Below are 57,671 nucleotides of genomic sequence, written 5' to 3'. Positions count from 1 at the left end.
GGGATTATTTTGCAGAAAATTTTCCATTCCGTTATACTCGTAAATACTGGGGCTTAGAACCTAAAGATTTAGAAACAAAATGGGTGGGCAGTCGTATGCACGCACCGGATTTGGGACAAGTGTTAAAAGGTGCTTTTAGTGAACAAAAGGAAATTTTCTATTACACCAAATATATGCGCTATCCCAAAAAAGGCGGATTTAGATCTATTTTGGATACTTGTCGCGAAGGGTTGGATATCCGCTTTAACAAAGAAGTGGTGAAAATAGACCCTAAAGCAAAGCAAATCACTTTCCAAGACGGGTCATGTGCTTCCTACGAACGTTTGATTTCCAGCGTGCCTTTGCCGGAAATGGCCAGATTGGTAGAAGGAATGCCGGAAAATGTACAAAAAGCAGCTGCTTCTTTGCACAATACGTGCGGATACATGGTTTCTTTGGGTTTTAAACGGCCGGACGTAGCCAAACATTTATGGTTTTATATTTATGATGAGGATATCCCCCCCGCTCGGGTCTATTCGCCCAACTTAAAATCGCCGGACAATGTACCTGCGGGTTGTAGTTCTTTGCAAGCGGAAATCTTTTTTGATTGCCACTCGCCTATTCCTCCGGCAGAAGAAGTGTTGGAAAAAACGATTGATAAACTGGTGAGTATGGGCCTTTTTGAAAAAGAAGAAATTGTGGTAAAAGATATCCGTTTTGAAAAATACGCTAATATCACTTTTGACCATGATATTTACAAAAATCGTCAGGTGGTGCTGGATTATTTAGCGCAGGTGGGCATAGAAAGCATCGGTCGGTTTGGCCGTTGGGAATACTTTTGGACACACCAAGCTTTTGAAAGCGGAAAAAATGTATAAAAGGAAAATATATGTCAAAATTAGAAGCAATTTCTCCTATTTTTAAGAATGCTCCCTTTGTATTTGGTATGAGCAGCAGTAATCAATATGTCCCGTACTTGTCAGTTTATCTCAAATCTATTATAGATAATGCAAAAGAGAAAAATTATTACGATATTGTAGTTTTTGAGACTGATATTTCCGATGAAAATAAGGAAAAGTTGAAGTCTCTTACAACCTCAAAAAATATTTCTATTCGTTTTTATAATTTGCAAAAAACATTTGATACTAAGTTGCACATAGCTGCTTCTTATTTTGCTCCACAATGTTATTATCGCTTAGCGTGTGGAGAAGTTTTTAGAAAATATAAGAGAGCTTTGTTTACGGATATAGATTTGGTTTGCATTCAAGATCTTTTTCAAATTTTTAATGTAGATATAGGAGATGCCCCTATTGCTGCCTGCGAAGAGGTGCTTTGGGCTGAAGAAAATAGAAAAGAGAAAGTTTATGGAGATTGGAGCGTTTCTGAGTATTTAAAAAAACTAGGTTCTCCTAGTATATACTATAATACTGGCTTAATTCTTATTAATCCAGAAAAATTTAATCAAATAGCCCCTTTCTCATTATTGTTAGAAGAGTCTAAAAAGGAACGATTTTTTTGTCAAGAACAAGATGTTTTAAACAAAGTGTTTAAAGATAAATTTTTTACTTTATCTTTAAAATATAATTTCGAGATCATTAACACTATTTTTAACGGGAAAAATAAAACATTTCAAGATTATTCGGAAAAGATAGACTCTGCAGTGATGTATCATTTTTTAGCTGCTAAAAAAGTATGGTTTTATCATCGTTTACCAAAAGGATATGTGTGGTGGTCGTATGCTAGAAAAACACCTTTTTATGATAAAATTTTTGCTGATCTTATTGAAAAGCAAAAACCACTTGCTTTTAAAGAGGAAATGAAACTTAAAATAAAATATAATCGGTATCGTTTTCTTTCTCTTGTTTCTTTTGGAAAAAGAAAAATGAGATATCATGAAAAAGCCAATTTTATTGAAGAAGAGTTTTTTCCTAAAAAAAAGTTTGAAATCAGAGAAATGGAAAATGTTTGCGATTTTTTAGAGCCCGCTTTCTCTGAAAACAAAGTGGCAATTGCAATGAGTTGTTCTAATGAATATGTGCCTTATTTATCAGTTTGTTTGGAATCTATTAAAATTAATTCTTCCTCTCAAAAAAAATACGATATTGTAGTGTTTGAACGTTCCATTACGCAAGATAACAAAAAGAAACTCTTAGCACAAATTCAAGGGTTGGGAAATTTTTCGCTTCGTTTTGTGAATCCAACGGCTTTGTTAAAAGAATATAACCTTACTTATCCAGCTAATTATGCTTTGGAGTGCTTTTTTCGGTTGACATCTCCGTTGATACTGAAAAATTATTCCAAAATTATTTTTACAGATGTAGATTTAGTTTTACAATCAGACATCACTGTTTTGGCAGACGAGGATTTGCAAGGATATCCTTTTGGTGCTTGTAAAGATTTAATGTGGGGAGCTTTCTTAAATTGTCAAGAAAGTGACTGGGCGCAATATGCCCAAGAAGTTCTACATTTAAAAGAACCTTTCCGTTATTATAATACAGGAGTTCTCTTGCTGGATGTAAAAACTTTTAATGAGAAAGAGTATTCTAAAAAAATGTTGGAATTTGTCAGCAAAAATAATTTTAGAATTTTGGAACAAGACGGTTTAAATGCATTTTTTCAGACGGGGATTAAATATCTTGATACTGCTTGGAACGTGCCGACTTCGGGTGGTATATATAAGCATTTGGTTTCTCTCATGCCGTCTGAATTTTTTGAGCAGTATTTAAAGGATAAGAGCAATCCATTTATTATACATTTTGCTGGAGAAAGTAAGCCTTGGTTCTCCCCTGAAGATGATATGGCAGATCTCTGGTGGAATTATGCAAAAAAAACTCCTTTTTATGAAGATCTAATGTTGAGTTTGCAAGAACACCAAAGAGATCTTTCTGGTGGAGAAAAAGTTGTTTTTTATTTTAAATATCGTTTATATAAGATTTTAAGCATGCTGACGTCTTCTGAGAAAAAAAGTATATATAAGAAAAAAGCTCAAGAATCTAAGCTGAAACTTAAAATTAAAAATAAATAATGAATGTTTTAAACATCAAAATCCTAGTGGCGCATCGGGAATTGCGCGGCGTGGTTAAAAATAGCATTTTATGCCCTATTCAAACGGGGTGCGCCCGTGCTACGGCTCTTTTGCCGGATATGCTACGTGATAATGAAGGCGAGAACATATCCAAGGACAATCCACGTTATTGCGAGCTATCGGCGCATTATTGGGCATGGAAAAATCAGGATAAATTAGGAAATCCCCATTATATTGGTTTGATGCATAACCGCCGTCATTTTATGTTTGATACGGAGTTACCCATTCCGTCCGCCGATGCTACTTGGTTGCCTAATTCTCATTTTTACATTTTTCCCCCTATAACCGACAACTACCTAAAACATCTTTCCGAGGAAAAGATTGCTGCTTATTTCCCACAATACGATTGTATGGTTATCAAAGGGTACAATGAACCGGAAGTTCCTTTTGGAAAAAGGATTACCAAAAGTTTTGGTTTAGAAAATCCGGAAATTTTTGATGTTTTTGCAAATGTTCTGCGCGAAAAATACCCTTCTTATTCTTCAGAATTAAATGAATTTTGGCAAGGGGATAAACAGTATCTTTGCAATATGTTTGTAATGAATAAAGAACTGTTTGAAGAATACTCTTCCTTTTTGTTTGGAGTTTTAGCCGAGGTGGACAGTCGGATAGATTCTTCCGCTTTTACGGGCGCTAAACTTCGCTTTTTGGGTTATTTAGGGGAGTACTTATTAACAATATTTGTCATGAAGTTACAAAAAAATCCTTCCGTCAAAATCATAGAAATGAATGGGGCTTATTTTGAAGAAAAATACAACCCCGCCGATAAAAAGAAATTATGGCGTTATGCGCTGATGAGTCTGTTATTTTGGGGAGAGAAAAGAAAAATATATCGGCAGAAGTATGCCCTTTTAAAAGCCAAAATAAAGGTTTTACAAAATTTTAAATACTAATTCCCAACCGAAATATACAATCCGATTTTAGGAAAAAGTATTTAAAATTCCCAAAAGAAGAAATTCCTTTATCTGTAATCAAAAAACAAACACTTCGTTCCGCGATATTTCCAGTATCTGTAGAATTTAGGCAACAGAAAACAGAACGGATGTCTCCATAAATATCTGGCAATCATTTTGATCCATGCCAAGACATAAGGGTCGTCTTTCGGCATCAAATCAGCCCAAGGGCTTACTTTCATTAAGGATAGATACTCTTCCCTATTTGGAGAAAAAGAATTCTTTTCCCAAGGGTGGAAGTGTCGAATAACTGTGTGTTTGGGCTCCTCTACAATTTCATTAAAACGCGGATGAGATAAAAATAAATCCGGCTTATATAAGAAACCCATCACATTGTAACGTTCCGGCAGTAGTTTCTTGCGATTTTGGCAAATAACATTTATGGCATCTTGGTCGGGCCATTGTAGCAAAGAGGCGTTCTTAACGGAATAATCCAATAAGGTGTTAAAGAGATGTTCTTCTCTCCATTTTTTATTATTAATGAGGAGAACCCCAGAGTTGACATACTCTTCCGGTTTAAAATCTTTGCCGAAACGTTTTGTAAGTTTTCCTCGTAATATAACGTTGTAATCCGGCACACCACCTATATAATACTCGGATATATCCTCTTTCCACAAGGGCAACAAACTGCTTCTTACAAAGACATCACAATCCAGATAGAGAACTTTGTCTTCAGAAATTAATTCAGGAATTAAATAACGACCGAAGATGGATAACGTCCAATTAGAACGTTTTAGATCACAATTTTTAAAGATTTTTTCGTCTAAAGTAAGATAAGTAATCTCAAAGGAATAGAGTTCTTTTAATTTTTCAATTTTTTGTTTATTTTTTTCCGAAATTTTATTATCTAAAACATAAAAATGGAAAGTTTCTTCCTCTCCTGCATTTTTTAATACGGAAAATAGGGCCATACCCATATAAGGTGCATAATTATCGTCAGAAGCAAAGCAGATATTTATTTTTTCTATCATATTTCTTATCCTATAAAAAATTTTAATATAAAATTTAATTATTAGTGATCCATAAATAAACAGGCACTTCCGCGCATTTTCCAACGTTTGTAAAACTTAGGAAGTAAAAAGCAGAAAGGATGTTTCCACAAATAACGCAAAACAATTTTACTCCAAGCAATCCATTTCAAATCATCCTTAGGGGCAAATTCAGCCCATGGGCTTATTTTCATCAAAGAAACATATTCTTCCCGATGAGGGGCAAAGTAGTTTTTCTTCCACGGGTGAAAGTGACGAATGACTGTATGCTGTTGTTCTTCCTCCATTCGGGAAAAAACAGGCAAATGATAGAATAAATCTGTTTTATAAAACTGCCCAAACATATTCCATCTTTCCATCAATATTTTTTTATGGGAACGGCAAATAAAATTAATTGCATCTTGGTCTGCCAATGGAAGGTTTTTTGCATTCTCAATAGAATACTGCAAAAGTTTTTCACAAATTCCGTCTTCCCGCCATTTTTTGTTGTTAATTAACAACACCCCGGCATTAACATATTCTTGCGCGTTAAAATCTTGCCCAAAACGCTCTTGTAAACGCCCACGGGAAATCTCCCCCCAGTCCGCTATACCAGCCAAATAAAAACCTGCCAAATCCGTTTTCCACATGGGAAGCAATGAAGCGCAGACCATTATATCGCAATCTAAGTAAAGAACTTTATCTTGCGGGATTAGTTCGGGAATAAAAAAGCGCCCAAAGGTAGCTAGAGATAATTTTTTGGGGTCACACCCGGATAAACGGGAACGGTCTATGGGTATGTAGGTTATGTCAAATTCATGAGTATTATTCAAAGAAGCAATTTTTTGTTTATTTTCTTCAGCAATTCCCATATCTAAAATATAAAAATGGAAAGTTTCTTCGACCCCGGCATTACGCAAAACAGAAAAAAGGGCCATGCCCATATATGGGGCATAGTTGTTGTCAGAAGCAAAACAAATATTAATTCTTTCTTTCATACAAACCTCAAATAAATTTCAGTATTTCAAAAGCAAGACCGGAATTTTTATAAGTTATTTTATTTGTAAAAGTTGGTTAAACAATCCGTTTAGTTTATCTACCATAATGGATAGTGCAAAAGAGTCTTCTACTCGTTTATTCCCTTCCAAACTTATTTGTTCGTATTTCGCCGGAGAAGAGATTAAACTTTTAATACTTTCTGCAATAGCACAGGGGTCATTAGGATTTACTAAAAGTCCACTGATATTATTTTCTATTATTTCCCCTTGTGCTCCATTATTGGTAGAAATTGTTGGAACACCGCTATACATAGCTTCACAAAGAACTAAACCAAAAGATTCCTTAACTAAGGAAGGAAGAACAAACAAATCTATCTCATTATAAAATTGTCCCATATCCTTCACATCGTTCATTAAATGATAATTTCTCGTCAATCCGTTTTCTATTATAAACTGGTTACATTTTTCTGTGAAGGCTGTTTGAGAACTGGCAGCAATATACAAATGGCAGGGTACTTTTTCCTGTAAATTCAGTATTTTAAGAGCCTGTAATAAAACCCCTACTCCCTTATTTTCTTCCATACGGCCGGCATAACCTATCTTGACAGGGAACCGAACTTGAGAACGAATTCTTTTGATAAATCGTTTAATGTCAATTCCATTGTATATTAAGTGAAATTTATCAATAAGTTCCGTAGTAGCCGTTTGCTTTTGTAAATCATATACTAACCGAGAAACACAAACAAAAGCATCTGCTTTTCTTTGAATAGCCTTATGATAAAAATCTTTTTTATTAGGTGTTACATTATGCCTATATATTACCCATTTAATGTTAGGTTTTAATGTTTTTAGAACTGCACATACAGGCACCATTGTTCCGCTATGACAGTTCAAAATATCTATCTTAAATTTTTTTAGTATTTTTAGAAGGCGAAATATGGCAAAAAATTTACCAATTCCATATAAGGAAATAGGGCATACTGTTGCCACCTCTTGAAATTTTTTAACAAGGTGATCTTGTTTTTTATCTAAAACAACAACACTGCGATGACCGCGAGCATTTTCTTCTTTACACAGCATATATACATACTGCTCGCCACCACCCCAAACTTTTGCATAGACGATATGTAACAAATTCATAATAAATATATTATGTTATTTAAAAAAACCCCGCTTTCGCAGGGTTTTGTAATCCATACGGAGAGGGAGGGATTTGAACCCTCGATACAGGAATTAACCTGTATGGCGGTTTAGCAAACCGCTGCCTTCAGCCTCTCGGCCACCTCTCCAAAATCTTGTTATTTATAACCAACAGATATATTATAACAAAATTTTAGAAACTTTTCTTAAGTCCTTCTTTTAACGGGGTAAATTTTTGCCCGGTAAGAGAAGCCCACTTCTTGCCGGAACATATCCAATGCCCCGGGATAACAGCTTCGGTTACTTTATCGTAATTAAGCGCCGGTTGGGCTCCTGTCACACGGGCGGCTACTTCATACACCCAAGCCGCTAAACGCATGGCCCACACCGGAGCATTGGGCATAAAAGGTTTAGAGCACCCCATAGCCGCCGCCATTTCGGTGATAAAATAATCCCAAGAATAAATTTCTTCTTCGCAGACGAAATAAGTTTCTTTATCCGTATCCGTGCGGCTAAATGCTTGCCACAGGGCAGAGACCAAATCGGCTACATGGACAAAACTGAAAAAACCGTTTCCGGAGGTGTTAACCATAATCCCTCGTTTTACCCACAAGGCAATTTTGGATACGCCGGAATCATTTTTTCCGTACACAATGGGAGGACGAATAATCGTCCATTTCACACCCGGGCGAAGTTTTTTAACCTCTTGTTCTCCCCCCAACTTGGTAATGCCGTAATCGGACACGGGGGCAGGGGTCATCTCTTCGGTACGGGGCGCAGTTTTTTCCGTTGCAAACCCACTGGCGGCCAAACTGGATACATGAACAAAAGTTTCCACCGAAGGAGTGTTATTTACCGCCGCAACCACATTTTTAGTAGCGGTGATATTCGCTTTCTCGAAATCTTGGCGGTTAAAGCCAAAGATAGCCGCCGCTAAATGGAAAACACCGCAACATCCGTCCAAGGCTTTTTCTAAAGAAACGACATCGTTGTAATCGGCTTGCACGAGCGTAACGGCCGGGTTAGCGGGTTGATGCTTGGGGGCACGGCGCGTAACCACGCGCACATTAAACCCTTCCTGGAGGAGTTTATCCGTCAGGGCCCGCCCGATAAATCCGTTTCCGCCGGTAATTAAAATGGTTTTCTTCATACTTATTCTACGTGAATATCCAATTCGTCAATCATTTCATCGGTTTTTTTGGTAACTTTCTTTTTAATTTCTTTCTTCACTTTTTCTTTATTCATATCTTGGTTGATAAAGTTTTCGTCCCTGTTTACATTACGACGGACAAAATCGAAATTGAAGGTAAAGCGTTTTAAGCCTTTATCCAAATCTTCTTTGGTAGGGAACTCGCCGTGTTTTAATTTATTGATAGGAGACACCTTATCCGTTTGCGGGAAGTACCACAACAGGGAATAGATAATTCCGCCCAAAAGAATAATGGTGATAATTTTGTTAAGTCCTTCAAAGCGGTAAAGCCCGAAAATGTTGGAAATAATGGACCACACCATAATCACGCCTGTCCACAACCCGGCCACAATGGCCATAAAAGTCCAGGCATTGGACTCAAAATTGGGATACAAAACCATTACCAAAAAACAACATACAATCAACATACCAAAACGCTGCCAACCGTTCATAATTATATCTCCTGTTTGAATTCTACACTTACGGTCAGTTCATCTTTTTCGTAATACATAGGAAGCGGCGCAAAGGGCCCCGCATTGATGACAGCCGAAGTGGCGGCGAAGTCAAAAGTGTCATCGCCGGATTTTCTATCTAACTGTAAATCTTTAATTTTACCGTCGCGCGCAATCGCAAAAGAAACCAAAGCGGAAAGGGTATTGCCCGCCGGACGGCGTTTTTCCCACTCAATCCACAGGGAGTTACGCACCTGCGTGATATACCAAGGATAAGGGAAATTGGCAAAATCGGTTTGGATATTTCCCCCCGCAAATTCCCCTTCTTTGGAAGAAGAAAGACTACTCTTGGCATCTGTTGAATCTTTCCCGTCCTCGTCCAACACGCTGGGAGCGGCTAAAGACGGGGCCTTGGGTTGTTCTTTTTTGGCAGGCTGTTTTTTAGTAGTAATTTCCGATTTGGAACTATAAGCCTTTTTAGCCGTTTTTTTGGGAGTCGCTTTAGGGGTTTCTTTTACGGGTTCGGGGGCTTGTACGGCGGCTTTGGGAGCCTTGGGCACAGAAGCGGCCGCTTCTTGCCCGGTGGTGGCTACCACTTTGCCGGAACCGATGAAATCAATGGTATAGGTGGCTTGCGGTTTTTTGGCAGACGGAGCCAGCAGCAACAGTAAAAACAGTGCCGCTAACACATGAAGTCCGCCGGAATATGCCAAATACTTGTTCATTAGTTTTTAGATAAAACCCCGATTCCTAACTTGGCCGCGCCAAGTTTTTTGGCTACATCAAACACATCCACCACTTGTTGCACAGGCACATCTTTATCGGCCTGAACCAAAATGGTTTTTTTGTTTGCTTTTCCCATGCGCAAAATAAGTTCGCGCTCTAAATTTTTAAGAGTCAATTTTTTATTCATTACGGTAATGGTACCGTTTTTTTGCACTTCTACCCTTATTACATCATCTTCCGCCTGGGTGTTAATAGCGGTAGATTTGGGAAGATCCACCGTCAGTTGCATTTGGACAAGAAGCGGACTCATAACCATAAAAATAATCAACAAAATCAGCGTGATGTCGATAAACGGCACCATGTTGATTTCTGCCATGACGGTTCTTTTTTTATGTGTGCTCATAAACTAAAATTCACCCGTTTCATTTTTGCGGTAAATAAATTCGTTGGCGGCGTTTTCCAACTCTTTAGCAAAATAATCGGTTTTAGAGAGAAAGTAGTTGTACGCGATAACGGCCGGAATAGCCACAAAAAGCCCTGCGGCCGTGTTAATTAACGCTTCGGCAATACCGGCAGCCACTACGGAAGCACCGGCGTTGGCGGCAGTGTTGGAAGCCAAATCTTTGAAAGCATGCATAACCCCGATAACCGTACCGAAAAGACCGATAAAAGGAGTAATACTGCCCAAGGTACCCAACACGGACAAGCGGCGTTGCAACTTGGAAATTTCCCAATCAATCACATTGGCAGCTACTTTTTCCTGCTCGGCTTGCGGACGGTTGCGTTCTTGCAACAAACGGCCGATTAACGCGGCACCGGGGGTGTTTTTGACTACTTCTTTGCGGCAGGCTTCTTCGGCCTTGGTGTAGTTTTCCGAGCGGAGCGGATGGCGGCAATATGTAATAAGTTTGCGGGATAAGGAAATGGCGGAGCGCAACTTAAAAAAGCGTTCCAAAATTACCGAAATAGAATAGACGGACAGCAGTAACAAAATAATCAATACCGGCCCACCGGCGGCGAACAATTCGCGCAAGTTTGTCATGTTGGAAAATTCCATACTCTTTCTTTCTCCTTGGGTCTATGCCCGAACAACAAATATAATAAAAAGTTGAATTAAAATGTTAGCCATTAACCCGGCGGCCACATCATCAAACACAACCCCGACGGGGTTTTCCATTTTGTCAAAAGTTTTTACAAGCCACGGCTTTAGCGTATCAAAGGTGCGGAATAACACAAAGGCCGCTAACAAATAAGGCCACTCTCTGGGTAAAAAAGCCATAGCCGTTACATACCCGGCCACTTCGTCAATAACTACCTTGGGGTTATCGTGCCCGGTATATCCCTTAAATTTTACTTTTTTACATATTACCACCGCAAATACCCAAAAAGCCAGCATCAATATGCCGTAGAGCATGGGGTCTTTGGGAAAACAAAGCACCAAAGGAATCCCCATTAAAGTGCCCAAAAATCCGGCTCCCGTATTTTTTTTGAAGGAAAATACCAACGGCGGCAGATAACTGATAAAAAGTCCGGTAGCCAAGGCTTTGATGACTATTTGCATTGAGGCAAACTCCACGATTTTTTAAGCAGTTCCCAGTTGTTTTTCAAATAGGAAACGGCACTGATCCAGGTAATTACAGCCGCAATAGCGGTAATGGCATACGGAACCTTTTTAAGCGTAAGGAAAAGAATTACGCACACTTGTTGGGCACAACCCGTTAAAATGTGGGATAAATGGTACACATCTACTACAAAGAAAATAGTGCCGACTGCCACCATTTGAATAACGGTTTTGAATTTTCCCCAGCGTTCGGCCGCCATCACTTTGCCTTCCAACGCGGCAATTACGCGCAAAGTGGAAATCATGAGTTCACGCAAGATAATAAAGAATACAGCCCAAATGGGTACATCTAATTCACGAATACCCACAAACGCAAAAAGTGCCGCAGAAACTAAAATTTTATCCACAAACGGATCCACAATCGCGCCGAAGGGAGTAATGGTGTTGGTTTCGCGAGCGATTTTGCCGTCCACCCAGTCCGTACTGGCCGCCACGATAAAAATAAGCGTGGCAATAAGGCGCGTCCAACCGCACGGAATCAAAATAAAGATAAACATAACAATAGACAGCGCGGCACGCGTGAGTGTGATTTTATTGGGAAGTGTCATCATTGAAAGAATCCTCCAAAAGTATCCGCCGGAAGCGATTGGTTTTTACGGGTATTTTTTAACTCCGCCCGAGTGAGCATCAAGTCGGCCTCAATGGCAATCGTTTTCGGAAAAAAGTCCGCTTTATCAAGCGTTAAATAGAGTTTGTATTCTTCCCCAGCTTTGGGGGTTAAGAGCAAAACGGCTTCGTCTTCCGTTTGGCTTTTTAAGGAAGCCTGATGACGGTTTACTAAAGCCGTATAATTGCCGAAATCGTACAAGGCCTGGTTGGGTTGGCCTTCTTGCCAATCCGTCCAAGAAAGGGTGGTTACTTGGTTGCCGGCATTATCTAAAATGATAATTTCTTTTTTATCGGTAATGGCCGATTGTTCCGCCTCTCCTTGTTTGTCCAATGTATCCAAACGCAAGAAATTTTTTGCTTTATCGTAGGATAAAGTTCCTTGAGATTGGCTGACGAGAACCCCGTCATACGAAGTAGATTGTTCAAAAGAGGTGGACAAGAAAGTCAATTTTTTATCCCAGGCTTTCAATTCTTCCGCCAACTCTTCCGCCGAAAAAGTTTTTACCGCTTTGGTTTTTTCGGCAGTCGGTTTCGGTGCGGGAGCAGGGGTTGTTTCCGGCGCAGGGGCAACGGGCTTTTCCTGTTTGACGGGTGCGGTTTCCGCTATCGTTTGTTGGGGCTGGGCCGAGGTTTCGGGCACCAAAGTCGGTTCGGCCGAATTGGAACAGGCACTCACCCCGCAGGCCAAAACAAGGGCCCATAAACCTTTATTTATAGACAGTTTCATAAGAGGGTTCCTCGTAATTTTTTTCATACGGAAGGCTGGAAAGTTCCTCAATGCCTTGGTCAATCAGTTCATAGTGAATTTCCCAACGGTTGGAACCTTCCGGCTTGGAAATATAGCCTTTCATTTCCAGCACACTAAGCATATTGGTTGCACGGGCACTGGAACCGAAGTGGGCTTTTAATAAATCTTGCGATACGCGGCGGCGCTCTTTAATCAGGCGCAGGGCTTGCAGTTGTTCTTCGGGCTTTGTTCCCAAGCCGTCCTGCGGGCGTTGTTGGGCACCGGGGGCCGCTTCCGCTACGATTTGGACAGGATAATCCGGCCCGCCTTGTGCGCGGAGAAAGTCCGCCACGGCTTTAATTTCTTTCTCGGAAACATAAGCCCCTTGAATGCGCATAGGAAGATCCGTAGAAGAATCTATCAACAACATATCTCCTCGGCCGAGCAAATTTTCAGCCCCTACACCATCTAAAATAACTCTGGAGTCAGTTCCTGAAGATACTTTTAACGCAATGCGCGAAGGAAAATTGGATTTAATAATACCCGGAATCACTTGCACAGAAGGGCGTTGTGTACACAAAATTAAGTGAATCCCAAAAGCGCGCCCCATTTGGGCCAGGCGTTGGACGGAATCAACGATAGCGGCTTTTGTCTGTAACATTAAATCGGCCATTTCATCAATAATTACAAAAATATAAAACATTTTTTCTTCGTTGTGTTCTTTGGCCCAAGCGTTATAGCCTTCAATGTTTTTTACTTTTGCCAATTGCATAATGTTCAGGCGTTTTTCCATCACTTTAACAAGCATCTGTAGGGATTTAACGGCCCCATTGGCATCCGTTACAATGTCAGCATCATCACAGGAAGTTTTAGGATCGTACAAATAAGGGATCCCTTCGTAAAGAGTCAGTTCCACGCGTTTAGGATCGACAAGTAAAAACTTGACCTCATCAGGTTTATGCTTAAATAAAATAGACATAATAATCGTATGTACGCAGATAGATTTACCGCTGTTAGTAGCACCGGCAATTAAAATATGAGGCCACTTTTCAGCCACCGTTCCCGCCGGGTCTCCATTAGCATGGCGACCAAGTGCAATCGGCAATACCGCATTGGAAGATGCATAGACGGGAGATTCCAAAATTTCCCGCATGGTTACCGTAACAGATTTATCATTGGGAATATCAATGCCGGCAGCATTTTTACCGGGAATGGGGGCTTGAATATTAATGGAACGAGCCTCCATACGGGCTTGAATATCTTGCGCCAAAGAGGCAATCGATGATATATTAACCCCGTCATCAGGTTGCACTTCATATCGAGTAACTACCGGGCCCGGAGAAACCCCCATAACATGAGCGCCCAATTTAAAACTTTTCAAAGTATCTTCCAACCGCTTGGTGGCTTGGGCAATTTCGTCGTCCGTCGGGCCGACAAGGCCGTCCCCGGTGGGATTATTCAATAAATCCAAAGACGGAAGTTGGAAAGTTTTAGGATCAAATTTTTTCACTTCACCGTTTTCTTGCGAGTTCTCTTGCGCAGCGGGTTTTTCCGCTTGGGCCGAGGGTGCTTTGGTGGAGGATAATTCTTCGCGGCTGGGCAAGGTAATCGGTTCGGCTACCGGGCGGCGAATCACGGGCTTCGTGCGGCGGATTTCGGGAGTTTCGTGAATTTCTTCCGCTACCGGGCGGGAAACACTCGGTTCCTTTTCGGCCTTTTCTTTTATAGCCTCGCGGCCTTCTTTTACGCGCTCCTTCAATTCGGCACGTGCGTCCATCCAACCGTTAAAATCGTTACGGACAAATTCCACCGTCTTCTGCAAAACAACTGACCACGGAATAGCAAACAAAAGGTGCAACCCCACCAGAACTATCGCTAAAGAGAACAAGGTGGCACCCACCGTTCCGCTGATGCCTTTGAGCGCATAAAAAACTTTCTGCCCTACGGCACCGCCGGAGATTAAAGAATCGGTAAAGATAAGTTTTAGAAAAGCAAGTAAACTGGACGCCCCCAACAAAGTGATGGTAGTACCGATAAGGAAAAACAGAAAAGAGGCACTTTTTTTACGCACGGTTTGAATAAGCCAATACGCTAAAAACAAAGGGAGCAGTCCTTTGGCTTGGCCCAAAAGGCCAAAAAGTCCTTTAGAAACTTCTTCCCCGACGGTACCCATGGATACATTGAACCATAAAATACAAAATAGCCATACGCACAACGCCCAACCGAAAATATAGAGAGCGGTACGAATCCACGCACGGGAGGAAGTTTTTTTGGTTTTTCTTTTAGATTTTTTAGCGGTGTAATAATACTTTGGCATATATCTTATTTTACCTTTTTTTGGGAGTAAATGGGATATAAAAAAGATAAAAAAAGAGCGGAGTATTTTTCCGCTCTTTTTTTCAGGTAAAAATTATACTACATATCCTGCGCAATGGGTGCGGCAGGCGGCTGGGGAGCCGGCACGGTTCCCCAAGTGATGTTGTAGTTAATTCCGTCGGCTTCCAGCACAATTTTGCCTTGTTCGTAAAGCGCTCCCAAGGCTAAATAAAGAACGGAAGACGACAAACGGCATACCACTTTCAACTGCCAGGAGGTGGCCGTTTTATGTTGGGTTAAATATTCCGAAATACGACTGACGGCAATTTGGATATTTTCTTGTAAAGGACTCATACTTATACCCGTTCAATGGCAAAAAGAGCATCGCCTTGTTTAACCGGCTTGCCGTTTTCCACCAATACTTTTTTAATAATACAAGGGAATTCGGCACGCATTTCGTTGAAAACCTTCATGGCTTCCACCAAGCAGATAACATCGCCTTTATTCACACGGGCACCTTCTTTTACAAAAGGCGGAGCGGACGGAGTGGAGCCGCGGAAGAAAATACCCATAAGAGAAGATTTAATAACTTCTTTGTATTGTTCCTGCTCCGGAGCAACGGCCCCGTTACCGGCGGAGGCGGACACCATGCCCCCCATATTTACGGGCACGGGTACAACGGCCGGTTTCGCTTTTACCAAGCGCAAATACAAACCCTTTTGATCGTATTCAATGGTGTCAATGTTATTGTCCTGCATGAAGCCGTAAAGTTGTTTTACTTCTTTCAAAATCGGCGATTCTTTTACGGCAGTTTTGGCGGTTACTTTGGCTTTCTTGGCGGTAGCCGCTTTTTTTACAGTTGTTTTTTTCATAACAAAAGGTACCTCTGTTCCTTGATAATAACAAAAAACTACTTTTATTTATTTTACATAATTTTAAGACGATTGGCTTTTTAGTTCTTGGGTTGGGGCTCTTTTTCCCCTTCTTCCACCGACGGGAACAGATGGTTTGCGGGGTCTATACCCAAAGTACGCAGCACCTCAAACGCAGATATCGCATACCCAAGGCCGCTTCCCTGAACGGGGTTTATCGAGCGGCTGGTTACCCCTATCACTTTCCCCGAATCTTTCAAAACCAAAGGCCCGCCGCTGTTGCCTGGGTTTATGGCGGCATCAATTTGGATTTCGTCCGTTCCGTTATAATTATGAACCGCACTGATGATGCCTTGGGTCATCGTCCACATTTTATCCTGCGGGTTGCCCAACGCAAGCACCGTTTTGCCTGTTTGATAGTGGGAACGGTCATCGTCCAGTTCAAAGTAAGGATATTCCCCCTCTGCTTTTAAGAGGGCTAAATCGCGCGACTTGTTTACCTTTATCACGCGTGCATACCGAAACGGGGGATCGGCACGGTTCGGCAAGAAGGGCAAATCTTCATACAGGTAGAAGCGTGCATCGCGGGAATTGCCCAACACATGAGCGTTGGTAAGCAAATATCCGTCCGCACTGATAAAAAAACCGGTTCCGTGTCCGTCCGGAAGTTCCAAATATACGGTTTTGCGCAAATATTCTTTGTAGGGGTCGTCCCGGCGCGGCAGGAAGGGATCCCCCAGCGGGTAAAATACCAAGCGGTTTTCTTCCACTTTTTTCATAATTTCCTTTAACGCGGAACGCAAATCACGCTCTAAAATGGAGCGGGCACTTATCCCCGAGGCTTGCACATAAGCCGGAGCCACCACCGGGAAAAAGAGCGAAAAAGTCAGTTCGTTAAACCAATAAAGCCCTACGGCCAGATTGTTATAAGCTAAATTGCTGTGCCGACGGGCGGAAAAAGACAAAAGCGGCATTTTGTTGTGAGGATAGCGCAAGGTAAGCGTTACCCGCGTGGTAAAGCCCGGGAGATATTGGCGTCTTACCCATAAGAAGCGGCCTTCCGTTTCCACTTTATTTACATATAATCTTCTGTCTTCCTCTATTTGGTAATCCAATTCAGCAAGCAAATCGTACCGGGAAGACAACCGTTTTTCTCCGGCGTCCACCCTGGAGAAAAGGGTTCCCAAGGCATCGGCCGCGGCTACGGCGGCGCCATCATCCGTGCGGAAGGAGTATTCGTTAACGGGAGAAAGGTTATCGTCCTTAAAAGAAAAAGAGTGTTGGATAAAATAATCCGAAACGACAAGCACGCTTGCTTCTATTTTATCGGGAAAAGAAGGGGTTTTATAAATACCCCGCCGTAACCGTCCATGATAACTGCAAGCACTCACAAGTAAGCAAAACACAAGCAAAAAGAGAAACAAACTCCCTTTGCGCAGAACGGAAAAGGAAAGCATACTTTATTATATCAAACGCATAAAACATAAAAAAACCCCGTTTTTCACGGGGCTCTACGATAGCATGAACAGTTATAACACAAATTCGGTTTCGTAATAATAGTCTTTTGTATAATTGTTTTGGAGGGGCTTAATCAGGTTAAAAAATTCTTCTTCAATAAGACCGTTTCTTAGACGATATTTAACTTTTACTTCCAAAGTTCTTTCTCTGTACTTATTCCAACTTTTGCGTTCCTTCAAAACCGTGGCACTGTATATCTCTAAAAGGCTTCCCAAAGGCAGCTTTTTGGCAAAGGCTTTCAGGGCATTTTTCGGCAAAGAAACATCACTTCCCGCACAGAGAATTAAAGACAAGGAAGATTTTAAGCGAATAATGTGCTGGAATAACTCATCGCTGGGTAATCCGTCTGCAATTTTTTCTTCGTTCAAAAACTCAACAGGAAGAAGGGTAAATTTTCCTTCCCGATCTATAACAATTTGAACATAGTAATAATAATAGGTATCTCCCTCCGTCACACGGAAGTAATAACCGTGAATTTTAGATTGAACGACTAGGTCTTCAACAACGGTTTGTTTATAAATTTCCCCAAAATTATCGATGATACTGTCTTGCGGGTGTTCTTCGGAAAAAAAGAGTAAAAGTTGCGGGAATATTTCTTCGGGAATATCCAAACTGGCAGAAGAAAGAATCGACCCCAGTTCCATACGGACTGAGGCGACCGCTCTTTCAATGGCATTAGCAAATTGACGAGATTTCTTTCCGTAGAGGGAGTTCATATTGGCATAAGCCGGGAAAGCGGCCGTCCACATGAATAAAGCCATTAAGATAAAGGAAAGAAGTTTCTTCATAGTTTTGCTCTCTTATATATAAGATATAAATTGAAGGTAAAATTCACAAGGGTCAAAGGGCCCATTTTTTAGTGGGCCTAACTTCCTATTTTTTGAGGGCCCTGTTTCTGGGTCTTGTAAAAATCAGGCAATAAAAAAGCACCCTTTTTGAGGTGCTTTTTATATATTTTTCCCGGAAGAGTTTAGGCTTTTAATTGGAACTCGTCTTTTTCAAAGGTAAGTTCTTTATCTTCGGTGGCTCCGGCGGGCACACAAGTAAAATGCAGGGTTCTGTGCTCCCCGTTCATTAACAAAATTTCAACTTGTCCTTCATAGGCAGGTCTGTTTTGTTCTTCTTCCACAAAGGTTTCCCCTTTATGCACTTTCAAAACGGATTTTATTTCGTTAATATCTGCCGCCGAAAACATAACTTTTAACAAGTTGGAATCTGCGGAAAGTTCTTCCAATTCATATTTAAGCAATTTGATTTTAGCGGTTAATATATCCAAAGGAAGGGCCTGCGCAGCATCTACCCGGGATAGCAAATTAAAATCACTCAATACCGGTTTACTCCAAGATTGGCGCAAATAAGTGGATACCATATAATAAGTAACTTGTTTTTCTTCCTTTACCGCAAACAAGTAACCCGCAGTAGTTTCGTTAGGCAAAGAGGCATTTTGTACATATTGATAGTAGATTTGACCCGCATTAAAAATACCCTCTGCTTGGGGATATTCTTGTTTTAAGGTATCCACGATATCTTGCTCAAGGGTTTTGGAAAGAGAGTCTTTACTTTTATTGGCATGAAGCACCTGATAGGCTTTTTGGGTGATAGTATCTTTTAGGCGAGCCGCTTGGGCGGAATCAGTTTTTAAGCTTTCCCGTGCCCAAGACGGACTAAAGGCAAACGGCAACAACAGGCTGAACAACAAAACTTGTTTTTTCATTTTTTTCTCCATTTTTTAATAACTGCTTTTTACAGAATAGTAATTATGCTTACGTTGCACAAGAGTCAAAAGACCTAAAAAAACAATAGGTCTTTCAAAAAAAATCCCTACACTCCGAAGAGGTAGGGATTTTTTATTTCTGCAAGATGCTATTTAAGCAAAGCCTTGCGGGAAAGACGAACTTTTCCGTTGTTGTCGATTTCAACGCATTTTACTTCGACGATATCCCCCAAGTGGAGAACATCTTCTACTTTATTGATGCGGTGTTTTTCGATTTCAGAAATGTGTAAGAGACCATCTTTACCGGGCAAGATTTCCACAAAAGCGCCGAAGGGCTGAATGGAAACCACTTTACCTTTGTAGATTTTGTTGACTTCCGCTTCGGCGGTCATCATTTCAATCTCGGCTTTGGCTTGATCCAAGCGGTCGCTGTTGGCAGCCGCGATGGTAACGGTACCGTCTTCTTCGATATCGATTTTGGCTTCCGTGGCTTCGGTAATGCGTTTAATGTTCTTACCGCCGGGGCCAATCAAAGCACCGATTTTGTCCACCGGGATACGCATTTTGAAAATGATCGGCGCATAGCGAGAGATATTTTCTTTCGGAGCGGCAATCGTTTTTTCCATGTGATCCATGATGTGCATGCGGCCTTCAGTGGCTTGTCTGATGGCTTGAGTTAAGACGTCCAACGGGATACCGGTTTTAAGTTTTACGTCCATTTGGAAGGCCGTAATACCGTTGCGGGAACCGGTCAGTTTGAAGTCCATATCGCCCAAGTGGTCTTCTAAGCCCATGATATCGGAAAGTACCACAAATTTCCCTTCGCCGGAAATGGCACCCATGGCAATACCGGAACAAGGCGATTTCATCGGCACGCCGGCATCAAACAAAGCCAAGGAACCACCGCAGACGCTGGCCATAGAGGAAGAACCGTTAGATTCCATAATGTCGGATACGACACGAATCGTGTACGGGAATACTTCTTCGCTGGGGATAAGCGGCATTAAAGCGCGGCGGGCCAATTCCCCGTGGCCGATTTCACGACGGCCCGGAGAGCGATCGGGTTTGCATTCACCGGTAGAGAAACCGGGGAAGTTGTAGTGCAACATAAAGCGTTCGTAGGAAGTTTCATCCAACCCTTCTACCATTTGTTTATCATCCGGGGTACCCAAGGTGGCAACAGCCAAAGATTGGGTTTGACCGCGGGTAAACAAGGCGGAACCGTGAGCGCGAGGCAACAAGCCGACCATGGAACTCAAGGGTCTGATTTCGGTGGGTTTGCGGCCGTCTACACGCACCCCTTCGTGCAAGACGAGGTTGCGAGATTCTTCGTACATAATGTTTTCCAAAGCAATACCGGCATAGGTGGCGGCATTGTCGCCGTAGTTAGCGGTCAACTCTTCCGTGAAAGATTTTTTGAGTTGGGCCACTTGGTTGTCGCGGGTTTGCTTATCGGAAAAAGCATGCAAAATTTGTTTGGCGGTTTCGCGGAATTTGCCGTTGGCCAAATCGGTTACTTCTTGGGGTAAGCGTTCGACCACATATTCAAATTTCGGTTTACCGGCCAGTTCGCGCAATTTAAGTTGCGCATCGCACATTTTGTCAATTTCCGGTTTGGCGGTTTCCATCGCTTTGATGATGGCTTCTTCTTCTACTTCTTTGGCACCGCCTTCCACCATCAAAAGACCTTGCTTGGAACCGGCAATAACGAGGTCCATATCGCAAGATTCTTGTTCTTCTTTGGTGGGGTTAACGATATACACACCGTCTTTGCGGCCAATACGCACGGCGGCGACGGGTTCGTTAAACGGAATGTTGGAAATTACTAACGCAGCGGAAGAAGCGAGGACGGACAAAATGTCGGCATCGTGCTTTTCGTCGCTGGAGATAACCATGGCCGTTACACCCGTTTCGCAGGCAAAGCCTTCCGGGAAGATAGGGCGGATGGTGCGGTCAATAATGCGGGAAGACAGGGTTTCTTTTTTGCTCGGTCTTCCTTCGCGTTTGAAAAAACCGCCGGGGATTTTACCCGCGGCGTAGGTTCTTTCTTTGTAATTGACCGTAAGGGGCATAAAATCGGAAATACCCGGTTTTTGCTCTTTAGTGGAAACGGCAGCCGCCATAACCATGGTTTCACCCATGGTGGCCACAACCGCACCGTCGGCTTGTTTGGCAATTAAACCGGTTTCCAGTTTAATCGTTTCGTTGCCGACAGTAACTTCCACATTTTGGATGTCAAATTTGTGGTTGAAATTTTGCATTAGGGATTATTTCCTTAATTTGAGTTCTTGAGTTACTTTTTGATATTTTTCAAAGTCGGTTCTTTTCAAGTAAGCAAGCAAGCGTTTGCGTTGACCGACCAATTTGTTCAAGCCTCTTTCGCCGGCAAAATCTTTCGGGTTGGCTTTGAGGTGGTTGGAAATATATTGAATGCGTTCCGTGATAAGAGCGATTTGAACAGCGGCGGAGCCGGTGTCGTTGGCGCTGGATTGGAACTTGCTGATGATGTCTTTTCTGTCTTGAATGGAAAGTACCATTTTATTGTACACTTAGGTTGAAAACTGCTGACCAAGCACTCTTTATCCGAAGGAGTACCGAGCCGGAGTCCAACCTTCTCCTATGTTTAATTTTTATACTTACTAAAGTACATAATAATTATAGCAAAAAATAAGCCTCTATGGGTATCCTTTTCCATAGAGGCGTTTTATCTTTTTTTATTATAGCAAATTACTTGCGGGTGGAGTAAGTGTCGCGAATCTCAATCATACGGGCAATGGTAGGGTCTTGCGGGTCGCCTTTAGAGATGTAATGGCGCAAGGCACTGCTCAAATTCCGCTCATCTAATTGTGCAGGCGAAAGTTCAGCCGCCTTTAAGTTCTTCCCGTTGACCGAGAAACTCCCGCGCGGCAAGCGTCCGGTGCGCGACACAAATTCTTCTAAAAGAACAAGCCACTCTTGCGGAGTACGGCGCTTACTGTACACGCGGCCGCTATCGCGAAGTTCTTTTATGCGAATAATCACGGGATCGGCCGGGTCTCCCATAGAAAGGGTGCGGTCGATACCGCTGGCCAAGCGGACTTCCTCCAATTGGGCTGGCGTCAGTTCTTCGTGCGGAATAATAACCCCGTCCTTCAAAAAGCTGCCTTTAGGAAAAGCACCCTCATGGTTTTCCAGCCATTTTTCCAGTTCCTCCAACCACTCTTTCGGTGTACGCACCAACGCATTTACGCGGGTACTTTCCCTTAAATAGATCAGGCGGGATATGATAGGATTGGCAGGGTTTCCGGTACGAATCAAAAAATCCACTCTTTTAGCCAAAAGGCGCTGTGTTAACTCTTCTTCCGATAATTCTGCCGCCGGGACTTGTTTTCCGTCCTTCCAATAGGTTTGCCGCGGAAAGGTATAATTGCTATGGAGAAGCCAGCCTTCCAAACTCATTAGGTGCAGCGCCATCCACAAACCGTTTTCGGGGGCGCCTCTCCCCCCCAGCAAGTACTTGTACTGTTTATTGGAAAAAAGAATCCCTTTTTCTTCGGCCAGCGTGACTAATTCCCGGGCAAAATGCGAAGCGTAATCCCACTCGTGGTTTACAAGGGTAAGAGAGGAAGCATCTTCTCTAAAAAGGAGTTTATCGGTATTACCCAAAGCCAAGGTTACCAGTTCCAGTTGTTCTTCCGTAAAAAGCGGGCGCATGCGCGTCTTCCACGCAGGAGCCAAATTGCGTAAAGTTTCCACACCGTTGCGAGGGGAAGCAATAAATTCCAAAGGGAAAGCCGCCGCATTAAAATTAAGCGGAACGGCTGTAAGGGCTTTTTGTTGAAGCACCCGGTTCAAAGCCGCGACACTGGGCAAAGTATTACAAGAGGCATCTATCACTCCCGTCCCCAGTAATTTATGCGGCGTACTGCCCATGGCTTTTACAACGGAATAATATTTTTTGAGGGAATTTGCAAAAATCGTTTGAGTTCCCAAACAAATCAGTAACAAGGATATATAAATTTTGTTTTTATTCATATATATATTTTAGAAATTAGCCTGTTTTTTCCGCAAGGGACAAAAGCCCTATTTTTCCCCTACCCAATGGGACTATAGTAAGACGCCCGCCGGAGATAAGGGCGGGCGCAGGGTGTTTTCTTGTAGGAGGTTTAGAGAAACACTTTTTAGAAACTATATCCTAAATGCAGAGCCACATAGCGTTCTACATTATCAAGTTCCAAATCGCTCAGGGTGTGATAATCGTCAAACTCGCGGCTGATCCACGAAAATTCGCGATCCAGGCGCTGTTTTTTAATTAACTGCGTGGTTAAAGTTTCGTTCATGGTTACGTTCATAACAGCACCTCCCGATTAAAATTTTCCTTCTTATACATTTAATTTATCGTTTTATGAGAGGAAAAAACAGGGTCATTAGTCCTAAAATACACCGGAATTTGGGCCCCTTTGCAAAGTTGGGCCCGTCCTACCGATTTTTGGGTCTTTTGACCCATTTTTCAATTTGCTATACTGTGTGTATGACGAACGCGCGCGAAAGATTGGAAAAATTATTAACACAAAAAACTTTTTCAAAACAAGAATTGGTAGATTTATTATCACTACAAGACCCGACCCCTCTTTTTGAAAAAGCCGACCGGGTACGCCAACAGTTTGTGGGAAACGGCGTATATCTGCGCGCACTGATAGAATTTTCCAATCATTGTAAAAACGATTGCCTTTACTGCGGTATCCGTCGTTCCAATCTGGCGGCGGACAGATACCGCCTTACCCCGCAAGACATCTTAAACACCGCACACAGAGCCGCCCAATACGGTTATAAAACCGTGGTATTGCAATCGGGAGAAGACGGTTGGTTTGATACCGATAAGTTGTGTGAAGTAATCCGCGAAATAAAAAAATTGGATATGGCAGTCACCTTAAGCATCGGCGAAAAAACTTACGAAGAGTATAAGGCATACCGCCAAGCCGGTGCCGACAGATACTTGCTACGCATTGAAACGACCGACAAAACCCTCTACGAAAAAATGGATCCGGGCATGAGTTGGGAAAACCGCCTGAATTGCCTGCATATGCTAAAAGAATTAGGCTATGAAGTCGGCTCCGGTTCCTTGGTAGGCCTTCCGGGGCAAACAACGGAAAGTTTAGCGGAAGATTTACTCTTCTTCAAAAATTTACCGGTGGACATGGCAGGCATCGGCCCGTTTATTCCTCACCCGCACACACCTTTGGCCGAAGAAACCTCTAACGGTCATTTTGAACTTTCCTTAAAAATGATGGCCCTGATGCGCCTATTACTGCCGGATATCAATATCCCGGCTACCACAGCCATGGAAACTTTACACCCGCAAGGCAGAGCCCTCGCGCTTGGGTGCGGAGCCAATGTAATTATGCCCAACTTAACGGAAACCTGCTACCGCGCCCGTTACGATCTCTACCCCGGCAAAACCGCCACCACCCTATCCCCGGACGATACCACCCGCTCGGCAGAAAACTTAATTCGTTCTTTGGGAAGGGAAGTTTCCCATGCGTATGGTTTTCGTGGGGAGTATTTAAGCCAGAAAACTAATTAGCTTTTACCTATATATAATATATTCAGGGGAAATGACTTTCCCCCTTTTTTTATCCTTTCTTTCGATTCCTCATAAAAAAAATTTTATTTTCTAGCAGAAATGTATTACAATATAGTTGACTTACGCGGGCATAACCCGCCTGTTGATATTTTATATGGGAGAAACGACCTGATATGGTAAAAAAGACCGTCAAAAAAGCGGCTAAACCGGCCGCGAAAAAGACTGTAAAAAAAGCAGCCGTTAAGAAAGCCGTTCTCAAAAAAGTTACGAAAAATGTCTATTACTTCGGTGCCGGTAAAGCCGAAGGTAATGGTAAAATGAAAGAAATTTTAGGTGGAAAAGGGGCCAACTTGGCTGAAATGTCCGGCCAGTTAAAATTGCCCGTTCCTCCCGGTTTCACGATTACTACCGAAGTGTGCACCTACTACTGGAACAACAAACGCACCTATCCCAAAACCTTAAAAGCCGATGTAGAAGCAAACTTGAAAAAAGTGGAAAAAGAAACCAAAAAAGTATTTGGTTCCGATAAAAATCCGCTTTTGGTATCCGTTCGCTCCGGTGCCCGTGCTTCCATGCCCGGCATGATGGAAACCATTTTGAACATCGGTTTAACCGAAAAAACAATCCCCGGTATGATTGCCAAAACCGGTGATGAACGCTTTGTATATGATGCCTACCGCCGCTTGATTATGATGTATTCCGATGTAGTAATGGAAAAAGCCGCCGGCATTGAACCCAAAGACGGCGAAGGTATCCGCAAAATTTTAGATGGTATGCTCGGTGATGTAAAAGCCAAATTGGGCGTATCCGACGATACCAAAATTCCTGCCGAAGAACTTAAAAAATTGTGCGTAGAATTTAAGAAAACCGTTAAAAAAGTTCTTAAAAAAGACTTCCCGGACAATCCGATGGAACAACTTTGGGGTGCTATCGGGGCGGTATTTGCTTCCTGGAACGGGAAACGCGCCATTGCCTACCGCAACATTGAAAATATCCCGCACGATTGGGGTACAGCCGTTAACGTGCAAACCATGGTATTCGGCAACATGGGTACGGACAGTGCTACCGGCGTAGCCTTTACCCGCAACCCAGGCAACGGCGACAGCCATTTCTACGGCGAATATTTAATCAACGCCCAAGGGGAAGACGTAGTAGCCGGTATCCGCACTCCCTCCCCCATGAACAAATGGTCTACGAACGCCCACTCCAAACACTTACCGACCTTGGAAAAAGTAATGCCCAAGGTATATAAAGAGTTGGACGCTATCCAAAAGAAATTGGAAAAACACTTCCATGATATGTTGGATATTGAGTTCACCATTGAAAACCAAAAACTTTGGATGCTCCAATGCCGCGTAGGGAAACGCAACGGTACCGCTGCCGTGCAAATGGCCTTGGACATGGTAAAAGAACGCTTGATTACCAAAGAAGAAGCCGTCTTGCGCGTTACGCCTGCCCAGTTGGGCGAACTGTTGCTTCCGGCCATCGACCCCAAAGCCGAAGCCGGTGTAACCCCGGTTGCCAAAGGCTTGCCTGCGGGCCCCGGCGGTGCGGCTGGTAAAATCGTTTTCAACTCCACCGATGCTATTAAACTTCAAGAAAAAGGCCAAAGCGTTATTTTAGTACGCGAAGAAACCAACCCCGAAGATATTGAAGGTATGCGTGCTGCGGCGGGTATTTTGACCCAACGCGGTGGTATGACTTCTCACGCGGCCTTGGTTGCCCGCGGCTGGGGTAAATGCTGTATTGTGGGTTGCGGCGAATTGGAAATCAATTTGAACGCCAAAACCGTTAAAATGGGTGGCAAAACCTATAAAGAAGGCGACGAACTTACCTTGAACGGTACAAAAGGTTATGTTTATGCCGGTGCGCTTAAAATGTTAGGTGCCGGTGAAGGAAACAAAAACCTTACCGCTTTCCTCGGTTTGTGCGATAAAGTACGCCAACTGAAAGTTCGTGCCAATGCCGATACGGAAGATGATGCCGTGAAAGCCCGCAAATTCGGGGCTGAAGGTATCGGTCTGTTCCGCATTGAACATATGTTCTACGGTAAAAATTCCGAAAAACCGCTCTTCATCTTGCGCAAAATGATTCTTTCCGGCAGCGAAGAAGAACGCAAAGCCGCGGTGGAAGAACTCTTCCCCCACATGAAGAAAGAAATCAAAGCCACGATGAAAGCCATGGCAGGATACGGCGTAACCGTCCGCTTGATGGATCCGCCGCTCCACGAATTTGTGCCCACCTTGCCCGAAAAACAACAAGAATTGGCCAAAGCCCTTGGTATTTCCATGGCTGTATTTAAGGAACGCGCCGCCGGCTTGCACGAAGTAAACCCCATGATGGGTCACCGCGGTATCCGCTTGGGTGTTACCTATCCGGAAATTACTTCCATGCAATCCCGCGCTATTTTCGAAGCGGCTGCCGAACTTATTAAAGAAGGCGTAAAAGCGATTCCGGAAGTGATGATTCCGCTTACCTGCGATGTAAACGAAATTATCACCCAGAAAAAACTCATCCGCGCCGCCTACGAAGCCGTAGTAGCCAAAACGAAAGTTAAAAAACTCAACTACTCTGTGGGTACCATGATTGAAATTCCGCGTGCGGCCGTCCTCGCTTACGAAGTGGCTGCGGAAGCGGACTTTTTCTCCTTCGGCACCAACGACCTTACGCAAATGACATTTGGTTTCTCCCGCGACGATATCGGCTCCTTCCTCCCCGAATACCTCAAACAAGGTATTTTGGAAGCGGATCCGTTCCAAACCTTGGATCAACGCGGTGTAGGCATGCTTATTCAGCACGCCGTAACCGAAGGCCGTGACCAGAAACCCAACCTGAAAGTAGGCATCTGCGGTGAACACGGCGGTGACCCCGAAAGCGTGGAATTCTGCCACCGCGAAGGGTTTACCTATGTGTCCTGCTCTGCCTTCCGCGTGCCGATAGCCCGCTTGGCTGCTGCGCAAGCCGCCGCCAAAGATGTGTTGGCTGCCAAACGCAAATAATCGGTTCTAAACCTAAAAAACCCGCTCTTTTAACGGAGCGGGTTTTTTGTTAGTATATACAGTATGAAAAAATTAAAAGACCTCTGTTTGTTGTTTTTTTGGGGAGCCATAGCCGGGGTTTTTTTCGTCGGGTGTATTGTAGGTTTCGGGCACCTTTGGAACCGCTTTGCTCGTACGGCCATAACCCAACTCCCGTTGGCGAAAGAGATATTTATAACCCTTTTGTCAGGGGTAATAATAGGAGCGATCTATTTGATTGCCCGGATATGGACAAAATGCACAAAAAGCAATTGGGACGAGAATAAAAAATTACTGGAAAAGTTTATTCAAAAACAATAGAAAACCCCGGTAAATTTACCGGGGTTTTTTATTTTAGTTAAAGCTCTTTTCACGGGGGCGGAAAGTCCTTTCACAATAACTTAAAAATTCCTGTTCCGTCACTTTCACTTGATATTTATAAATTATATTAAGCGAAAATAACTCTTCTACCGGAGTCTCTTCTTGATCAAGAGTTTCCATATACTTATAGAATTTTTCATCAGCTTGCTTCCGGTGCGCTAATACCTCTTCATGCGAATGCCCCAAAGCATGAAGAACACACGCATAGGTCCGTTGATTTTGTCCGTAAATATCCGGGGTGGCTTCCATATAAAGTTCCAAAATAAACTTCTCAGCATCAAGACCGTACAAATTTCCGACGCGTTGCAAGGTGTAGGCGATCCATTTGTTGAGGGTAAGGGTTTCTTTTATCTTTTCTTTTATAATTTTTCCCCGGTCGTTCCCGTCCATGTAAAACCCTTGTGGCACATAGACAGGTTTATAGGTTAATCCTTCCGTTTCCGCACGGCCAAGCAAAAGGCCTAAAGCTTCCAAAATTTGAGGAAAGGAAAAGTCATCTTTATTTTCGTTTAACATTTTGTACCAGTTAAGCAAAAGCGATACATTTTTCGGGTTTTTCTCGTAGGCTTTTTCCGCAAGGGGAAATCCCTTTTCGATGAAAGGGAGTTGTTCATCATAAAACATTTTTCCCCCGCCTTTCCAAAAATAGATGGCCTTGTTGGCAAGCAGATGCCCGTACAGTTCCTGTTTGGTGATGAAAGGGAACGAAAATGACCACTCGTTTTTCATCGGTTTACGGCCAAACTCTTTGTATAACAAATCATAAAACAAGTTCCCGTCAGTAAGTAACATGTGGTCAATTTGCGACACGGCATACACCTTAAAAGGGTTTCCCAAGCGCTCCAACACCCCCAGTGCATAGAAGGTTCTGCCGTCGCAATCTAAATCTCCTTTCGGTTCTTCCCCTTCTTGCACAGGGAAAGCATCTTTAATGAAGATAGTATCATTCTCGGCTTCGGGCATTAAATCATCTAAAAATTTAGCCAGTTGGGCAAAGTCCTTAAATTCTTGTTCGCTGGCTAAACGGTAGAGTTTATTTTCCAGCTTAATCATTTCCTCCCGTTGATATTCGGTGGGTTCTTCCACCTCAATAACCAAGGACAAAAAAGACGATATCCGCTTCTCTTGTAAAGATTTTTTAATTTGGTTTTCCAAGGAAGGGAAATCGCCGGCGGCCCACAAATAAGCCGGTAAAACGGCCCATAAAATAAATAGAAAAATTTTCTTCATATTACTTATTTTAGTATTTTTGAGTGAATAATCAAGACATCTTCGTTCGCGTTCCTTGAAAATAAGAACTTGATTTCCTATACTTTCAGTATGCAACCGTACAAAACAATTGTACTTTTCCTTTCCTTTTTTATCTTGGCGGCTTTTTGCAACACAAGCGCGCACGAGATTCATTTGGAATCCGCTGTTTTTCAAGCCCAACACGCTCTTTTTGAGCCTGTACTCAAAGATATACAAGACTATTACGGGCGCACCTCCTTCGAAGATGAAAACCGCCAAACAGGCTGGTACCGCGTGGACGATTTTCTCAAATGGTTGAAGGAAAACGAAAAAATCTTAAAGTACAAAACGGTTCGTTTAACCGATAAAAGAATCCCTCTTACCGAGTTACACTCCAGCCCCGAAAAAGATGACCAAAAAATTTTTTGGGGATATTTGGGGGCTCACTATGCATTTAGTCGTTACGGGTTAAACGGGCAAGTATTAAATCGCTATACCTTTGCCCTGTGCAAAGAAACTAAATGTTATGCGACTCCCGCTAAAAACACCATTACCTTGGGTGGGTTTAATCATTTGGATTCCGTCGCCTTCTTTAACATTGCCCTGCACGAAGCCGTCCACCTTTTTTCCACCGATTTACGAAAGTGGGATAAACACTCTTCCCTGCCCGAAGCAGCCACCTGCAAAGCACAAAATTTATGGGCATTACCCATTAAACCGAAAAACTACTTTTTTGCAGGCGTGAGGGACTTTCGCGTATCGTACGAAAGAGGTGTCCCCATAACGCATCTTATGGAAGAATACACTTCCTGCATTGTCACCCCGCTATACGGCATGGAAATTTTTGAAAGCGGAAGTTTCCCCGAGGAAAAATCTCTTTGCTATTATTTGGAAGGAAAACAGTTGCCCGCCTTACCCGGCGAAAACCGCCTATTAGACGCGTTTGCACATCAAGATTTCTTAAGCAAATTTTTTGGAAAAGAAATTTGGGAAAAAAAACTTGCATCCGTTGAAAATGGGGCTTTTGGTTCTTTCGGGGTTGCTTCTTATATTAAAACGCGCAAATTCTATAAATCTTATTTTAAGCAAAATAAATCTGTTTTTAATGCCGACGATGATACCATAAAAAAAGAACTGAACACGATTTCAAAAGACCCGCATATCTCGTTCTTGTATAAACAAGGGAACAAGATTTTGTTCGGTTTTTTCCCGGAAGAAGATTTAAGTGCCCTGTCCCAGGAAAGATTGTCTTTTGAGTTTAACAAAAATGAACAGCAAGTCGATTTTTATAAAAAGGTAATTCATCAATACTACGAAGAAGATTTTGATTGCCAACGCGTAGTACCCGGTATTATCAAATTATTAGACGAATTGGCCGGCCCGCAAACGCGTGCCGCCGTTCCGCCAGGGTATATTTAATATAACCCAAAGGCGGAAGTTGTATTTGCTAGCCCGCCAATAATTTACTAAAATATAACAATGAAAGCCTTTCCCATTATTGTATCTTCGCCTTCCGGGGCGGGAAAAACGACTATCGTAGATGCGGTACTGAAGCGTAACAAAACCGTTTCGCGTGTCATTACCGCCACCACTCGTTCGCCGAGAAAAGGCGAAAAAGATGGGGTGGATTACCTGTTTTGGACGATTAAACAGTTCGAACAGGCCATTAAAAAAGGCCAAATGTTGGAATGGGCCCAAGTGCATACTCATTATTACGGAATCCCCAAAAAATCTGTTGATGATTTGATGAAAAAAGGGATTTGCCCCATTTTGGTTATTGATGTGCAAGGTGCCCGTACCGTTAAGCAACAATATCCCGAAGCCGCCACCGTGTTTATCGTGCCGCCCAGTTTGAAAGAACTTAAAAAACGCATTTTGGGCCGCAATGATAACACCCAAGATATAGAAATCCGCTTGGAAACGGCCAAAAAGGAAATGCAAGAGTTGGAACATTACAACTATGCCTTGCTTAACGATGACTTAAAAAAAGCCGTGGACGATATGGCCGGCATTGTAGCCGCCGAACAGTGCCGCGTAAATAGACAAGATTTGAAGAAGATTAAAAATCTGAAGTAAAAAACAGAGGGAGTGAATATGTCCGTAAAGAACGACAAAGAATTTGATGCTAAACTGATGAACTACGACGGAGACCGCTACGACATCGTGGTGTTGGCTTCTACTTGGGCCAAAGAACTCAAGAAAAAACAAGAATACAAAAACCAACCCCATGCCGTGGTCATCAAAGTAGCCTTGGACGACATTCTTTCCGGCCGCGTTTCTAAAGACGAAGTACTCCGCATCAGCAAGGAAAACTTGGAAGCCGAATTGCGCGCCCAAGAAGAAGCCCGCAAAGAAGCGGAACGCAAAGCCAAAGAACCCATGAGATTATAATGGCACAAGATTCGCTGGGCCGGTTGGCACAAGAATTAAAACATTTTTTGGCCTCCCAGGACGAAGACGAATTTATTACACCGGCGGCTGCACACATTGCGGCCGCCGATGTTTCACGCCCGGAAAGTGCCCAGCCTGCTAAGGCCCCTGTTTCCGCCGCTCTTACGCGCATGGCGGAAGGCGAAACCTTAACGGTGGAATTTTCGCGCGCACGCCAGCGTGCCGAAAAAGCCTCCATACCGGCTAAGACCCCCGAAGCCGTACCCACTACCCCCAATCAGGAGTTTGCCCCTATGATGAACACCGCCCAAAAAACAGCCGCCTTGGAAGAATTGTCCCAAACAATTCGTAATTGTTCCCGTTGCCCGCTGGGGGCTACCCGTATTCACGCCGTGCCGGGAGAAGGAAATGTGGACGCCGATTTAATGTTTGTGGGAGAAGGCCCCGGTTTTGATGAAGACCGCCAAGGCCGCCCGTTTGTGGGCCGTGCCGGGCAACTGCTGGACAAAATGATTGCCGCCATGGGGCTTAAACGCGAAGATGTATTTATTGCCAATATTGCCAAATGCCACCCCATGACCGACCCCTTGCACCCCGAAAAACACGGCAATGACCGGGCCCCGAACGCTACCGAAATTGCCTGTTGCCGCAAATACCTGGAACAACAAATTTCTATTATCTGCCCCAAATATATTGTGGCTTTGGGCGGAGTATCTGCCAAAGCACTTATTGCCGATGCCAAGTCGCTCGGGGCGTTGCGCGGTAAATTTTACGATTTAAGTTTAGACACCGTCACCCTTCCCCGTCCGGTAAAAATCTTGGCCACTTTCCACCCGGCTGCCCTTTTGCGTAACCCCGGTTGGAAAAAAGATGCCTGGGCCGACCTGCAAATGGTTATGGCCGAATTGGGCCTGAAAGGCGCCGCCAAATAACTCCCTTATGTTTTGTAAAGTAGCCTTTGATGTTCCCTTGGACAGAGATTTTGACTACGCAATTCCCGCGGAATTGGAAGACAAAGTCCGTCCCGGCGTGCGTGTAACGGCTCCTTTCGGCCATGTTTTAACGGGGGGTATGGTTACGCAAGTAACCGAGGTTTCCGGCGCTCCGGAAGGCATATCCTTAAAAGAAATCACTTCCGTGGTGGATACCCGCCCTATTTTCGGTTCCGACTTATTCCCATTGGCCAAGTTTATGAAAAGCAACTGGGGTTGCCCTATCGGGCAGATTCTTTTTGCATTAGTTCCCCCCCAACCTTATTTTAAGTTGGATACTCCCCCCGCCGCCATTAGCATTGAGGTAAAAACGCCCTCTTTTCAGTTAACTCCCTCGCAACAAAAAGCGTTGGACACCATGCATGCTTTTGCCGCTTATGAGTATCACCCTGTTCTTTTAAGCGGGCCCGCTTACACGGGTAAAACCGAAACAGTACTTCGCCTGGCCGGAGAAGTTTTGGCCGGTTACGGGCAAACGCTTATTACCGTGCCCGATATTGTAGCGGCCCGACAATTTATTAAAGAAGCCGAGCAACGCTTCGGCGCGCATAATGTTTTTTGTTGGCACAGTCGAATGCTCCTATCCAAAAAGAAAAAATTTTTCTCGGCTATTTCCAACGGAGTTCCCTGTGTGGTTATTTCAACCCGTTCGGGGGCCCTTCTCCCGTTCAAAAACCTGCGCTTGGCCGCCGTGCTGGACGAAGGGGACGAAAATTATAAACAAGAGGAAAACAAACCTTATTACCATTTACGGGAACTGCTTTCTTTCCGCGCCAAAATGCACGGAGCCACGCTTTTATTCGTATCGGCTACCCCGAGTGTGGAAATTCTAAAATCTGTGAAGGACGGCCGGGTTTTATCCCTTCCTTTCCAAGAACAAGTACCGGGCCATACCTTTACCCCCCAAATCAAGATAACCCCTAAAAAAGGGAAGAAATCTCGTTTCCTTTCGGACTTTTTACTTGAAGAACTCGCACAAAATTTACGGAAAAAAGAAACGGTACTTCTCATTTTGAACCGTCGAGGTTATGCCAATGCTTATTACTGCTTAAACTGCGGGGCTTATGCCAAATGTAAAAAATGCGGGGCCATTTTAACACACGAAAAATCTGCAGACACGGGAGAAAGGTTGGTTTGTAAGAAATGCGGCACGGCAGAACCTATCCAACAGAAATGCCCCCAATGCCAAAATCTGATTTTTAAGTCCCGCGGTGGCGGAACTCAAAAACTGGCCGCCGAAATTACCAAATTCTTTCCGCAAGCACGGTTACTTCGTTTGGAATCGGACACCTTAAAAAAGAAATCGGGCCAAGGGTTTGAAGCGTTGGAAGCCTTAAAAACGGGAAATGCCGATATAATTGTGGGCACACGCATGGCTTCGGCCGCTTTGCGCGGGGCCAAAGTAACCCTGGCCGCCATTGTTGATGCCGAATTGGAACTGGACGGGCCGGACTTTCGCACCACCGAAAAATTTGCACAACTGTTATTTGGTTTGCGCGGGCATTTGTCCGGGCTTAAAAACGGACGCCTCATTATCCAAACAGCCGACGAGCAAGGCTACGATTATGAACCGCTCCTCACTAACGACTATGCTGCCTGTGCCGACACGGAAATGATGCTTCGAGAAAGTTTTACCTATCCGCCCTTTGTGCATTTATTGCGTGTGACTTTAAAAACTAAAGAGACAGACCTCTTAAACACCGAAACCCACCGCCTAAAACAGGCTTGCAAAAACTGGGCAACGGAAATACTCGGCCCCGTATGGTGTGCCAAAAAAACGGATACCTTAAAAAAACAATATTTACTCTTCAAAACCACCGAAGAAAAACGCGCCCAATTATTAGCAGAGGTGGAAACTTTTGTTCCGGCAAAAAAAGTATCCTTAAAAATCACGGCAGACCCTTACGATTTTTACTAACCTGTTTTTTCCCCTTCCAAAAGAAAGTTCTGCGCTTATCCTGTTTGATAACAGGGGGTAGCGTATGTTTACATTACAAGGACGCATGGGCCGTATGGCCTATTTTATAACTACATGTGCTTGCGGGGTAATGCTTGCTTTGAGCAGTTTTATTTTCCTGCAAGTAGCACCGCCGGCGGTCTTTTTATCGCCGGAAATGTCGCTTAATGTACTGGGGGCGATTGTGGGAATTATCGCCTTTGCGTGGTTGTGGTCTGCCACGGTGAGGAGGTTACATGATATCAACCTGTCGGGGATGTGGTCATTACTGGTATATTTAGTACCGGCACTGCTGTTCGTGTTATGGTTTTGGCCCGGCACTTTAGCTTTTAATCGTTTCGATTTATACTGAAAGCCAACCCGCAAAACACCGCCCGGAAAACAGACCGGGCGGTTTTGTTTTGTATATGGTAAAATATAAGAAATATCCATTTACAAGAGAGAAAAAATAATGACGATTGAAGAACAAATTTCCTTTTTAACGCGCGGTTGCGTAGATATTGTATCCAAAGCCGATTTAACCAAAAAATTAGAAAGCGGTAAAAAATTAAAAGTAAAACTCGGGTGCGACCCGACCAGTGCCGATTTGCACTTAGGCCACAGCGTGGCGCTTTCCCTGTTACGCCGCTTTCAAGATTTAGGCCACACGGCCGTACTCGTCATCGGCGATTTTACCGCCGCAGTGGGTGATCCTTCCGGGCGCGATTCCACCCGCCCTGTTTTAGGACGAGAACAAATTTTAGAAAACGCCAAAACCTATACGGAACAAGCCTTCAAGGTTTTAGATCCTGCCAAAACCGAAATTCGCTTTAACAGCGAGTGGTTGGATCCGTTTGTCAGCGGGAAGGAATTGTTGCAAACGTTACAAAAAGTAACGGTGGCGCAAGTATTGGAACGCGACGATTTCAAAAAACGCATGGCCGCCGGGAGCCCTATTAGCATGCTTGAAGTACTTTACAGTTTATTCCAAGGCCAAGATTCCGTGGCCTTAGAGGCCGATATCGAATTGGGCGGAACAGACCAAATTTTCAACTTACTCGTCGGCCGCCAACTACAAAAGAACCACGCGCAAGAACCGCAAGTGGCCATTACCGTACCGCTTTTAGTGGGCTTGGACGGAGTGAAAAAAATGTCCAAATCTTATGGCAACTATGTGGGTCTTAACGACGAACCGGGCGATATGTTCGGTAAACTCATGTCTATTCCCGACGAACTGATGCCCATGTACTACGAACTTTTGACCAGCGAAAATATGGACGAAATTAAATCTATGCACCCCATGGCCGCCAAAAAGAAATTGGCCGGGTTGTTGGTAACCCGCTTCCATGGCGAAGAAGCCGCCCAAGCCGCGCTTACAAATTTCGAAAAAGTATTTTCTAAAAAAGAACTCCCCACCGATATCCCCGAATTCAAACCCGAAGAAGGGGCCACTTTATCGGCTGTTCTGTTTGCCGCCGGGGCCGCCCAAAGTAAAAACAAAGCCCGCGGGCTAATCGAGCAAGGGGCTGTGCGCTTAAAAGGCGAAAAGGTAACGCAAGACGGCCCGTTAACCTTTGAAAACGGTGATGTGTTACAAGCCGGGAAACGCCATTTCTTCAAACTGGTAAAATAACAACATGAAAAGATTCCTCTTGTTTATAACCTTATTTCTATTGATGCTGGGCCTGGGAGCCTGGGCAACTAAGGTTTATTTTTTCAGCAAGGGGCCTCTTACCGTCGTAAAAATCGAACCGGGACAAAGCGGTAACTCCGTAGCCAAAATGCTTAAAAAGAAAGGAGTGATCCGCAGTGAAGTATTATTCAAAATAATTCTTAAACTCACCTCTTCCGCACGCGATTTGAAAGCAGGGCGTTTTGATTTGCGCAAAAATACTTCGGCCTTCGAAGTAATTAACTGCATTAAATCGGGCCGCTGTACCCACTACGAGAAAGTAACCTTTTTGGAAGGTTGGAGAAGCGAAGAAATTGCCGAAGAATTGGGCGCGCGCGGCATTACAAACCCGCACGAGTTTTTGGATATCGTCCGCAAAGAACAACTGGAAGGATATTTGTTCCCCTCCACTTATCTCTTCTCCGAAAATATGCCTCCGCGCAAAGTGATAAACGAAATGCTGGGCCAATATAAACGAAAAATCGCACCGCTTTTTAAGAAATATCCCACCGACCTTACGGAAAAACAAGTGCTGACCGTGGCCTCCATCGTAGAACGCGAAGCCGTCGTGCATGACGAACGGCCTAAAATTGCCGCCGTGTACTTAAACCGTTTTCGCATCGGCAAACGCTTAGAGGCAGATCCTACCGTCCAATATGCATTGGGATTCAACCTGAAGGAAAACCGTTACTGGAAAAAAGGACTTACTTACAAAGACCTAAAGGTAAAATCGCCCTACAACACTTATCGCAATGCGGGGCTTCCGCCGGGGCCGATTTGCAACCCCAGTTACGAAAGCGTTTTGGGCGTTTTGCAACCGGAACCCAATTTCGAAAATTTATACTTTGTGGCCGAATCGGGCGGACGCCATGTCTTTTCCAAAACCTTTAACGAACACCGCAAAAATATTCGCCGAATCCGCGGGAAAAAATAATACTTTTGAAAAGGGAAATAGAGTTTCCCTTTTTTGTTACAATAAAAATTCTTTTGGAGGATAAAGTATGAATAAATTTCTAAATCTCACCCTTGCGTTTTCCATTTTAGCTTCTTCCTACGGTTGCGTAGGAAAACAACCCCAACCCGGGGAAACGGCCCCTTCTTTTCCGTATGCCACGCCCGAAATAAAACAACAAATTGCTAAAAATATCTACAATACAAATACCCCTATCCCCGAAGATTTTTTTGAAACGGCCTCTTATTTCGTCATGTTTCAAACCCTTATGGATAAAGGCCCCGAAGTCTTTGGAAACAATATAGAGCAACAAACCTTTTGGTATTATTTATTCCGTCTGCGCTTTCGCATCATGGAAGAAATCGGCCCGCATCAAATAGATGATATGCGCTTGGGAGCAGCCTATACCGAAATGATGCAATCTCCTTTCCTCTCTTTTATTGAACAAAACCCGGAGAAAGGCTTAACCATTTTTGCAGATGTTATCCGCTACGAGGAAACCTTCCCCTTCAATCCTCAAAAAGGAGTGGAAGAAGCCCGCCAAAAAATAAAAAACACAACCAAAGAAGAATATTTGGCGCAAACGGGACTTGCGGAAATTTCCGATGAAGATTTAGCCCAACAAAAAGAAATGTCGTTACAATGGATAGAAGATGTGCCGGACACCTTTGCCCCGACTCGCCAAGCCTTTTTGGAAGCATATAAACAAGAATTAAACAGATTGAAAAGCGGCAAATCGAGCGAAGAATTTATACAAGAAAAAAAAGAAGAAAGAGGCATCGCGGAATATACCGTTCATTTTCAAGCACCGAAACTTTACCCGGCAGAAATCTTTTTTGCCGAGTTTCAACTTTCCCCCACCGATGAGGAGATGCGCTACTCTTACCCGAAAATTTATATTCAAAACGGAGGGAACCTAAACAGTATCCGTTTGGAAAACGAAAAACCGCTCCCTCATAAAATAGATTTAATTTGGTATTCCATTATCGAAAACAAATCTTACTTGTTACAGGCATTTCTTCCTTTTGAAGAAATAAAAGAAAAAATTATGAATTCAGACGCAGAGTGGGACGCTATCCTCTTTACTTTGGCCCCTTACGGGCTGGTGGAACTTTTCGCTTTCAACCAAGCCAACGGAAATAAAAAATTATTAGCCTTTTTCCAAGCGAAAGAAAAAGATTTGTCCCTGCAAGATTTTCGATTGGCAGGAGCCGAATACGAAAACCCGTCTTCGCCTGCCGAAGATTGGGCCGAATATCAACAAAACGCTTTGAAGGCTCACCCTCAAGCGGCTCAACATTTCGAGCAAAACGGGCTACCGAAAAAAGATGAAAACTTTTGGGAAGAAAAATAATTCTTTCCTCCCGCAAAAATACAGTTTGAAAAAGAAAACTAAAACGGATATACTATACAGAGAACTTAACTACAGGAGAAAAACATGAATAAAGGCTTCACCTTAATTGAATTGTTAGTAGTAGTACTGATTATCGGCATTTTGTCTGCCATCGCCCTTCCCCAATACGAAGCGGCTGTAGAAAAATCTCGCATGTCGGAAGGATTGGTTAACCTCAAAACATTGGTAAGCGCCGTACAACGCTATCAACAAGCCGACCCGAACGCTACCACCGTTACGAAAGCCAACATTGCCGATGTCGAAATGAAAGGCGGCACTTGGAAAACGAACACCCAATTTGTTACCGATCTGTTTGTTTACGATATTTCCACTTTCGGCACGGTGTCCGCTTACCGCTCTGACGAAAGTTCCACCTCTTCTTACATTTATAAATTAACGCAAGATGTGGATAACAACAAAACCTGTACCCAAGGCAGCAAAGCTACCGAAGATACGGCAGCCTTGTGCAGATTCTTTACCGGTATTTAATTTTTACCGACATAAAAACCCCGGGTTGTGAAACCCGGGGTTTTTTATTATAACTTACGCAAAATATCCGCAATTTTCTTAGCAGAAGTAATCGGGTTGGGAATCTTAAGCCTGCGATAAGCACGGTGCATGGCCGCCAAGCGTCCGTTTCCACGGCGTTGAACCAGGCCGGAAAGAACCCCCAGGAGGTTTCTTTCCAAATCTTTATCTTCGCGTACCACTTTGGCACAACCGGCATCGGCCAAAATTTTGGCATTGTAGTATTGGTGGTCGGCCGTTGCGTGCGGAAAAGGAACCAATACCGAGGGAACACGGCAGTAAATCAATTCCGCAAGTGTGCTGGCTCCGCTACGGCAAACGGCCAAATCTACCACTTTCATAAGCGCATAAATTTCGTGGCTGTAGGGCAACACCGCTACATTTTTAAGGCCGCTATATTCTTCCCGCATGATTCCATACCACCGATCACCCGTGATATGAATAAATTGCCAGGAATTAAACTTCTTAACAGCCTTTACAACCGCCGCATTAAGGCCCTTGGCTCCTTGGCTACCCCCCACTACCAAAACGGTCTTTTTGGTGGCATCTAAGCCCAATCCTTCCAACAAAGCCGTTCTATCAGCAGGATAGGTAAATTCTTTGCGAATCGGCGTGCTGGTAAGCACCGAGTTTTTAATTTTTTTATCTACAGGTAACCCCAGCATAAACAAATCGGCAAATTTCCCGCAGATTTTATTGGAAAGTCCCAAACGGGCATTGGAATCGTGCACGGCCGTCTTAATACCCATAAAATGAGCCACAAAAATAAGCGGAAAAGAAATATATCCCCCCGTACCGATGGCCACTTCCGGGCGAAATTTTTTGATAATTTGGCGCGTTTGATGCAAAGACTTAAACAATTTCCCCATAAAACGCAAATGGCGGAACGGATTAACGGAACGCGGAAGGCCCGTAAAATCAATTTCTTGGTAGCGCAATTTATGGGTTTCCAAAATTTGAGCGGCAGGGTCGTTTTTACGCACGATAAAAAGCACCTGCATACCTTGCTTTCGCAGTTGTTTTCCCAAGGCAAAACCCGGGTAAAAATGGCCGCCGGTTCCGCCGGAAGCAATCAAAAAGCGTCTGTTCATAATTATTTATTCCTGTTCTTATATTGTGAAATATCTTGACGGAGATTTTTTTGGGTATTATCCACCGCCGCCAAATTAAAGATAATACCGACCATGGCCAAGGTCATAATAACCGACGACCCGCCATAGGAATAAAACGGAAAAGCTATCCCTTTGGTAGGCAGTAACCCGATCGCCATAGCCATATTAAAAAAAGCCTGCATACAAATTGTAATGGTAAGGCCGAAAATGGTGTACGCGTGGACATGTTTTTTGGCTACACACGCAAGGGCAATTCCGCGGCATAAAAACCAACAGAAAAAAACCAAAATAATAGTCCCGATAAACAACCCGAGTTCTTCGCACATAACGGAAAAAATAAAGTCCGTATGGGCGGCGGGCAGATATTCCAATTTCAGTTCGCTGTTTCCAATTCCTTTACCGAACCACCCGCCGGAAGCCACCGCATACAACGAATGGCCCAACTGGTATCCGTCCCCTCCCAAATCGGAAAAAGGATCTAAGAAAATCATGATGCGCCTACGACGATAATCAACCATAAATAACTGATGGACTGCCAACCCGATAGCAAACGGAGCCAAACACGCAGAGATTTTAAGAAATTGCTTAAAGGTCATACCGGCAATAATAAGCATAAACAAAAAGGCAACTCCCATTAAGGTCGGCGTGCCGATATCTTTTTCCGCCAAAATCAAAGCAAGCGTAATACCTGCTACAATTATGGGCTTAAAAAGAAGTTTTATATTTTTGGCTATTTTACCGGTAACACTGTCCAAATAATGCGCGATGTAAATAACCAAAGTTACTTTGGCAATTTCGGAAGGTTGCACCTTAAAGAAACCTAAATCAATCCAACGGTGCACATTGGCCTGTTCGCGCGAGAAAAGCACAATCACCAGCAACACCCAAGAAATACCCAGCAGCACCGCAGGCGATAAAAACTTTACTTTTATTAACTTGGAATAAAACTGCGATAAAAACAATGCCGCACTTACACCGATAATATCAAATACCAACTGGCGCGTGAAAAAGGAAGTGGAATCGAAAGCGCTGGAAGAATAAGTAAAAATAAGCCCGGATAATACAAACGCGCATACAATAAACGCGATAGGCATATCCAATTTTAAGAAATGCCAATCGTCTTTATTCGGTTCCGGGCGGAACGAGTCCCTCCCCGAAAAAATCCCCGGAGATTTTTTGATATAGGTATTGCGCCGTCGAGACGAGTTATTAAATAAAGTAGGCATAACTATTACCTGATTTTTAACGAAGCCAACGCCAATAACATCAGCATTGCGCCGATAATCCAAAACCGTACAATTACTTTCGGTTCCGGTACACCTAACAGTTCAAAATGGTGATGTATCGGAGCCATCTTAAAAAGACGCTTACCGTGAGTTAACTTAAAATACCCCATTTGAAGCATAACGGAAAGCGTTTCCAATACGAAAATACCCCCCGCAATAGGCAGCAGGAGTTCTTGTTTTACGCACAAAGCCGCCGTGCCGATTACCCCCCCTAAAAACAAAGAACTCGTATCGCCCATAAACACTTGGGCAGGGTACGCATTAAACCACAAGAAGCCCAAACAAGCCCCGATTAACGCGCCCATAAACACCGTGATTTCTCCCGCACCGGGCACATAAATAATTTTTAGATAATCGGCAAAGTTGATGTTTCCCGCCAAGTAGGCAAAAATAGCATAAGTGGCCGCCGTAAAAACCATGCACCCGCTGGCTAACCCGTCCAAGCCGTCTGTCAGGTTGGTAGCATTGGAGGAACCCACAATAATCAGCATGGCAAAAGCAAAGTAAAAGACGGACAAATCAATAAACATTTTGCTCATATACGGAATAATCAGGGAAGTGCTGTATTCTCCGTTGGGCGGGTTAAGGGCCAAATAGCCCACCACCACCACAGCCGTAAAAAGTTGAATTGCCAATTTAATGGAAGATTTCATACCTTCCGGATTCTTTTTAACGAGTTTTGTGTAATCGTCCATCACACCGGCAACGCCCAAAGTAAAGGTGGTAAAAACAAGTAACCAAATGTAATTGCTGTCCAACCGTGCCCATAAAAGTACGCTGGCAATTAAACTGATAAAAATTAAGATACCGCCCATGGTGGGAGTTCCGCTTTTGGATAAGTGGGAAGCCGGCCCGTATTCGCGCTCGATTTGTTGAATTTTATAAGAACGCAATTTAGCCACCACTTTCGGCCCGATAAGAAGCGTAAGCAGGAACGAGGTGAAAATCGCCGCGCCCGTGCGAAAGGTAATGTAACTGAAGATATTTAGAAAACTAATATCATCTTTGAACAGTGACAAATAATACAGCATGGGTTAGATCTCCTTTAAGATATTTTCAAAATTCATCGAGCGCGAGGCTTTCACCAGGCACGTGCCCCCATCTTTTAAGGTGAGGGCCAAGTCTTGCGTCCAGGCTTGCGGGGTAAGCCCGTAGAAGCATTTAACGGCAGGATTATTTTGCAATACTTCGTACGCATACTGCATTTGTTCCCCGGCTAAAAATACACTTTCCACACCGTTAGCAAGCACTTGCTGCGCTACCAAACGGTGATATTCTTTAGCATTTTCGCCTAGTTCCTTCATATCTCCCAGTACGGCCACCCGGGGAAGGACTTTTTCCCGCCCTAAAATTTCCAAAGCGTTTTTCATACTGGCCGGGTTGGCGTTGTAACAATCTAAAATAAAGCGGATACCGTTTTTTTCCACCCGTTCCAAACGCATAGGCATCGGCGTAAAAGACAAGAGACCTTTTTGGATATTGTCCATAAAAAGCCCCAAGGCAATCGCCGCAGCCGCGGCAGCCGCCGCGTTTAGTTTATCGTGGCGTTCCAACTTGATATCCACGATATAGGCTTCACCTTTATAAATGAAGGAAAAAACTTCTGTTTCCAGAATTTGCAAATCCGCCCCGGGAGCAAAACCAAAGGAAATACTTTTCCCCTTAAATTCCGTTTTGAGGCGGCTTAACATTTCGTCGTCGGCGTTATACACCAAAGTACCGCCATAGTTTAAGCATTTGGCAATTTCGGTTTTGGTTTGATAGACGGTTTGCAAATCGTGAAAAAATTCCAAATGCGCCGGCGCCACATTGGTAATTACCGCCACATCGGGCACAGCCAAGGAGGCAATTTCCTCAATATCCCCGGGGTGAGAAGCCCCCAACTCAAAGACGCCGTACTCGTGCTTGGGTTGAATTTCCAAGAGGGAAAAAGGAACCCCAAATTGATTGTTAAAATTTCCCATATTGGCCACGGTTTCCCCTGCCGTTTGACAGATGGCACGCAACATTTGTTTGGTAGTACTTTTACCGTTGGAACCTGTAATGGCCGCCACTTTTAAGGTACTGTTCATGCGGTGATATTTGGAAAGGGCCTGTAAAGATTTTAAGGCATTTTCCACCAACAGAAAAGAAGCCTTTGTGTCCCGGGGGACAGTAAATCCTTCGGCTTCCGCCACCACTACGGCGGCACCTTTTTCCAATACTTGAGGGATAAACGCCCGCGCATCGTGCTTTTGCCCTCTTAATGCAATAAAGGCATCTCCGGGCGAAACTACGCGGCTGTCGGTAACGAACGAAGATACTTTTTGCTCGGGGTCGTTTGAAAACAACTCTGCGCGCATAATCTCCGCGATTTTATGAAGTGCTAAATTAAGTTTCATTTCTTTACTTCTCCTTCTTATAAATCTGTAAATTATTCAAAATCTACCTGGTCGGGCTTTACGCCTTTCATTACAAGCAAGCGTTCGGCAATTTCCTTAAATACGGGAGCCGCTGCCGTACCACCGAAAGTGTATTTGGTGGGATTATCCAAAATAATCAAAATGGTAAATTGAGGGTCTGCCACCGGCACAAACCCGCAGAAGGAAACCACGTGGTTTCTCTTGCCGTAGGTTCCTTCTTTACTTAATTTTTCTGCAGTCCCCGTTTTACCGGCAACATTGTAACCGGTAATTTGCGCACGCTTACCCGAACCGTTTTCCACTACACTTTGGAGAACTTTTTTCATAATATCGGTGGTTTCCTGCGTCAGCACGCGGCGGATTTTAACGGGTTTGGAGCGTTTTTCCACCTTGCCGCCCGCATATTCCACGCGGTCAATCAGGTGCGGTTGCATCAAAGTTCCCCCGTTGGCAATAGCGGAATAAGCCCCGATTAACTGTATAGGTGTTAAAAGCACCCCATAGCCATATCCTTTGGTGGCCAAGTCCACCCGCGTCCATTTGTTATAAGCCAACACGCTCCCTTTAGATTCCCCGCGGAAATTGATATCCGTTTTGGTACCGAAACCGAAACTTTTAATATATTTATAAAGTTCCTTGGCCCCCATTTCCACGGCAATTTTACCGGCCCCGATATTGGAAGAAAGTTGCATAATTTCCGGTATGGAAAGATAGTCTTTATCGTGCTGATTATCACGCACGGTAAAACCGCGGGCCACTTCCCAACGGCGATTTTCCATATCAATACTGTCGGTGATGTTCACCGCGCCTGCATCTAACGCCGAAGCAATAGCAATGGTCTTAAAAGTAGAGCCCGGTTCATATGCAAATTGGAACGCTAACGATTGTCCGTCCTTAATAACATATTTTCCGTTTTCTTCAAAAAAGGAAGCCGCCGCCAAAATTTTACCGGTAGAAGGTTCCTGCACCAGCGCAATACCATGTTCCGCACCTACATTTTCCACAGCCTTTTTAAGGGCCGTTTCCACATAGTATTGGGCCACTTCGTCAATGGTTAAATAAACATTGGCCACGGAAAGTTCTTCTTTTAGTTTACGGTCGTAAATAATCTCGCCGCGGCGCACCCGTTTAGCGCGTTTTTTGCTGATGTCTTGGCTGAGTTCGCGGTTGAACATTTGTTCCACTCCGGAAAGCCCTAAATTTTTGGAATTTGCCGCACCGACGATATCCAACGCGCTTTCCCCATACGGGTGGATACGCTCGTATTCCGGGGTTAAATCTAACCCTTGGCCCAAAGGAGTACGCAAGATTTTGGAAATTTTAATGTAATTATCCGGCTTGATTTTCTTAGCGACAAAAAAGAACTTACGATTAGGTTTATTCCACTCGTCCGTGATTTCTTTTTTGCTCATGCCCAATGTTTCCGCCAGAAAGGAAATGGTTTTATTTTTATCTTTCACATATTTCTTGCTGATACCGCAAGAATGTGTCCGCACGGACTCCGCCAACTCGCGTCCGTTCACATCTAAAATTTTCCCTCTCAAACGGTCTTCGGCCAAATAGGTATAAATAGATTTTTCCGCCTGCGAGGAATATTCTTCATACAGAAATGTCTGCACATAAAAAAGCCTGCTGAAAATAATAAGCGGAGAAACCAAAATACACAACCCTATCACGCGCATACGTTTTTTAACATTAAACACGAACGGGGAAGAAGATTTTTTCTTAAACATATTATTTATTATCCAATATAATCACTTGGTGGGGTTTAGCCGGAACCAAACCCAATTTTTCCTGTGCCAAGGCAGAAATATTGCCGGGGCTTGCCAAACGGGAAATTTGCAACTGCAAATATTGGTTACGGGCTTCTTTCACTTCCACTTCGTTTTGCAAGTGGCTGATTTCGCGCCCGGAACGGTTTATTTCGGTGCGAAGTACCGCTACCCCAAATACAAACAGACACAAAACAAACAACAAGACAAAATATTTCTTCATTTTATTCTCTCTATCACCCGTAATTTGGCACTGCGGGAACGACGGTTTTGGCGTACTTCTTCGTAAGAAGGAGCCAAAGCATGTTTGTTAATCAGTTTCCAATCGCCCGTTTTGGAAAGCATCTTAAAATAATTTTTTACCAAGCGGTCTTCCAATGAGTGAAAGGTTAGCACGGCGGCTCTCCCGCCGGGACGAAGGATTGCCCCCAACGAATTAAGCACCGTTTCCACCGTTTGGAGTTCCTGGTTACAAGCAATACGCAAGGCTTGGAAAGTTTGCGTAGCCGGGTGGGTTTTACCGTGGCGAGGGCAAACACTTTCCACCACATTTTTTAACTGTTCGGTGGTTTCAATGGGGGCTTCTTTGCGGGCACGCATAATAGCCAAAGCGATTTTGGTATAGTTGCGTTCTTCGCCGTAATCTTTCAAAATTCTTTCCAACTCGGCCATGGGCCAAGTGTTTACGATTACCGATGCCGAAAGCGGGTTTTGTAAATCAAAACGCATATCCAAAGGGCCGTTTCCCATGATGCTAAAACCGCGGGCAGGGTTATCCAACTGATAAGAACTCAAACCTAAATCAAATAATGCTCCGTCCGCGCCGCCAATGCCCAATTCTTGAAGCACTTGCGGGGCTTCTGTGTAACTTTTGTGATAAACCTGCAGGCGGGCATCTCCCACCCGTTCTTGGGCCATTTTCAAGGCTTCCTCGTCTTTATCAAACCCTAAAACGCGCGCTTGGGCGGACAAACGGGATAAAAAGTACTTGGTATGTCCCCCTAACCCCAGCGTACCGTCCACATACACACCGGAAGGGTTGGTCAGCAACAAGTCGGCAATTTCTGGCGCCATGATAGGAATATGCGTCCAAATTTGATTCATTAAAATCCTCCCTTATATGCATTGGTGGGTACCATCTCCAATTTGTTTATTTTCGTTTTTTTAGGAGGTGGCGGCGGCCCTTTTCGGTGGGGCGGTTTTGCGCTCGGTTTGGGCGGCGGTGAGGTGCGCGGCGGTTTCCCTGTGTGATGCGGGGCGTGCTTGGGAGCAGGTTTTTGCTGCAAGATTTCCCCCGCTTTATAAGCCCGTTGAAGTTCGTGCAACCATACATTTTGAAGCACGCTCACTTTGTTAAAAGGCATACCATAGGCACGATACAAGGCCTGATGAATAGGCGTTTTGGCCTTCAGTTCATTACAAAATTTATAAAATTCGTCGCGGGTGCGTTTGTTAAGTAAATAATCCATTAAACTGTAAGCCTGCGTGTACCACAATTCGGCCTGTCGCGTGGAAAGGGAACTTAAGTCCTCGGTAACCGTCATCTCCTCCAACGGGATAATATCCCCCTTTACGATGCGGCGCATACTTCTATCCAACCACCCCGGTTTTTGCTTTGTGGAGTGAATCTGCATATAAACAGCCATGCCTTCCGAAAGCCACAACGGCGAAATGGTAGGCAAAAAGTATCCGTCAAAATAAAGGTGGGTGAGTTCGTGTACGGATAAGGCATAAAAATCGTGTCCTTCGATTACATACATAGTATCGGAGCGCAAATCCGACGATGCCCCCGACCACGAAGGGTGTTTGGTAAAATCCATGTAACTTTCTTTTCGGCCGAAAATCATTACCAAAATTTTATTGGGCTTAATCAAAATGGTAAAGGGGGTTAAGTCCAACATTAAATTCCCGTGGATAGTGTCGAGCACGGTTTTAATTTTGGGCGTAACGGGATTTTTTTCCCGATAAATAAGATAGTTAAAAGTATCGTCCGTTAAAAAACCGGGAGGCGGCGGAGACCAACGCACCTTTTTGGCGGAATCAGCCGGACGGTGTACTTGCGTGGGCAACAGTTCCAATCCCCGTTCGGGCGCTACATGGGATATTTCTTCCAACCCGGAAATCATCTCGTTAAAGGCTTTTTCATCTTCCGGGTCGTAAGGTTGCATTTCTTCTTCATGGGCAAGCGGTTTCGGCTTTTCTGCAGGTTTTTCTTCGGCAGGAACAGGTGCTTCTTTTGCGAGATCCTGTTGGGCGGAAGGGGTTTCGGTTTTGGAAGAGAAAAAGGATTTCACCATTTCGGCAGGTTTTAAGCCAAAAGAGCGCAGAAGCGGCGGCATGATGAGCATGCCCGCTAAAATCCATAAAATAACCGTTATCTTCCTAACAATATCCATTACTCGTTCTTTCCAAATAAGGTAAAATGTCTTTTTTTGTCATCGGCAGGGAGTGTATATTTTTCCACGCCCAGCAATTGCGCACCGTATTTGGCCGGGTCGGTTTGGTCGGCCTGCGGGTGTTCCCCCTGGTAGGCCATAAATACCCCGCCCGGGCGAACGGCACTCAAACAAATTCCCAAAATATCGGGAAGTTGGCCCATCGCGCGTTCGGTTACGAAATCAAACTGGAAATGACCGTGTTGACCTAAACGCGCATTTTTTACTTTCACATTTTTAAGGCCCAAATTCATAATGGCCCAGTTCATAAACGAACAGCGTTTTTCGATGCTTTCCACCAAGGTTATTTGCGCTTGAGGCAAGGATATCGCCATGGTTAAGCCGATATACCCCGCCCCCGAGCCGACATCGGCCAAGGTAAAAGTTTCCAATCCTTTTACACGGGACATGGCATACACTTTGGCGGCTCCTGCGAGCCCGTCGCAAATATGGCGGGAGAGGACTTCCTGCAAATCAGCGGCACTGGTTAAATTCAAAAAATCTTTTTTCTGCCACACACGCTCCGCATAAGCAACCAACAGTTTGGCTTGTTCTTCGCTAACGGTCAAACAGACGCTTTGGGCAAAATCAGTTAGTTTTTTGAACATTTTTCAGCCTCCTAAAGCGTTCTATGTGTACGGCCAACAACTGAATATCGGCCGGCGTTACCCCCGGGATACGGCTGGCTTGGCCCAAGGTTTGCGGTTTTACTTCGCGTAATTTTTGGGAACTTTCAAACAAAATACCGCGCACCGCGGAAGGGTCGAACCCTTCGGGAATTTTAACGGCGTCCATATCCGCCAAGCGCTGGGCATCTTTTTTATTCCGTTCGTAATAACCGGCATACTTCAAATGAATATCCGCATGGGTACGGGCTTTTTCCACCGTCCACGGGGCAAAATCGTCCGCCAGTTCTTGCGTTACATCGGCATTGGGGTGTTCGATTAGTTTTTGCGTAAGGGCACGGTATTTTTCAAAGGGCACTTTGTATTTTTCGTCCAACATACCCAATTCCAACGCATGAGGAGTAAGGCGCAAGTCGGCATTATCATTACGGAGTAAAATACGATATTCCGCGCGGGAAGTAAACATGCGGTAAGGCTCATTGACCCCTTTGTTGACCAGGTCATCAATCAACACCCCGATATAGGCTTCGTCGCGGCGCAAGACGAAAGGCTCTTTGCCTTGCACTTTACGCGCCGCATTGATACCGGCAATCAGCCCCTGTCCGCCGGCTTCTTCATAGCCGGTGGTGCCGTTAATTTGCCCTGCCATAAACAGGCCGGGAATACGCTTGCTTTCCAAGTGAGGGTAAAGATCCATCGGGTCGGAAAAATCGTACTCGATAGCATATCCGGGGCGCGTGATAGTGGCATTTTCCATACCGGGAACAGATTTAATAAGGGCGCGCTGTACTTCTTCGGGCATACTGGTAGAAAAACCTTGGATATAATACTCCTCGGTATCAAACCCTTCGGGCTCTAAAAAGAGCGGGTGGCTGGTAACATCGGGAAATTTTTTAATTTTGTCTTCTACCGACGGACAATACCGCGGCCCCAAGCCATGGATATTTCCGCTATACATAGCGGAGCGTTGGAAGTTCTCGCGCAAAATTTTATCCGTTTCCAAAGTCGTGCGGGTAACATAGCAACTTAGAAACTTGCGTTTTTTCTGTTCGTTTACATCCGTAAAGTGGGAAATGGGTTGCAGGGGATCGTCCGACGGTTGCAGACGGAATTTGGAATAATCTAACCCGCGCGCATTGATACGCATGGGAGTGCCCGTCTTAAAGCGTAAGATATTTAAGCCCAAACCTTCGCGCAAATCTTTGGCCAGTTCGTCCGAGGGCATATCGTTGTAGCGTCCGCCGCGGAACTGCTCCGTACCGATGTGGATACTGCCCGCCAAAAAAGTTCCGCAAGTAAGTATTACCGTTTTAGCCTGATAGAAAGTATTACGCAAAGTTCTTACGCCGCCAACTCCGTTATCGGTCGTGGCGATTTGTACGGCTTCGTCTTGCATGATATCCAAATTGGGTTGCAATTCCAAAAGATGTTTGAAAGTAAATTGATAAACTTTTTTATCGCATTGGACACGCGGGGAGTGTACCGCCGGGCCTTTGCCGGTGTTAAGCATATGGTAGTGCAAGGCAGAATAATCAGTCACGCGGCCCATGGCGCCGCCCAAGGCATCAATTTCACGCACGATTTGCCCTTTGGCAATTCCGCCGATAGAAGGGTTGCAGGACATTTGGGCTACGGTATCCAGGCTTTGGGTTAAGAGAAGGGTTTTAGCACCCAATTTGGCTGAAGCAAGTGCCGCTTCACAACCGGCGTGCCCGCCGCCAATTACAATCACATCATATTTTTCTTCACAAACAAACATTTCTATTTTCCCATACAGAATTTGGAAAAGATAATCCCCAAAACATCGTCCGGGGTTACTTCGCCGATTAAATCTTTTAAGTAAATAATCGCACCGCGCAAATGCTCGGCCACGATTTCGCCTCCGTCTTCTTGGCGAAGGAGTGCGCTTTCCAATTCGGTTTGAGCGCGCAAGAGCGCCTCAAAATGGCGCAGATTGGAAATCATTAACCCGCCTTCGGTTTGGGCGGCGGTTACATCGGCCGTGAGGGCTTTTTTTAATTCCGCAAGCCCTTCACCCGTTTTGCACGAAACAGGCAGAGTTTGATATTTTTCCGCCCCTTGCGGAAGATTTCCTTTAGCCGACAAATCGGTTTTGTTATGCACGATAAGCACGCGCTTTTCTTGGGCTTTGATATCCTGCCACAAAGCATTTTCTTCCTCTGTAAGCGGACGGGAAGAATCTAACACAAACACCACCACATCAGCCTGCTCCATGGCACGCATACTGCGGCGCATACCTTCCTGTTCGGCCGGGTCAAGCGCATGTTCGCGAATACCGGCCGTATCGGTTAAAATAATTTTTTGACCGTTGATTTCCAAGGTTTCTTCCACCGTGTCGCGCGTGGTACCACACGCATCGGCCACGATGGCACGGTCAAAGCCCACAAGGGCATTAAGCAAACTGGACTTACCGCTGTTGGGCACGCCCACGATAGCCACTTTGAGGCCTTCTTTAATAAATTTACCGACGGAAAAAGTATCCGCTAATTTTTTAATTACGCACATGGCTTTGTTTATTTCTTCTGCTACAAAACTTTGCGCAAGCGGTACCATTTCTTCATCAACATCATCTAAACGCACTTCTATTTGGGCCAACAGTTCCGCTAGGGTGGTGCGGATTTTTTCCACTTCCGCGGTCAATTTTCCGTCCAAACTGTCCATCGCCAATTTATGAGCGGCTTTGTTACCCGAGGCAATCAAATCGCACAAACCTTGTGCTTCCAACAAATCCATTTTTCCGTTCAAAAAAGCCCGTTGGGAAAATTCCCCCCTTTTGGCAGGCACGGCACCGGCTTCGCACAAAAGTTCCAACAGTCTGCCTTTGATGTAAGAGGAAGCGTGCAGGGCAAATTCCACTACATCTTCCCCGGTAAAAGAGTGAGGGCTTTGAAAGTAGGTAACGAGGGCTTTATCCAATACGGTTTCTCCGTCGTAGATAGTGCAAAAAGTTTGCACACGGGGAGACCAGGCGGTTTGCCGACGGGTAACTTTAGAAAGAATAGACAAAGCGTCCGGGCCGGAAAGGCGCACTAAAGCCACCGCTCCGCCCGCACCCGTTGCCAATGCGCAGATGGTTGTTTGCATAGATATATTTTATCATTTTTGAGGGGCTTTTTTAGGATATTTTCCGTACGCACGCGCGCAAAGAAAAACGAAAGGTATTTTATAGACTCTGGAAAACAAAAACAGGCACAGTTTTTACCTGTGCCTGTTTATCTTAAAAACAATTGGTTTATTTATTTTCTTCCGTGTTGGCGGGAGTTTCAAATAACGGGCCGCAATCGCAAGTGGGCGTTTCCGCCACGGGGGCTTGCATTTCAGGTGCGGGTTGCGCCACCTCTTCTCCAACAGGGGTTTCAGCCGGGGCAGGTTCTTCCCCGCAGGAACCGCAACAACCGCTGCAGCAAGAGCAAGAAGATTCTTGTTTTTCTTCCACGGGTTCTTGCGCCACGACTACTTCCACCGTTTCTTCAACTGCAACAGGCATTTGTGCGACCGCTTCCGGGGCAGTGGTTTCCGCCGGGTTTTCTTCGGCTACGGGAGCCGTTTCAGCAACCGGGGTAGTGTCGGCAACGGGGGCTGTTTCTACGGGTTGCACCGGGGTTTCTTCCACGGGCTGAACAGGGGCTTGTTCCTGTGTTTCTTCGGGGATATCCTCACCGATTACACCGGGAACAAAATCTGCCGGGGCTTTACCGGCTTGGAAATCAGCCGTGGCTTTATCGGTAGGGCGGAAGGTAACTTTACGCCATTTGCCTTCCCCTTCCGAAGCAGTTACCACATATTCGTGGCCTTCCACCGCGCGGTGAATATAGCGGCGCAGTTGGGCACTCATGGGGCGGAAACGGAACACACTGTGCCCACGCTTAATTGCATCAATACCTTTGGCAATTTCGGCATCGATTTTATCTTCCGCTTTTCTCCAATAGTTTTGCGTATCCGTGATGACGGAAATCGGTTTATCAAAATGACGGCTGATAGCCAAGGTGGACAGATATTGAATAGCCTCCAAGGTTTTGCCTTCTTTACCGATAACAATGGCCGGGTGGTCGCAATCGAAAGTAAGTAAGATGCGTTGTTGTTTTTCGTCCCACCACACGTTTAAGTTTTCCACTTTTACGCCCATGTGGCTTAACACATTGGCCAAGTGATCTTTGGCTTCTTGCATGGGGGCTTTCAAGTTTTCCGGGATAACGGCGTTCTGGATAGCCTCACTGGGCAAAAGTTGCGCTTCGTTGGCTTTGGGGCCTTTTTCTACGCGAGGAATACGGATTTCCAAATCCGAGGTACGGCGAGCCCCTCTGCGACCGCCGCGGGAGTTGCGGTCTTTGCGGCCGCCGCGGGAAGGTTTAGATTTGCGCTTCGGGACGTCCATATAGATTTGCGCATCTAAATCAGCCGTGCTCCAGCGTTTTTGGCGCAATTCTACCACAGCCGGGCGGGAACCTATGCCCAAAAAACCTTTCTTCGGCGTTTTTAAGACGGTTACTTCTACTTGATCTCTTCTTAAACCCAATTCTTTTAAGCCTTTTGCGATTGCATCGGCTACTTCTTTGGCTTCTACTTTAATTTTGTGTGCCATAATAAAATACTCCTTTAGTTGGCTTTCGCTATTTTGCGGTTAACAAGTGTTTGAATCCCGAAAGTAAGCAAGCTGTTGGTCAACCAATACAACACCAAGCCGGACGGGAAGTTCATAAAAAGCACGGTAAAAAACACCGGCATATACTTAAACATAGCGGCCTGGGCAGGATCTGTCCCGGCAGGCATATTGTTTTTTTGTTGAAAGAACATCACTGCACCCATTAAAATGGGCAAGATATAATACGGATCTTTGGAAGACAAATCCGTAATCCAGAATACGAAATCGGCTCCGTGTAACGACCACGAAGTTCTAAGCGCATTGAACAGTGCCAAAAAGATAGGCAACTGAATAAGCATCGGCAAGCAACCCGCGAGCGGATTGACCCCGTATTTGCGATACAGGTTCAAGGTTTCGCGGTTTAAGGCTTCGGGGTTGCCTTTATATTTTTCTTGAATACGCTTCATTTCGGGTTGAATCTTTTTCATTTGAGCGGCCGATTTTAATTGCATCAGCGTAAACTTAAACAGAATCGCTTGCAACAAAATCGTCAACATGATAATAGAAACCCCATAGTTGCCCGTCCAACCATAAAAAGTTTCCAACACATTACGGGCAATTTTACCAAGAGCACCGAAGAAACCGAAAGCGATACTGCGATCCAAGTGATACGGTAAAGCCAAGAAGGCTTTGTAATCTTTCGGGCCGAAATAAAAGTCGGAATTATAGACGAGTTTGGAGTTCGCCTCCACATTGGCACCCGGTACGGAAACGGACAATTGCGGGCCTTTCAAATCACCTTCGCCAAAAAGCCCCCACATGCGTTTTTGTTTTCCGATTACTTCCTTGCTCGTGGCCAAAGCACCCGGTTTCCAATCTTGGGGAATCAACACCGACAGGAAATAGCGGTTTTCCACCCCTGCCCATACCCACGGAAGGGAAGGCTGGGAATCGTCCTTCTCAAAAACTTCCAAGGTCGGTTTTTTCTTTCCGGCCTCTTGTACCAAATAGACAGCTTTGGATTCCCGTTCATTATCTTTGAGTTCGCTTTTTACCGTAGAAAGCCCGGGGCCGAAGTGGTAGTTCCACTCGCCGAGGGTTAAGTCTTTGGAAGTTTTGTTTTCAAAGGTAACGGTTAGGTTGTTGATACCGTTTTCGTTAAAACGATATGTTTTGGAAACGGTAAACCCGGGGACGATATCCCCCGAGAAAGTAATAGAATCTTGCGTGCGGGAAAACTCGGCAAAATCTACCGTCGGTAAAGTGGCAAAATACCCGGGCCCTTGATACGGGGTCAGGTCCACATCGCCGACAATATCTTTGAAAAGATAAGTTTTAATCCCGGCACCTTTAGACGAAAAAGTAATATCCGCCTGAGGAAGATTCAAGGTAATGAGTTCTTCGGGTTTTTCGGTAGGTGTTTCTTTGGTAACAGGTGCGCCTGCCACCAAAACGGCGGAAGAAGTTTTTTGGGAGGCTTCTTCTGCGGTTTTTTTCAACTGTTCCTCGGCCGCGGCCTGAGCGGCGCGGGCACGGGGAAGGGCTACAAACTGATTGTAACCGGTAATTACCAGCAAGAAAAACATGGCGGTAATTAAAAACTGTCTGTTCATAATACTCCTATATAACAACAGGCGACACGGAAGAACCGTGCAGCCGGCAAGCGGAAAATAAACAGACAGGGAAAGGAATCAGGGCACCGGGTCGTATCCGCCCGGATGGAACGGGTGACATTTAAGCACCCGCTTGACGGCTAAATAAGAACCTTTTAACACGCCATATTTGGAAATCGCTTGTTTGGCATATTGGCTACAGGTAGGTGTAAAACGGCAGACACCTTTTGGCCCTAAAAGCGGGCGGACAAATAACATGAACGCACTGAGCAGCCAAAGCAACAAATTCTTGAAAAAAAGCGAAATCGTTTTCATTTTTTAATCTTCAATAGCAGGGTTCGCTTTATCTGAAGACTCTCTAAGCAGGGCGGCCTTGCCGCACAGTGTCATGAGCGCGTCCTGCGCTGCGTGCACATCTGCTATTTTTTCGCTGTCCCGAGGACTTACAACAAGGTCCGTTCCGGGTAAAATGTATTTCCTATTAAGTCTGAATGCTTCCCGCAGAAGCCTTTTGGCGCGGTTACGCATAACCGCCGGGCCAAGTCTCCTTGACACCACTACCGCAAAACGGGCCGGGCGCTTTTCTGTGCTACCCCTCCCCCACAACACAACTCCGTTATATTGCAGTTTAATGCCGCCTTTTATAACCCCTTGAAAATCGCTTTTAAGGTGAAGGCGGCAAAAACGCGGCAGACCATTGGGCTGCATAAATTAGGCTCTGATGAGTTCGTGGCGTCCTTTGGCTCTTCTGGCGCTGAGCACCTTTCTGCCGCCGGCGGTAGCCATTCTGGCTCTGAATCCGATATGTTTGGCACGTCTTCTTTTGTTAGGTCTGTAAGTCGGTAACATTTTCTTCTTATACGCTAATTCTGGCACGGGAAACCCGAACTGGAAAGAGCGTATCTCCTATTAATTAATTTAAAATTGTTTCACTTGAAACGTACTATATTATATCTTTTATTGCGATTGTTTGCAAAACAAAGATTATTTATTATAGAGTTCCAAAGCAGATCTATCTACAATTTGTCCGCCGCGTCCGTTATAAATTACCACTTTGCTACCATTGGGTTCCAGGAAGGTTCCTTCTCTTCCGACTGGTTTATAACCTATTCTGCAAGGCAGTTCATATACCGTTACTTCTTCGCCCCAAAAGATTTGTTTTTTCCCGTTTCCTTTATAAAAAGCATGTAAATCTTGGGCAAGTTGCGTTTGGCCATCGTACAGCAACGGAAAACCCGCTTTAGTCCATGTTTCTATAGTCTCTATCTCAAGGGCCTCTTTAGACGCAGAAATTTCTCCGTTCGGGCCGACTTCCAACGAAATGGACCGAACTACAGGAGTCGCTTGGATAATTTGGCTTTCCAATACCGGCGGAATTTCGTCAAAAGCGTGAACATCAAAAGAACCGTCCTGGTGGCGGACAATCATGGTGCGAGGGCCCAGTTCCCCCACCCCAACTACTTCGCAGGTTCTAAGCAGATTATAAACCGTGGCAGGGGCCTTAGTAAGCGGGTGGAAAGGAAGTTCGATTCTTAATTCCGCCGCCGCTTTATCTTCCAAAAGGGCTTTCATGCCGGTAAAATGCCGCACAGCCACAGGTTCGGGAGAAAAGGCAAAGTGCAAATCAAAATGGCTCGGATTTTCTTTTTTATAAGCGGCCTCAAAACCTTCGGTCATCCACGCAGGGGCTTGCTGACTCCGGACAATTTCAATGGTTCCACTTTCCGCGTTTCTTACTAAAAAATCATCTCTTTTTACAACTGCTTTCAAGTCGGACAAATAGCGCAGTTTGTCGTTTTTGGCAACGATAATTTCCGCACCTTTGGGGTTTTGTAAAGGATAACTCATCTTTTGAGTTTTCAAATACCCCATAGTGGTACCGGCTTTATTGGACTTAGAAAAGTGTTCGGGGCCCAATACCACTTTACGAACCAATTCTCCGTCGGGAGTTTTGAAGGTGGAAGACAGATTGCTGTTTCCGCCGCCCAGCACGCCTGTAGCAGAAACCTTTTCTATTTTTTTACTGATAGACTCGGCTAAAGTTTCGGTAACAGGGCTTTGCGCAGGGAAGGGAATTTCCAGTTGAACATATTCTTCCGGGAATTTAATTTTTAATTGGGTAGCGGTAACGGTTTTAGGCAAAGCAGAAGCCGCACGGGAAGTGATAGCAGGTAATTTGGCCGGAGCACCGGTTAAAGCCTTTGCAACATTTTTCCCCCCCTTAATTAAATTCCTTTGAGCAAAAGCGGCAGGAGCAAGCAACATAAGGGCACAGCATACACAAGAAAAGCGGTTTAATTGGGTCATAGTAAAAGTCCTCTTTAAGATTTATCCTTACATATATTCAATAAAAGTTTTTAAGTAATAACAAGGGTCAAAGGGCCTATTTTGTGTTAGGTCTTTTGATTCTACCGAGATACTAAACTAAAAAAAGTGGGATTATCAAAAAGCCATTTTTCTACGATACGGCCTTTTTCTTCCACCGTATCATACATAATTACATACTTTTCTCCGGGAACAAGCGTTACAAACCCGGAATAAGGAGTTCGGTAAAAAATAGGCATCGGGAGTTCATACACCAATACCTTATGTTGAGTGAGGGAATAAATATAAGCAGTGCCTTCTCCTTTATAGAAGGCATGACAATCGGCAGCCAGTTGTTCTTCGTTTTGATAGCGAACAAACCCGCCTTTATCCAACCACATTTTAGCCAAGAAAGGCAAAGGCTTTTCCTCTTTCCCGCTTCCCAAGGCGTCCACCAAACGGCGGTATTCTTCCTGTTGGGAAGGCAAATTACCCAGTATGGAAAGCGCAGGAACCGGGCGGATTTGGCCGAATTGATTAGCCAAGCGGTATTGCGCGAATTTCCGTTCCAAAGAATTTTCCAATTTGCTCGCGAA

General features: G+C 44.4%; 54 protein-coding genes, 1 tRNA gene and 1 pseudogene (2 of these 56 cut by a window edge). 16 read left to right on the top strand and 40 right to left on the bottom strand.

Going from position 1 to position 57,671, the window contains the following annotated elements; all coding sequences use genetic code 11:
- The 3 genes in view from E7027_04050 to E7027_04040 are tightly spaced (at most 11 nt apart) and all read left to right on the top strand, a layout consistent with a single transcriptional unit that may run on beyond the window.
- Positions 1-857, top strand: the 3' portion of a protein-coding gene (locus E7027_04050; protein MBE6421286.1) for an FAD-dependent oxidoreductase. The gene continues 406 nt to the left of window position 1, outside the view; 857 of the gene's 1,263 nt are visible here — the last part of the coding sequence; its start codon lies off the left edge, out of view; its stop codon occupies positions 855-857.
- Between the two features lie 11 nt (positions 858-868).
- Entirely contained in the window at positions 869-3,004 is a 2,136-nt protein-coding gene (locus E7027_04045) for a glycosyltransferase family 8 protein (GenBank protein MBE6421285.1), read from the top strand.
- Positions 3,004-3,957, top strand: coding sequence for a DUF4422 domain-containing protein (locus tag E7027_04040; protein ID MBE6421284.1), 954 nt, complete (start codon positions 3,004-3,006; stop codon positions 3,955-3,957). The genes E7027_04045 and E7027_04040 overlap by 1 nt, the downstream gene beginning before the upstream one ends.
- A 68-nt stretch (positions 3,958-4,025) precedes the next feature.
- On the opposite strand, the gene E7027_04035 is transcribed toward E7027_04040, so the two are convergent.
- From E7027_04035 to E7027_03935, 21 genes are all read right to left on the bottom strand, one after another.
- Positions 4,026-4,988: a glycosyltransferase family 8 protein gene (locus E7027_04035; protein ID MBE6421283.1), complete on the bottom strand. Its 963-nt coding sequence runs from the start codon at positions 4,986-4,988 to the stop codon at positions 4,026-4,028.
- 41 nt (positions 4,989-5,029) lie between these two features.
- Positions 5,030-5,983: a glycosyltransferase family 8 protein gene (locus tag E7027_04030; GenBank protein ID MBE6421282.1), complete on the bottom strand. Its 954-nt coding sequence runs from the start codon at positions 5,981-5,983 to the stop codon at positions 5,030-5,032.
- Positions 5,984-6,037: 54 nt separating this feature from the next.
- Positions 6,038-7,123, bottom strand: a complete 1,086-nt coding sequence (locus E7027_04025) for a glycosyltransferase family 4 protein (GenBank protein MBE6421281.1) — start codon at positions 7,121-7,123, stop codon at positions 6,038-6,040.
- Between the two features lie 58 nt (positions 7,124-7,181).
- Positions 7,182-7,272 (bottom strand) — tRNA-Ser (locus E7027_04020).
- A gap of 44 nt (positions 7,273-7,316) precedes the next feature.
- On the bottom strand, positions 7,317-8,273 hold the full coding sequence (locus E7027_04015; protein MBE6421280.1) for an NAD(P)-dependent oxidoreductase: 957 nt from the start codon (positions 8,271-8,273) through the stop codon (positions 7,317-7,319).
- Positions 8,274-8,275: 2 nt separating this feature from the next.
- Positions 8,276-8,764, bottom strand: coding sequence for a hypothetical protein (locus tag E7027_04010; protein MBE6421279.1), 489 nt, complete (start codon positions 8,762-8,764; stop codon positions 8,276-8,278).
- 2 nt (positions 8,765-8,766) lie between these two features.
- Positions 8,767-9,489 carry a TonB family protein gene (locus E7027_04005; protein MBE6421278.1) on the bottom strand — a complete coding sequence of 241 codons (723 nt, stop codon included), beginning with the start codon at positions 9,487-9,489 and terminating at the stop codon, positions 8,767-8,769.
- Positions 9,489-9,893, bottom strand: coding sequence for a biopolymer transporter ExbD (locus E7027_04000; protein MBE6421277.1), 405 nt, complete (start codon positions 9,891-9,893; stop codon positions 9,489-9,491). The genes E7027_04005 and E7027_04000 overlap by 1 nt, the downstream gene beginning before the upstream one ends.
- A 3-nt stretch (positions 9,894-9,896) precedes the next feature.
- Entirely contained in the window at positions 9,897-10,547 is a 651-nt protein-coding gene (locus E7027_03995; protein MBE6421276.1) for a hypothetical protein, read from the bottom strand.
- Between the two features lie 21 nt (positions 10,548-10,568).
- The gene (locus E7027_03990; GenBank protein ID MBE6421275.1) at positions 10,569-11,051 is read right to left on the bottom strand and encodes a phosphatidylglycerophosphatase A; all 483 of its coding nucleotides are present in this window, start codon (positions 11,049-11,051) and stop codon (positions 10,569-10,571) included.
- Positions 11,042-11,662, bottom strand: coding sequence for a CDP-diacylglycerol--glycerol-3-phosphate 3-phosphatidyltransferase (gene pgsA / locus E7027_03985; GenBank protein MBE6421274.1), 621 nt, complete (start codon positions 11,660-11,662; stop codon positions 11,042-11,044). The genes E7027_03990 and pgsA overlap by 10 nt, the downstream gene beginning before the upstream one ends.
- Entirely contained in the window at positions 11,659-12,474 is an 816-nt protein-coding gene (locus tag E7027_03980; GenBank protein MBE6421273.1) for a hypothetical protein, read from the bottom strand. The genes pgsA and E7027_03980 overlap by 4 nt, the downstream gene beginning before the upstream one ends.
- A complete protein-coding gene (locus tag E7027_03975) occupies positions 12,428-14,764 on the bottom strand; it encodes a DNA translocase FtsK (GenBank protein ID MBE6421272.1) in 2,337 nt (778 codons plus the stop codon). Before E7027_03975 ends, E7027_03980 begins: the two co-directional genes overlap by 47 nt.
- A gap of 98 nt (positions 14,765-14,862) precedes the next feature.
- Positions 14,863-15,117, bottom strand: a complete 255-nt coding sequence (locus E7027_03970; protein MBE6421271.1) for a hypothetical protein — start codon at positions 15,115-15,117, stop codon at positions 14,863-14,865.
- Between the two features lie 2 nt (positions 15,118-15,119).
- Positions 15,120-15,635, bottom strand: coding sequence for an acetyl-CoA carboxylase, biotin carboxyl carrier protein (locus E7027_03965; GenBank protein ID MBE6421270.1), 516 nt, complete (start codon positions 15,633-15,635; stop codon positions 15,120-15,122).
- An 80-nt stretch (positions 15,636-15,715) separates the two neighbouring features.
- Positions 15,716-17,092, bottom strand: coding sequence for a serine protease (locus E7027_03960; protein ID MBE6421269.1), 1,377 nt, complete (start codon positions 17,090-17,092; stop codon positions 15,716-15,718).
- A 72-nt stretch (positions 17,093-17,164) separates the two neighbouring features.
- Positions 17,165-17,941, bottom strand: a complete 777-nt coding sequence (locus E7027_03955) for a hypothetical protein (protein ID MBE6421268.1) — start codon at positions 17,939-17,941, stop codon at positions 17,165-17,167.
- Positions 17,942-18,123: 182 nt separating this feature from the next.
- A complete protein-coding gene (locus E7027_03950) occupies positions 18,124-18,867 on the bottom strand; it encodes a hypothetical protein (GenBank protein ID MBE6421267.1) in 744 nt (247 codons plus the stop codon).
- A gap of 149 nt (positions 18,868-19,016) precedes the next feature.
- On the bottom strand, positions 19,017-21,128 hold the full coding sequence (gene pnp / locus E7027_03945; protein ID MBE6421266.1) for a polyribonucleotide nucleotidyltransferase: 2,112 nt from the start codon (positions 21,126-21,128) through the stop codon (positions 19,017-19,019).
- A gap of 6 nt (positions 21,129-21,134) precedes the next feature.
- Entirely contained in the window at positions 21,135-21,404 is a 270-nt protein-coding gene (gene rpsO / locus E7027_03940; GenBank protein ID MBE6421265.1) for a 30S ribosomal protein S15, read from the bottom strand.
- Positions 21,405-21,594: 190 nt separating this feature from the next.
- Positions 21,595-22,881: a hypothetical protein gene (locus E7027_03935; protein ID MBE6421264.1), complete on the bottom strand. Its 1,287-nt coding sequence runs from the start codon at positions 22,879-22,881 to the stop codon at positions 21,595-21,597.
- A gap of 496 nt (positions 22,882-23,377) precedes the next feature.
- Here E7027_03935 and hydE point away from each other — a divergent pair, with 496 nt between their 5' ends.
- The 3 genes from hydE to E7027_03920 all read left to right on the top strand — a co-directional run bounded on the left by hydE (position 23,378) and on the right by E7027_03920 (position 27,768).
- Positions 23,378-24,430: a [FeFe] hydrogenase H-cluster radical SAM maturase HydE gene (gene hydE / locus E7027_03930; GenBank protein ID MBE6421263.1), complete on the top strand. Its 1,053-nt coding sequence runs from the start codon at positions 23,378-23,380 to the stop codon at positions 24,428-24,430.
- Positions 24,431-24,603: 173 nt separating this feature from the next.
- Entirely contained in the window at positions 24,604-27,429 is a 2,826-nt protein-coding gene (locus E7027_03925; protein MBE6421262.1) for a pyruvate, phosphate dikinase, read from the top strand.
- A gap of 63 nt (positions 27,430-27,492) precedes the next feature.
- Positions 27,493-27,768, top strand: a complete 276-nt coding sequence (locus E7027_03920) for a hypothetical protein (GenBank protein ID MBE6421261.1) — start codon at positions 27,493-27,495, stop codon at positions 27,766-27,768.
- Positions 27,769-27,801: 33 nt separating this feature from the next.
- Here the strand turns inward: E7027_03920 and E7027_03915 are convergent, their stop codons facing one another.
- Positions 27,802-29,058 (bottom strand): hypothetical protein, encoded by a 1,257-nt coding sequence (locus tag E7027_03915; GenBank protein MBE6421260.1) that lies wholly within the window; start codon positions 29,056-29,058, stop codon positions 27,802-27,804.
- A 90-nt stretch (positions 29,059-29,148) separates the two neighbouring features.
- Between E7027_03915 and E7027_03910 the strand changes: the two genes are divergently transcribed.
- From E7027_03910 to E7027_03865, 10 genes and pseudogenes are all read left to right on the top strand, one after another.
- The gene (locus E7027_03910; GenBank protein MBE6421259.1) at positions 29,149-30,477 is read left to right on the top strand and encodes a hypothetical protein; all 1,329 of its coding nucleotides are present in this window, start codon (positions 29,149-29,151) and stop codon (positions 30,475-30,477) included.
- A gap of 60 nt (positions 30,478-30,537) precedes the next feature.
- Entirely contained in the window at positions 30,538-31,134 is a 597-nt protein-coding gene (locus E7027_03905; protein ID MBE6421258.1) for a guanylate kinase, read from the top strand.
- A gap of 18 nt (positions 31,135-31,152) precedes the next feature.
- Positions 31,153-31,449, top strand: coding sequence for a hypothetical protein (locus E7027_03900; protein MBE6421257.1), 297 nt, complete (start codon positions 31,153-31,155; stop codon positions 31,447-31,449).
- A 293-nt stretch (positions 31,450-31,742) separates the two neighbouring features.
- The gene (locus E7027_03895; protein ID MBE6421256.1) at positions 31,743-32,381 is read left to right on the top strand and encodes a uracil-DNA glycosylase; all 639 of its coding nucleotides are present in this window, start codon (positions 31,743-31,745) and stop codon (positions 32,379-32,381) included.
- A 7-nt stretch (positions 32,382-32,388) separates the two neighbouring features.
- Entirely contained in the window at positions 32,389-34,359 is a 1,971-nt protein-coding gene (gene priA / locus E7027_03890) for a primosomal protein N' (GenBank protein ID MBE6421255.1), read from the top strand.
- 64 nt (positions 34,360-34,423) lie between these two features.
- On the top strand, positions 34,424-34,750 hold the full coding sequence (locus tag E7027_03885; GenBank protein ID MBE6421254.1) for a DUF805 domain-containing protein: 327 nt from the start codon (positions 34,424-34,426) through the stop codon (positions 34,748-34,750).
- Between the two features lie 99 nt (positions 34,751-34,849).
- Positions 34,850-36,010 (top strand): tyrosine--tRNA ligase, encoded by a 1,161-nt coding sequence (locus tag E7027_03880; GenBank protein ID MBE6421253.1) that lies wholly within the window; start codon positions 34,850-34,852, stop codon positions 36,008-36,010.
- A 4-nt stretch (positions 36,011-36,014) separates the two neighbouring features.
- Positions 36,015-36,983, top strand: coding sequence for an endolytic transglycosylase MltG (gene mltG, locus E7027_03875; protein ID MBE6421252.1), 969 nt, complete (start codon positions 36,015-36,017; stop codon positions 36,981-36,983).
- A gap of 67 nt (positions 36,984-37,050) precedes the next feature.
- A complete protein-coding gene (locus E7027_03870) occupies positions 37,051-38,355 on the top strand; it encodes a DUF2931 family protein (GenBank protein MBE6421251.1) in 1,305 nt (434 codons plus the stop codon).
- A gap of 84 nt (positions 38,356-38,439) precedes the next feature.
- Positions 38,440-38,556: pseudogene (locus E7027_03865) on the top strand (prepilin-type N-terminal cleavage/methylation domain-containing protein).
- A 374-nt stretch (positions 38,557-38,930) separates the two neighbouring features.
- Here the strand turns inward: E7027_03865 and E7027_03860 are convergent.
- From E7027_03860 to E7027_03775, 18 genes are all read right to left on the bottom strand, one after another.
- Complete coding sequence (locus E7027_03860; GenBank protein ID MBE6421250.1) at positions 38,931-40,013, bottom strand: UDP-N-acetylglucosamine--N-acetylmuramyl-(pentapeptide) pyrophosphoryl-undecaprenol N-acetylglucosamine transferase; 1,083 nt, start codon at positions 40,011-40,013, stop codon at positions 38,931-38,933.
- A gap of 2 nt (positions 40,014-40,015) precedes the next feature.
- Positions 40,016-41,260, bottom strand: a complete 1,245-nt coding sequence (locus E7027_03855; protein ID MBE6421249.1) for a cell division protein FtsW — start codon at positions 41,258-41,260, stop codon at positions 40,016-40,018.
- 5 nt (positions 41,261-41,265) lie between these two features.
- Positions 41,266-42,351, bottom strand: coding sequence for a phospho-N-acetylmuramoyl-pentapeptide-transferase (locus E7027_03850; GenBank protein ID MBE6421248.1), 1,086 nt, complete (start codon positions 42,349-42,351; stop codon positions 41,266-41,268).
- A gap of 3 nt (positions 42,352-42,354) precedes the next feature.
- Positions 42,355-43,701 carry a UDP-N-acetylmuramoyl-tripeptide--D-alanyl-D-alanine ligase gene (locus E7027_03845; GenBank protein MBE6421247.1) on the bottom strand — a complete coding sequence of 449 codons (1,347 nt, stop codon included), beginning with the start codon at positions 43,699-43,701 and terminating at the stop codon, positions 42,355-42,357.
- A gap of 32 nt (positions 43,702-43,733) precedes the next feature.
- Positions 43,734-45,455 (bottom strand): penicillin-binding protein 2, encoded by a 1,722-nt coding sequence (locus E7027_03840; GenBank protein MBE6421246.1) that lies wholly within the window; start codon positions 45,453-45,455, stop codon positions 43,734-43,736.
- A gap of 1 nt (position 45,456) precedes the next feature.
- Positions 45,457-45,717: a hypothetical protein gene (locus tag E7027_03835; GenBank protein ID MBE6421245.1), complete on the bottom strand. Its 261-nt coding sequence runs from the start codon at positions 45,715-45,717 to the stop codon at positions 45,457-45,459.
- The gene (gene rsmH / locus E7027_03830; protein ID MBE6421244.1) at positions 45,714-46,598 is read right to left on the bottom strand and encodes a 16S rRNA (cytosine(1402)-N(4))-methyltransferase RsmH; all 885 of its coding nucleotides are present in this window, start codon (positions 46,596-46,598) and stop codon (positions 45,714-45,716) included. Before rsmH ends, E7027_03835 begins: the two co-directional genes overlap by 4 nt.
- Positions 46,598-47,890, bottom strand: coding sequence for a hypothetical protein (locus E7027_03825; GenBank protein ID MBE6421243.1), 1,293 nt, complete (start codon positions 47,888-47,890; stop codon positions 46,598-46,600). The genes rsmH and E7027_03825 overlap by 1 nt, the downstream gene beginning before the upstream one ends.
- A complete protein-coding gene (gene rsmG, locus E7027_03820; GenBank protein MBE6421242.1) occupies positions 47,890-48,537 on the bottom strand; it encodes a 16S rRNA (guanine(527)-N(7))-methyltransferase RsmG in 648 nt (215 codons plus the stop codon). Before rsmG ends, E7027_03825 begins: the two co-directional genes overlap by 1 nt.
- Positions 48,518-50,314: a tRNA uridine-5-carboxymethylaminomethyl(34) synthesis enzyme MnmG gene (gene mnmG / locus E7027_03815; protein ID MBE6421241.1), complete on the bottom strand. Its 1,797-nt coding sequence runs from the start codon at positions 50,312-50,314 to the stop codon at positions 48,518-48,520. The genes rsmG and mnmG overlap by 20 nt, the downstream gene beginning before the upstream one ends.
- A 2-nt stretch (positions 50,315-50,316) precedes the next feature.
- Entirely contained in the window at positions 50,317-51,660 is a 1,344-nt protein-coding gene (gene mnmE, locus E7027_03810; protein MBE6421240.1) for a tRNA uridine-5-carboxymethylaminomethyl(34) synthesis GTPase MnmE, read from the bottom strand.
- A 148-nt stretch (positions 51,661-51,808) separates the two neighbouring features.
- The gene (locus E7027_03805; protein MBE6421239.1) at positions 51,809-53,158 is read right to left on the bottom strand and encodes a KH domain-containing protein; all 1,350 of its coding nucleotides are present in this window, start codon (positions 53,156-53,158) and stop codon (positions 51,809-51,811) included.
- 14 nt (positions 53,159-53,172) lie between these two features.
- Positions 53,173-54,771: a membrane protein insertase YidC gene (gene yidC, locus E7027_03800; GenBank protein MBE6421238.1), complete on the bottom strand. Its 1,599-nt coding sequence runs from the start codon at positions 54,769-54,771 to the stop codon at positions 53,173-53,175.
- 78 nt (positions 54,772-54,849) lie between these two features.
- Positions 54,850-55,086, bottom strand: coding sequence for a membrane protein insertion efficiency factor YidD (yidD, locus tag E7027_03795; GenBank protein ID MBE6421237.1), 237 nt, complete (start codon positions 55,084-55,086; stop codon positions 54,850-54,852).
- Positions 55,087-55,089: 3 nt separating this feature from the next.
- Positions 55,090-55,479 carry a ribonuclease P protein component gene (gene rnpA, locus E7027_03790; protein MBE6421236.1) on the bottom strand — a complete coding sequence of 130 codons (390 nt, stop codon included), beginning with the start codon at positions 55,477-55,479 and terminating at the stop codon, positions 55,090-55,092.
- Positions 55,480-55,482: 3 nt separating this feature from the next.
- Positions 55,483-55,620, bottom strand: coding sequence for a 50S ribosomal protein L34 (locus E7027_03785; protein MBE6421235.1), 138 nt, complete (start codon positions 55,618-55,620; stop codon positions 55,483-55,485).
- 135 nt (positions 55,621-55,755) lie between these two features.
- Positions 55,756-57,078 carry a hypothetical protein gene (locus tag E7027_03780; protein ID MBE6421234.1) on the bottom strand — a complete coding sequence of 441 codons (1,323 nt, stop codon included), beginning with the start codon at positions 57,076-57,078 and terminating at the stop codon, positions 55,756-55,758.
- A 101-nt stretch (positions 57,079-57,179) separates the two neighbouring features.
- Positions 57,180-57,671: the 3' portion of a hypothetical protein gene (locus E7027_03775; protein ID MBE6421233.1), read on the bottom strand. It continues 270 nt past the right edge of the window; 492 of the gene's 762 nt are visible here — the last part of the coding sequence; its start codon lies beyond the right edge, outside the window — the gene reads right to left on this strand; it ends in the stop codon at positions 57,180-57,182.

The organism is Elusimicrobium sp., from assembly GCA_015062115.1.
Taxonomy (GTDB): Bacteria; Elusimicrobiota; Elusimicrobia; order Elusimicrobiales; family Elusimicrobiaceae; genus Avelusimicrobium.
The sequence above is the reverse complement of the archived record's forward strand: the minus strand, read 5'-3'. Positions and strand labels throughout refer to the sequence as shown.

Bases quoted from the DNA above. Each gene is read 5' to 3' on its own strand.
- E7027_04015 (MBE6421280.1), bottom strand. From the start codon at position 8,273: ATGAAGAAAACCATTTTAATTACCGGCGGAAACGGATTTATCGGGCGG.
- E7027_03975 (MBE6421272.1), bottom strand. From the start codon at position 14,764: ATGCCAAAGTATTATTACACCGCTAAAAAATCTAAAAGAAAAACCAAA.
- rnpA (MBE6421236.1), bottom strand. From the start codon at position 55,479: ATGCAGCCCAATGGTCTGCCGCGTTTTTGCCGCCTTCACCTTAAAAGC.
- E7027_03785 (MBE6421235.1), bottom strand. From the start codon at position 55,620: ATGTTACCGACTTACAGACCTAACAAAAGAAGACGTGCCAAACATATC.
- mltG (MBE6421252.1), top strand. From the start codon at position 36,015: ATGAAAAGATTCCTCTTGTTTATAACCTTATTTCTATTGATGCTGGGC.
- hydE (MBE6421263.1), top strand. From the start codon at position 23,378: ATGACGAACGCGCGCGAAAGATTGGAAAAATTATTAACACAAAAAACT.
- E7027_03915 (MBE6421260.1), bottom strand. From the start codon at position 29,058: ATGAAGAAAATTTTTCTATTTATTTTATGGGCCGTTTTACCGGCTTAT.
- E7027_03805 (MBE6421239.1), bottom strand. From the start codon at position 53,158: ATGGCACACAAAATTAAAGTAGAAGCCAAAGAAGTAGCCGATGCAATC.
- priA (MBE6421255.1), top strand. From the start codon at position 32,389: ATGTTTTGTAAAGTAGCCTTTGATGTTCCCTTGGACAGAGATTTTGAC.
- rpsO (MBE6421265.1), bottom strand. From the start codon at position 21,404: ATGGTACTTTCCATTCAAGACAGAAAAGACATCATCAGCAAGTTCCAA.
- E7027_04005 (MBE6421278.1), bottom strand. From the start codon at position 9,489: ATGAACAAGTATTTGGCATATTCCGGCGGACTTCATGTGTTAGCGGCA.
- E7027_03990 (MBE6421275.1), bottom strand. From the start codon at position 11,051: ATGCAAATAGTCATCAAAGCCTTGGCTACCGGACTTTTTATCAGTTAT.
- E7027_03955 (MBE6421268.1), bottom strand. From the start codon at position 17,941: ATGAAGAAACTTCTTTCCTTTATCTTAATGGCTTTATTCATGTGGACG.
- E7027_04030 (MBE6421282.1), bottom strand. From the start codon at position 5,983: ATGAAAGAAAGAATTAATATTTGTTTTGCTTCTGACAACAACTATGCC.
- E7027_03925 (MBE6421262.1), top strand. From the start codon at position 24,604: ATGGTAAAAAAGACCGTCAAAAAAGCGGCTAAACCGGCCGCGAAAAAG.
- E7027_04010 (MBE6421279.1), bottom strand. From the start codon at position 8,764: ATGAACGGTTGGCAGCGTTTTGGTATGTTGATTGTATGTTGTTTTTTG.
- E7027_03905 (MBE6421258.1), top strand. From the start codon at position 30,538: ATGAAAGCCTTTCCCATTATTGTATCTTCGCCTTCCGGGGCGGGAAAA.
- E7027_04035 (MBE6421283.1), bottom strand. From the start codon at position 4,988: ATGATAGAAAAAATAAATATCTGCTTTGCTTCTGACGATAATTATGCA.
- E7027_03845 (MBE6421247.1), bottom strand. From the start codon at position 43,701: ATGAAACTTAATTTAGCACTTCATAAAATCGCGGAGATTATGCGCGCA.
- mnmG (MBE6421241.1), bottom strand. From the start codon at position 50,314: ATGTTTGTTTGTGAAGAAAAATATGATGTGATTGTAATTGGCGGCGGG.
- E7027_03885 (MBE6421254.1), top strand. From the start codon at position 34,424: ATGTTTACATTACAAGGACGCATGGGCCGTATGGCCTATTTTATAACT.
- E7027_03850 (MBE6421248.1), bottom strand. From the start codon at position 42,351: ATGCTGTATTATTTGTCACTGTTCAAAGATGATATTAGTTTTCTAAAT.
- E7027_04040 (MBE6421284.1), top strand. From the start codon at position 3,004: ATGAATGTTTTAAACATCAAAATCCTAGTGGCGCATCGGGAATTGCGC.
- E7027_03825 (MBE6421243.1), bottom strand. From the start codon at position 47,890: ATGGATATTGTTAGGAAGATAACGGTTATTTTATGGATTTTAGCGGGC.
- E7027_03895 (MBE6421256.1), top strand. From the start codon at position 31,743: ATGATGAACACCGCCCAAAAAACAGCCGCCTTGGAAGAATTGTCCCAA.
- E7027_03970 (MBE6421271.1), bottom strand. From the start codon at position 15,117: ATGAGTCCTTTACAAGAAAATATCCAAATTGCCGTCAGTCGTATTTCG.
- E7027_03920 (MBE6421261.1), top strand. From the start codon at position 27,493: ATGAAAAAATTAAAAGACCTCTGTTTGTTGTTTTTTTGGGGAGCCATA.
- E7027_03995 (MBE6421276.1), bottom strand. From the start codon at position 10,547: ATGGAATTTTCCAACATGACAAACTTGCGCGAATTGTTCGCCGCCGGT.
- E7027_03980 (MBE6421273.1), bottom strand. From the start codon at position 12,474: ATGAAAAAAATTACGAGGAACCCTCTTATGAAACTGTCTATAAATAAA.
- E7027_03900 (MBE6421257.1), top strand. From the start codon at position 31,153: ATGTCCGTAAAGAACGACAAAGAATTTGATGCTAAACTGATGAACTAC.
- E7027_03935 (MBE6421264.1), bottom strand. From the start codon at position 22,881: ATGAATAAAAACAAAATTTATATATCCTTGTTACTGATTTGTTTGGGA.
- E7027_03780 (MBE6421234.1), bottom strand. From the start codon at position 57,078: ATGACCCAATTAAACCGCTTTTCTTGTGTATGCTGTGCCCTTATGTTG.
- E7027_03840 (MBE6421246.1), bottom strand. From the start codon at position 45,455: ATGTTTAAGAAAAAATCTTCTTCCCCGTTCGTGTTTAATGTTAAAAAA.
- E7027_03870 (MBE6421251.1), top strand. From the start codon at position 37,051: ATGAATAAATTTCTAAATCTCACCCTTGCGTTTTCCATTTTAGCTTCT.
- pgsA (MBE6421274.1), bottom strand. From the start codon at position 11,662: ATGATGACACTTCCCAATAAAATCACACTCACGCGTGCCGCGCTGTCT.
- E7027_04045 (MBE6421285.1), top strand. From the start codon at position 869: ATGTCAAAATTAGAAGCAATTTCTCCTATTTTTAAGAATGCTCCCTTT.
- E7027_03860 (MBE6421250.1), bottom strand. From the start codon at position 40,013: ATGAACAGACGCTTTTTGATTGCTTCCGGCGGAACCGGCGGCCATTTT.
- E7027_04000 (MBE6421277.1), bottom strand. From the start codon at position 9,893: ATGAGCACACATAAAAAAAGAACCGTCATGGCAGAAATCAACATGGTG.
- pnp (MBE6421266.1), bottom strand. From the start codon at position 21,128: ATGCAAAATTTCAACCACAAATTTGACATCCAAAATGTGGAAGTTACT.
- E7027_03855 (MBE6421249.1), bottom strand. From the start codon at position 41,260: ATGCCTACTTTATTTAATAACTCGTCTCGACGGCGCAATACCTATATC.
- yidD (MBE6421237.1), bottom strand. From the start codon at position 55,086: ATGAAAACGATTTCGCTTTTTTTCAAGAATTTGTTGCTTTGGCTGCTC.
- E7027_04025 (MBE6421281.1), bottom strand. From the start codon at position 7,123: ATGAATTTGTTACATATCGTCTATGCAAAAGTTTGGGGTGGTGGCGAG.
- E7027_03965 (MBE6421270.1), bottom strand. From the start codon at position 15,635: ATGAAAAAAACAACTGTAAAAAAAGCGGCTACCGCCAAGAAAGCCAAA.
- rsmH (MBE6421244.1), bottom strand. From the start codon at position 46,598: ATGAATCAAATTTGGACGCATATTCCTATCATGGCGCCAGAAATTGCC.
- rsmG (MBE6421242.1), bottom strand. From the start codon at position 48,537: ATGTTCAAAAAACTAACTGATTTTGCCCAAAGCGTCTGTTTGACCGTT.
- yidC (MBE6421238.1), bottom strand. From the start codon at position 54,771: ATGAACAGACAGTTTTTAATTACCGCCATGTTTTTCTTGCTGGTAATT.
- E7027_03835 (MBE6421245.1), bottom strand. From the start codon at position 45,717: ATGAAGAAATATTTTGTCTTGTTGTTTGTTTTGTGTCTGTTTGTATTT.
- E7027_03960 (MBE6421269.1), bottom strand. From the start codon at position 17,092: ATGCTTTCCTTTTCCGTTCTGCGCAAAGGGAGTTTGTTTCTCTTTTTG.
- mnmE (MBE6421240.1), bottom strand. From the start codon at position 51,660: ATGCAAACAACCATCTGCGCATTGGCAACGGGTGCGGGCGGAGCGGTG.
- E7027_03950 (MBE6421267.1), bottom strand. From the start codon at position 18,867: ATGAAAAAACAAGTTTTGTTGTTCAGCCTGTTGTTGCCGTTTGCCTTT.
- E7027_03910 (MBE6421259.1), top strand. From the start codon at position 29,149: ATGCAACCGTACAAAACAATTGTACTTTTCCTTTCCTTTTTTATCTTG.
- E7027_03880 (MBE6421253.1), top strand. From the start codon at position 34,850: ATGACGATTGAAGAACAAATTTCCTTTTTAACGCGCGGTTGCGTAGAT.